We start from the raw sequence: 57,671 nt of genomic DNA, 5'->3' as shown, positions 1-57,671 counted from the left end.
TCTAGTGATTTCCGGCGATGATATGATTGCGTTACCTATGGTTTTAGCGGGTGGAAGCGGTGTAATTTCCGTCATCGGTGAAGGCATTCCTAAAATATTTTCAGAAATGATCCGTTTGGGTTTGCAACGGAAAGCAGATGAAGCCTATCAGATCCATTATAAAGTGGCCGATTTAATCGATTTAATATTTGAACAGGGCAATCCTGCAGGAATCAAAGAAGTGTTCAAATGTTTGGGATTGTGCGAAAATACGGTGCGTTTGCCACTAGTCAATGCCGATGCTGTGCTGGCTTCCAAAATCGAAAAATTCCTCAAGCAATTATAATATTCACATGAATTTCAGCCTGCATTTTATTGAGAAAAAAATATTTTGTAGTGTCTAATTAATAACTAAATTTGCAGTTCGTTTTTAGCACAGGCATCAGGCTGTAAATCAACAAGACCAATCAAAAAATAATGAATAAATTTTTATACGTTTTACTTGTTTCCCTCTTAGTTTGTTCTTGTAGCTCTTATCAAAAAGCCTTAAAATCAGATGATGTCGCGGTGAAGTATGCTGAGGCTGAAAAAAAATACGACGCCAAAAAATACAACAAAGCCATCCGTCTTTTCGAACAAATGGCACCGGCTTTCAGAGGCAAACCACAATCGGAAAAGATGTTTTATATGTTTGCCCAATCGTATTACAAGACCGAACAATATTATTTGTCAGGTTATCAGTTCGAGAGTTTCGTATCAAGTTATCCTAAAAGTGAAAAAGTTGAGGAAGCCGCTTATTTAGAAGGAAAATCCTATTCGATGTTATCGCCATCCTATAGTTTAGATCAAATAGATACTGTGAAAGCCATTGATAAATTGCAAACGTTCATCGATACTTATCCGAATTCAACTTATCTGCCTGAAGCCAATGCGGCACTCAAACAACTGACGGATAAGTTAGAAAAGAAATATTTCGAAATTGCGAAACAGTACAATACGATTTCAGATCACAAAGCCGCTTTGGTAGCCTTGGATCTTTTCATCAGCGATTATCCGGGAACGCAATATAAGGAAGCCGCTTTGTTTTACAGATTGGATTCGGCATACAAACTGGCCATCAATAGTATTCCTGCAAAAATGGAAGAGCGTTTGAAAAATGCCAAAGTGATGTACGGTAATTTAATGAAATTCAAAGAGGATACGCAATACAAAGAAAAGGCTGACGATATGTTGGTCCGCATTGAAAAAGATTTACAACAATACTCAAAATAAAAAAGTCATGGATTTAAAAAAGACGAATGCGCCAGTAAACACAATAACCTACAACAAAAGCGTTATTGAAGAACCGACGGGCAATGTGTATGAGGCCATTACCATCATGGCGAAAAGAGCCAACCAGATCAATTCCGAAATCAAAAAAGAATTGACTGAAAAATTGGAAGAGTTTGCGACTTACAATGACAGTCTTGAAGAAGTTTTTGAAAACAAAGAACAAATTGAAGTGTCTAAATTCTACGAGAAATTACCTAAACCACATGCTTTAGCTGTTCAGGAATGGTTGGATAACAAAATCTACCACAGATCAGAAAACAGCACTAAATAATTCAGCAATGTCAGTTTTAAGGGGTAAAAAAATAGTACTGGGTATTTCTGGTGGAATTGCCGCTTACAAAACTGCACATTTAGTGAGACTTTTCATAAAAGCCGGCGCCGAGGTCCAAGTGATCATGACGCCGGCTTCTAAGGATTTTATCACGCCGCTTACTTTATCGACACTGTCTAAAAATCCGGTGCATTCAAGTTTCTTTAATGAAGATGACGACAATGCCCAATGGAACAACCACGTCGAATTGGGACTTTGGGCCGATCTGATGCTCATTGCTCCGGCTACCGCCAACACACTTTCCAAAATGGCGAACGGCAATTGTGACAACTTGCTTATCGCTACTTATTTGTCTGCCAAATGCCCCGTTTATTTTGCGCCTGCGATGGATTTGGATATGTACAAACATCCGTCCACGATGGCAAGTTTTCACGCGTTGCATCAATTTGGGAATGTGATGATTCCTGCCGAAACTGGGGAACTTGCCAGTGGTTTGTCAGGCGAAGGAAGAATGGCAGAACCTGAAAACATCATCGCATTCCTTGAAGCCGATCTCGAAAGCAAACTGCCTTTGAAGGGAAAAAAAATACTTGTCACGGCTGGTCCGACATACGAAGCCATCGATCCTGTGCGTTTTATCGGAAACCATTCTTCGGGCAAGATGGGATTTGACATCGCTGAATGTGCCGCGAATCTTGGGGCAGAAGTAGTGCTTATTTCTGGACCGAGCCATTTGAATGTGAAGAACAAGAACATTAATTTGATTCGTGTGATCAGTGCTGAGGAAATGTATCAAGCCAGCCACCAATATTTTGAAGGAATGAATGTTGCGATTTGTGCCGCTGCTGTAGCGGATTATAAACCAAAAATCGTCGCGGATCAGAAAATCAAAAAGACTGAAGATCATTTCAGCATCGAACTCGAAAAAACAAAAGACATACTGGCATCCTTAGGCCAAATCAAAAAACAGCAGTTTCTCATCGGATTTGCTTTAGAAACCGAAAACGAAATTGAAAACGCCAAGCTGAAAATCCAGAAAAAAAACTTAGATTTGATTGTTTTAAATTCGTTGCAGGACGAAGGCGCCGGATTTGGCAAGCCGACCAACAAAGTCACGTTCATTGATCGCAACGGGACCATAGAAAATATGGAACTCAAATCAAAAGAAGCCGTGGCAGCCGACATCATTACTAAAATAATTCAACAATATCATGCGTAAATTAATCTTATGGGCAGCCTTTGTTTTTCTGGGAACTGCACACGCACAAGAACTCAATTGTACGGTAAAAATCAATGCCGATAAAGTGGCCGGAACCAATGTGCAGATATATAAAACACTCGAAAGATCATTGAATGAGTTTGTCAACAAGACGAACTGGACGACGCAAAAAGTAAAAACGAATGAGCGCATCAATTGTTCGATGTTTATTACGATTAACGAATTTGCAGGCAACCAGTTCAAAGCATCCATTCAGGTGGAATCATCGCGTCCGGTATACAATTCAACGTATTCTACGCCGGTATTCAATTATAATGACAAAGATTTTAATTTCGAATACAACGAATTCCAGAACCTGAACTTCAATCCAACAGCTTTCGATTCTAACCTTGTGTCTGTGCTTGCCTATTACAGTATGATCATTATTGGTTTGGATGCGGATACCTTTACACAAGATGGAGGCAGTCCATATTATGAGTTGGCGCAGGATATTGCCAATGTGGCACAGTCCAGTGGTTATGCTGGTTGGGGGCAAGGTGACAGCAACCAAAATCGTTTTTTCCTGGTCAATAATTTGTTGTCGAATATGTACGTACAGTACCGCGACGCCTTATACCAATATCATTTTGAAGGCCTTGATCAGATGCACAAAGACCAGAAAACGGCCAAAGAAAAAATTATCGGTGCCATTACCCAATTGTCTTATATGGAACAGAATAAACCGAATTCATTTCTGACCCGTGTTTTCTTTGATGCCAAAGCCGATGAAATTGTTTCTATATTTACGGGCGGCCCAACGGTTGATAATGCGGCTTTACTTGATAAATTATTTAGTATTTCGCCATTGAATTCAAGCAAATGGGCAGAAATAAAACTATAATCTACACCTAAGATTTTTTAATCGTTTTCCTTTCATGATACAATCGCTTTCCATCAATAATTTCGCTTTGATCGAAAAAATGGCTATCGATTTTTCGGATGGTTTTTCAATCATCACAGGAGAAACAGGTGCAGGAAAATCGATACTTTTAGGAGCATTGGGTTTGGTTCTTGGAAAAAGAGCCGACCTGACTTCGCTTAAAAACAAAGAGGAGAAATGCGTCATCGAAGCGGCTTTCGACATCTCTAATTACAACCTCCAACCTTTTTTTGAAGCCAACGACCTCGATTATGATGCGGTGACGATTTTGCGTCGTGAAATTTTGCCTTCTGGTAAATCTCGGGCTTTCATCAATGATACGCCGGTGAACCTTCAGGAATTGCAGAATTTGAGCGAGTTTCTGATTGACGTGCATTCGCAGCACCAAACCCAAGAATTGTCCGAAAACCAATACCAGTTCGCGATTATCGACGCTGTGGCTTCAAATGCTGATCTGATTGCATCGTTTCAGTCCATTTTAAAACAATACAAAAAAGATACGGCGGCGCGCAACACTTTACAGGTCGAACTACAGAACGCCCTTAAGGAACAGGATTATAATACTTTTTTATTGACCGAATTGCAATCGGTTTCATTAAAAACGATTGATCAGGCCGCATTGGAATCAGAATCCGAACAGCTCAGCAATGTCGAGTTTATCAAGGAACACATGCACAAAGCCATTACTGTGGCGCAAGAAGATCAATATGGTGTGATTTATCTGCTCAATGAAATCAGGAACAGCTTGCAGAGAGTAGCCGGTTTTTCATCAGAATACCAAACGATTTACGATCGCATCAACAGTATCGCCATTGAAATGGATGATGCCGTGGGTGAACTTGAGAAAATGTCCGAACATTTGATTCATGATCCCGAAAAGTTGGAACTTGTATCGCAAAAACTGCAATTGGTTTACACGCTTCAGAAAAAACATCAGGTGGCTACAGTTGAAGAATTGATAGCTATCCAAGCGGAACTCGAACAAAAAGTGGATTCGATCTCAGCAATAGAGGATCAAATCAAAGTCTTAGAAATATCCTTAAAAGACGCGGAAATTCAACTTGATCAGTTTGCCTTAAAAATACACGAAAATAGAATCAATGCCGTTCCTGCGTTGACCAATCAATGGGTTGAAATATTATCGCAATTAGGAATGCCGAATGTGCGGTTTAAAATTGAAATCACCGAAACCAACCATTACCTGACCAACGGAAAATCAGAGTTACAGTTTTTATTCGCTGCCAATCTCGGCTCCGATTTCGGATTGCTTAAAAAAGTAGCTTCAGGCGGTGAATTGTCCAGGATTATGCTGGCGACGAAAGCTATTTTAGCGAATTATTCCAAATTGCCAACAATCATTTTTGATGAAATTGATACCGGAGTTTCCGGAGAAATTGCCAACAAAATGGGCGAGATTATGAAAACAATGAGCCGAAACATGCAAGTGTTTGCCATTACGCATTTGCCACAGATTGCAGCCAAAGGCGATACGCATTTTAAAGTATATAAATCTGTGATGGCTGGCGATACGCTTACCGAACTAAAACAATTGACGCCCGAAGAAAGGGTCGTCGAAATTGCACAAATGTTGTCCGGAACCGAAGTTTCCGAGTCGGCCCTAAATCACGCCAAGGCATTGTTGAACTAAATTATTTGCGCTATATTTGTGTCGCTTTTAAATTAAAATCTAACGTTTTTTACCAATAGAAAATACCCAGTATTATGATCATAGAACCAAGAATGAGAGGCTTTATTTGTTTGACCGCCCACCCAAAAGGCTGCGAGCAAAATGTGAAAAACCAAATCGAATACATCAAATCCAAAGGAACTATTGACGGCGCTAAACGCGTCTTGGTTATTGGAGCTTCAACAGGATTCGGATTGGCTTCGCGCATCACGAGCGCTTTCGGTTCTAATGCTTCGACCATTGGGGTATTTTTTGAAAAACCTGCTGCTGAAGGAAAAACAGCTTCCCCAGGTTGGTATAATTCTGCGGCTTTCGAACAGGAAGCGCACAAAGCCGGGTTGTACGCCAAAAGTATCAATGGTGACGCTTTTTCTGACGAAGTGAAACAACAGACGATCGATATGATCAAAGCAGATTTAGGTCAGGTTGATTTGATCATCTATAGTTTGGCTTCCCCAGTGCGTATGCATCCGAAAACAGGAGTATTGCACCGCTCGGTTCTGAAACCAATAGGTGGTACTTTCACCAATAAAACAGTTGATTTCCATACAGGTAATGTCAGTCAGGTTTCGATCGAACCGGCCAATCAGGAAGATATTGATAATACTGTTGTCGTCATGGGCGGCGAAGACTGGTCAATGTGGATGGAAGATATGAAAAATGCCGGCGTATTGGCTGATGGCGCTACTACAATTGCTTATTCTTACATCGGGCCATCAGTGACCGAAGCGGTCTACAGAAAAGGAACGATTGGTAGAGCCAAAGACCATCTTGAAGCTACAGCTTTCAAAATCACAGACAGTCTCGAATCAATAGGAGGAAAGGCTTACGTTTCTGTGAATAAAGCGCTTGTAACCCAAGCCAGTTCAGCGATTCCGGTGATTCCATTATATATCTCGTTGTTGTACAAAATCATGAAAGCGGAAGGCATTCATGAAGGTTGCATCGAACAAATCCAAAGGTTGTTCAGCCAAAGATTGTATCAGGGCGGCGCAGTACCAACCGATGCGCAAGGCAGAATTAGGATTGACGATTGGGAAATGCGTGAAGACGTTCAGGAGCAAGTCGCTGCATTATGGGCGCAAGCTACTACTGAAACTTTGCCTGCCATTGGTGATTTAGCGGGTTATAAACAGGATTTCTTGAACCTTTTCGGATTTGGTTTTGCCGGTGTTGATTACGACGCTGATACCAACGAAATGATGCATGTGGAGAGTATAAAATAACTTTAGCGTTCAATCAATCCGTTGTAACTGTCGTAACGGTTTAACAATTTTCCGGTAAACACGTCGAGTTCTACGATTTCCATTTCTGTAATTTTCTGGTTGTTGGCTTGGCTTGTTTTGTTGGCCACGGTATAAACGTACTTTTCATTTTTCTTGAGATATTCAAGCTTCGGCTCAGTAACTTCATAGCCTTTGTGGGTAAAAACCTTGAGCGCCATTTCCTTGGCGGCTTTTTTAGAAATGAAAGTCACGGGATTGTTGTTGATCAGAAAATCAGGCACGGAATTGAGGTTGGGTTCTTCAAGCAGTTGAAGGTTGCCGTCGAGTTTGATCCAGATTCCAGATTTGACGCCTTCTATTTTGGTATAGTTGAAATGATATAAGATCCAGATCTCAAGAACATTTTTGGTGATTCTTTTTTTATCCAGAAATTGTTCTGTGCCAATTCTTTTATTGGAAATCAAATATTTGTAATGCGTTCCGGTATCCGAAATTTCAAAGTATTCTTTCAGATGTTCGCCCACTTTAGAAACTAAAATACTATCTGAAACAGTGAGTATTCGATTCGTATTGATATTGGTCGCCGTTACAGCAGTATAAAAACCAAGACAAAAAACAAGGTAAAAAAACCGCATACTTTTTCTGTTTTTAATTAAAAAACGCATTCATAAACAGTTATGCTAATTTTTAACATTTAAGTCCGATATTCCTAAAAAATTCGTTGAAATCCTAATAAATCTGTATAAGTGGCACAAATTGCGAAAACTTTGCGACCTTTAATGCTCAAATTCAATGGCCTGATGAAGATTGATCCAAACCTTATTTTAGAAAATGAAGCTGTGTTATTGCGTGCCATACAACCCAGTGATTTAGAATATTTGTTGCCCTTTTCAATCAACGAACCCGAGATATGGAAGTATTCTTTGGTACGTGCCAACGGAAAAGAAAATCTTGAGAATTACATCCGCATCGCACTCGAAGGAAAATTAAACCTGACCGAATTGCCGTTTATCGTTTTTGATAAAATCAAGCAGGAATATGCCGGAAGCACGAGGTTTTATGATATTAATTTTACTTTCAAAACGTTACAATTAGGATATACTTGGTATGGAAACAAATTTCAGGGCACCGGACTCAACAAAAATTGTAAATACCTTTTACTGGAATATGCTTTTGAAACTTTAGGCATGGAACGCGTAGAATTCAGAGCCGACAATGCTAACGAAAGAAGTAAAGCCGCAATGTTGAGCATTGGTTGCAAAGTAGACGGCGTGCTGCGAAGCAATATGCCTACTTTTGAAAGCGAAGTACGACGCGACAGTATCGTATTAAGCATCTTAAAAAAGGAATGGTTTGAGGAAGTGAAACCTAATCTCAAGACCAAGCTCGAATCTTATTGATGCGCTAACAGCATTCATCACGATTTTAAAATTAAATTATTTACCATGGAAATTAAACCCAAATTCGGAACCGACCAACTGCTTTTCGGAATGAAACAGACTGATGTGAAAAGTATTTTTGGCAATCCTGACAAGCAATTCAAAGATGATGACCAAAACATCATTTATGTCTACAACACACAAAAAATACGCTTGACCTTTTACGAAGATGAGGATTTCCGTTTGGGTTATATCATTGCTTCACATCCTATGCAAACGTTATTTGGAAATCAGGTTATCGGAAAAAAAGTAACTGAAGTTCAAAAAGAATTGGAGAAACAGGGTTTTAAAATCTGGGAAAAGGAAGATTTTGATCTCGCTGAAAATTATTTCAATGAAGATCATTGGCTCATTCTTCAGAGCGAATATGATCAAATCATCAAAGTGGAAGTGGGCGCTGTGATTAAAAACCAAGACGAATTTGACTGGAAGTTTGGCGCTAAATAAAATTTAAAACGGTTGTAAAATAATTTAGCCACGATCACTAGTATTAAGAAGTGATCGTGGCTAAAAAATATATTTAAAAGTTCTACTGTTTTGATGTGCCCGCAGTCTGCGCAGCGTTCTGATCTTTGGTTTCAAACAATTCCACTTCGAAAATGATATTGGAATTAGGGGGAATTACATTTCCTGCGCCACGTTCACCATAACCTAAAGCCGAGGGAATAAATATAACCGCTTTATCGCCCAATGACATATTATTAAGGCCTTCGATAAAACCAGGAATCAAACCATCTTTTCTGCCCCATTCGAAAGGGAAAGGTGCATAACCATTCTGAGAAGCTCGGTTCTGATCGAATTTGCCATACGTTTTATTAACCTCTTCATAACTGCTGTCGAACAACGAACCATCTTCCAAATAACCCGCATAATGAATGTAGATCGTCGATTTATCTGCAGGTTTTTTTCCTGATCCTTGTTTAATGATTTTATATTCCAAACCAGTTGGCGATTTTGTAGCCGTGGCTCTAACACCAGCCAAATATTTTACTTTTTCCGCCATCACCGGAGCGTATTGTGTCATGTAAGCTTTTTTAGCCTCAGCTGCAGCGGCATCTTGTTTCGCTTTTTCTTCCGCTTTGATGGCTGATTGTTTTTTATCATCTTCAGCTTTGTTCGCATAGTAATCAGAGAATACTTTTACTGCGTCGAAGGCTTTGGCTGCAGCGCCTTTACGGACAATGGCTACTTTGTTCATGACATCATCCTGAGCAATCGCATTCACGACATCCTGACCTGTAACGACATATCCGAAAATCGTATGCTTTCCGTTGAGCCATGGTGTGTCTTTATGTGTAATGAAAAACTGGCTGCTGTTCGTGGCCGGACCTGAATTGGCCATCGCCAAAATACCAGCTTTGTCGAATACGAATTCCGGAACGATTTCATCTTTGAAGCTATATCCACAACCACCAGAACCATTACCGGCAGGATCACCACCCTGAATCATGAAATCCTTGATCACTCTGTGAAATTTCAAACCATTATAATAAGGTTTCCCTTTAAGGTTTGGATCGGTTACGAAAGGGTTGGTTCCTTCAGCCAAAGAAACAAAATTAGCTACGGTAATTGGGGTTTTTTTGTATTCCAGACGAATGACAATTTTTCCTTTAGCAGTTTCAAATTCTGCAAAAATACCTTCTGCATTGTTTGCTGGCGCTGCTTTTTTAACCGTTGCTGTGGCTACTGGTTTTTTGGTGGCTACTGGTTTTTTTGTTTTTTGTGAATACACATTCACCATTCCTAAAAACAATAAAAAGATCACTTTAATTTTCATTTTTCTCAGATTAATATGGTCCTTACTTATTTCGCTTATGCAGGGATTTTCAGGTTATTCCCTTTATTTAAATTGATAATTGATAATTTTTTCCGCTGACGCTCCAAACAGTTCGGCTGTGCCTCAGGTGATAATTATTTTGGCATAGACTCCAAGAGTTCTATTTCAAAAATGATGTTGGCATTTGGGGGAATCACGCCACCGGCACCTTGCGCTCCGTAAGCAAGATGTGAAGGTATGAATAAAACTGCCTTATCTCCAAATGATAATTTTTCCAAGCCCTCGATGAAGCCCGGAATCATACCGTCTTTTTTCCCAAATTCAAAAGGAATCGGAATATACTGTCTTGCATCACAGCGTCTTTGATCGAATTTTCCGAAAGCTTTGGCTACGTTTTCCATGCTCGTGTCGAACAAACTTCCATCTTCTAAAAAACCAGCGTAATGGATGTAAACATTACTTCCGGCAGTCGGTTTTTTACCTTTTCCTTTAGTAATGATTTTATACAGCAAGCCTGAATTTGTTTTGGTTGCTGCTTTTCTGAGGGTTTCAAAAGAAGTTACTTTTTGTTCTTTAACAACTTTGTATTTGGCCTCATAAAGCTTTTTGTTTTCAGCATCGATTAAGGCTTGTTTTTTCTGTATTTGAGCTTCATGCGAAAAGAAATCGCTGAAGGTTTTTGTGGCATCAAACTTCTTGGCTGCAGTTCCGTTTCGGATGATGGTCACTTTTAAGATTTCATCGTTCTGTTCTATTTTGTTGACGACTTCCATGCCGTTTTCTATCACGTGTCCGAAAATCGTATGTTTCCCTTCGAGCCATGGTGTTGCTACATGCGTGATGAAAAACTGGCTGCTGTTGGTTCCCGGACCTGAATTTGCCATCGCTAAAATTCCGCCTTTGTCAAAATGCAAATCGGAGATTTCATCCCTGAACAGGTAACCAGCATCACCGGTTCCGTCTCCTAATGGATCTCCACCCTGAATCATAAACTCAGGAATGACGCGGTGAAATCTCAATCCGTCGTAAAAAGGTTTCCCTTTATATTCAGGCTTCACGAAACTATTTTTTCCTTCTGCCAGACTTACGAAGTTGGCGACTGTAATCGGTGCCTTTTCAAAATCGAGCGCCAGAATGATATCGTCTTTACTGGTTTTGATTTCGGCGTAGAGGCCGTCGGGAAGTTTGCTGTATGGATCTTTACACGAAGTTAAAATGGCAACAGCCAAAAGTAGGATCGGAAAATATTTTTTCATTCTTAGCTTAAAAATTTATTCGGTTTTTATTGTGTTTTCTGGATTAAAGTCTACCAAAGTTACGGTGCAGATCAAAGGCTGATTATGTCCGATGCGTCTGTCATCGCCGTGATAACCATAGGCCATATGTGATGGAAACAGGAAAGTAACGGTTTCATTTTTATGCATTAATTTGATACCGTGGCGCAGGCCCATCATGATTTTTTGTTCCTTATCTACATGATACACTTGCGGACGCAATTCGAGTTCGGAGTAGATTACGTTGCCGTCGAGATCTTTTACTTCGTAATTGAAATTAGCAATATCGCCTTTCTTCGGACGCAAAGTGTCCAAAGTATTTTTCTTGTCGTAACGATACCAATAACCCTTTTGAGAAGTAAGATATTTTACATTCGGATCACTTTTGATAATGGAATCAATTTTGGCCTCTTCCCCTGAAATGAGTTTTTTGTTGCGTTCCGCCGATTCTTTGAGGAAAGTTCCCGAAGAATGTGAAATAGGTTTACGCGCTTGTTGCTGAGAACAACTAAACAAAATCAGTCCCGTAAAGAGCATGACTAATAATGAAGTGTACTTGCTCATGTTATATTTTTATTTGGGTTATTAAATCCTTGAATTTTGCGATGGTAGCTTCGAGCGATAAGTTCGATTTTCCACCGGCTGCATTGATGTGCCCGCCACCATTGAAGTGATCTCTGGCAAACTGGTTGACATCGAAATCGCCTTGCGAGCGCAACGATATCTTGATGATGTTTTCGTCGCGGTGTTCTATGAATATGGCTGCAAAGTCAATCCCTTTGATGCTCAATCCGTAATTGACGATGCCTTCCGTGTCGCCTTTGACATAATGGAATTCATCGAGTTCCTGCTGAGAAAGCGAAGTGAAAGCGGTTTTATGTTCAGGAAAAACTTCCAGATTCTCTAAAGCCCTTCCTAATAATCGCAAACTGTGCTGCGAATTGTTGTCAAAAAGCAATGACGGAATTTGCGTATTTTCAACACCTAAATCAATTAAATCGGCAACGATGCGATGCGTATTCCCGGTAGTTTTAGGAAAACGAAACGAACCGCTGTCCGTCAATATTCCGGTGTAAATGCAGGTGGCAATGGTTTTATCAATCAAGTTTTTTTTGTCTAGCATCAAAATGAAGTTGTAAATCATTTCACAGGTGGAGCCAAATTGCGTATCAGAATAAGTATAAGTAGCGTAATTATCCGGTTTTTGATGGTGGTCAATCATGATGAAAGGCGCGGTCAGCGTACTCAACACTTTTTCCATTTCACCGGTACGATGTAAGGCATTGAAATCTAAGGTAAAAATCATGTCAGCTTCCTGTAATATTTTCGTAGCAGTCACGCGGTCGTTTTCATAAATCAGAACCTTCTCGCTGCCGGGCATCCAGGCTAAGAAATCAGGGAATTCGTTGGGAGCAATTACGATGGGTTGATGGTTGCATTTTAAAAGAAAATGATACAGCGCTAACGTCGAACCCATAGCATCGCCGTCTGGACTTCTGTGCGGAATGATGGCAATTTTCTTTGGTGTAGCAAGCAACGCGACAATAGACTCAATAACTTCTTTTTTCATAGGCTGCGAAGTTACATTTTTTTCGCAAAACTGAAAGTATTTAACAAGTTGTTATCACTTAAAAAAGCGTGATTTATTTCACCAATAACAATCCCAACCAAACCGCTAACAAGCCGACGACAACACTTGCAGCGATGTATAGGAATGCCAAACCTGAATGTCCGTTTTGCAATAACGAGATATTTTCCAATCCGAAAGCGGAAAAAGTAGTGTAACCTCCGCAAAATCCAGTTACTAGCAACCATTTCATCGAAGAATCCGTGATTTGGTTTTTTTCGAGCGTGCCCATGATGATACCAATCAATAAACATCCGATAACATTAATTACTAAAGTCGCCCATGGAAAAACCATAGGATAATTTTTTTGAATCAGAGCAGTAGTCAAATAGCGCAAGATGCTTCCTAAAGCACCGCCTAATCCAACCAATATAAGCGTTTTGAACATGGTTTCGGGGAATTGATTTTGTTCAAAATTAATTTTTAATTTCTATTTCACGTCTAAAATTTTAAAAGTATTTTTGCCCATGCAACACAACGTACTTATTTTAGATTTCGGATCGCAATACACACAACTTATTGCCCGACGGGTTCGCGAACTCAACATCTTTTGCGAAATTTTCCCTTACAACCATTTTCCTGACGATTTATCAACTTACAAAGCCGTCATCCTTTCCGGAAGCCCTTTTTCGGTTCGGGCTGATGATGCACCGCATCCTGATTTGTCGCAGATTCGCGGTAAAATGCCTTTGCTGGCGGTTTGTTATGGCGCGCAATACCTCGCTCATTTCAGCGGAGGCGAAGTTGCACCTTCGAACACACGAGAATATGGCCGAGCGAATTTGTCTTACATCAAAGACGGCGAAGCGTTTTTTGAAGGTGTTGATGCGCATTCGCAAGTCTGGATGTCGCATAGCGATACGATCAAAACATTGCCTACAAATGGCGTAAGATTAGCAAGTACTAATGATGTAGAAAACGCTGCGTATAAAATTGAAGGCGAGACTACTTACGCGATACAATTTCACCCGGAAGTCTACCATTCCACCGATGGTAAAAAGATGCTCGAAAATTTCTTAGTCAACATTGCTCATGTGCCGCAGAATTTTACTCCGAATGCTTTTGTCGAGGAAATGGTCAGCGAGTTGAAAGCGAAAATTCAGAATGACAAAGTAGTGCTAGGACTTTCGGGCGGCGTCGATTCGACTGTGGCGGCCGTTTTGCTGCACCATGCGATTGGCAAAAACCTGTACTGCATTTTTGTGAACAACGGTTTGTTGAGGAAAAATGAGTTTGAAAATGTGCTCGACCAATACAAACATATGGGGCTCAATGTCAAAGGCGTTGATGCTTCCGATAGGTTTCTGAGCGAACTCGCCGGCGTCAGTGATCCTGAGACGAAACGGAAAATCATCGGGCGTGTTTTCATTGAAGTATTCGACGATGAATCGCACCGCATTGAAGACGTCAAATGGTTGGCACAAGGCACGATTTATCCCGATGTGATTGAATCGGTTTCCGTAAAAGGACCATCGGCTACGATTAAATCGCATCACAATGTCGGCGGATTGCCAGATTTTATGAAACTCAGCATTGTCGAACCTTTGCGCATGCTGTTTAAAGATGAAGTGCGCAGGGTAGGAGCCACTTTAGGAATTGATGCGGCCTTGTTGGGACGACACCCATTTCCCGGTCCCGGATTGTCAATTAGAATACTAGGTGATATAACTTTAGAAAAAGTTCGTATATTGCAAGAGGTTGACGCGATATTTATCGAAGGGTTGAAATCTTTCGGTTTGTACGATAAAGTCTGGCAAGCGGGCGCGATTTTGCTGCCTGTGCAGAGTGTCGGAGTGATGGGCGATGAGCGTACTTACGAGAAAGTCGTAGCACTCAGAGCTGTAGAATCCACAGACGGGATGACTGCCGATTGGGTGCATTTGCCCTATGATTTCCTGATGAAAATATCGAATGAGATCATCAATAAAGTGAAAGGCGTAAACCGCGTAGTATATGACATTAGCTCCAAACCACCTGCTACAATTGAATGGGAATAATTTAATTCAAGGGTTATGAAAAAAATGTTACTGGCTTTGATTGCGATGGGCATGATGAGCTTCAGTTTTGGACAAAACAGAAAAAAAGATCAGGAAGTTGATATCATTGATCATCAGGTGCAATTAGGAGAATCGATCCGTATGATCTCTAAAAAATACCTGGTTGATCCTTCAGAAATTTACAAACTCAACAAGTTTGCAGTAGAAGGCATCAGCCAAGGGATGGTTTTAAAAATTCCTGTTCCGAGAAAAGAAGGTGCGCCTGCCAAAGAAGTTGCATCTGCCTCCAATGAAGATATCGCTGTGAATCAAAGCGGTAGTTCAACTTCTCAAGAAGTAGTTGCTGTCGATAAACCCAGTAAAGCGTATCCTGAAAAAACAGAAACTGTAAAAACACAACCTGTTCAGGAAAATCCAACTTCAATTCCCTCGCCGGCTTCAACGCCTAAAAATGATATCAAGAAAATTGTCATCACCGAAAGAAAAACCGAAGTCAATCATAAAGTGGTGGCTAAAGAAACGCTCTATAGTCTGGCCAGAGATTTCAATGTTTCTGTAGAAGATATTAAAGCCAACAATGCTGAAGTGCTTAAAAACGGATTGCAAATCGGGCAAATCATCAAGATACCCACAGAAAAGAGTATTGATATCAAACAATCCACTTCAGTAACCGATGAAACTCCAAAATCAGAAAAACCAAGCCGAACCACAACCGAAACTAAACCTGTCGTAGTTCAGAAAAACACTACTGAAACTGCTGACGCTAATGTTATCAAGCACAAAGTAGAACCCAAAGAAACGCTTTACAGTTTGTCGAAAAAATACAATGTCACTGTGGACGATATCAAAATGCAAAATGAGGCTTTATTAAAAAATGGTCTGCAGATTGGCCAAACCTTAACCATCAAAACAAACAATTAAAGTATAATGCGCCTGCAAAACCCAAATGTTAACCAAACTAAAAACACTATAATGAATCGATTTTTATTGTCTTTACTGGCCATCGTGCTGCTTTCCAACGTGATGTTTGCTCAGGATAAAAATTACACCAAACATACTGTTGCCAAAGGTGAAACGATCACTCAAATCGCCACAAAATATAGTGTCACGCCTTACGATATTTATCAATTAAATCCTGATTCTCAAAAAGGAATTAAAGAAAGCGATGTATTGCTGATACCAATTTCCAAAGTTAAAACCGCGGTGGTTTCTTCTACTAAAGTAGCCGCTAACAGAACCCACGTAGCGAAACCTAAAGAAACTTTATATAGCATTGCCAGAGATTATAACGTCAGCATTCCCGACATGAAAAGTCTCAACCCGGAAGCTTTCGCGAGTGGACTCAAAATTGGGCAGACTATAAAAATCCCTGATATGAGCGGCGATGTTACGGCACCAAAAGAAACACCGAAAGAAACACCGAAAGAAACCCCAAAAGAATCGCCAAAAGAATTGGTTGTAGAGACCAAACCTAATTCGGCTGTAGTCTCGCAATCGAATAAAGAGAACAGTGTTTTTCACATTGTCGAACCTAAAGAAACCAAATTCGGTATCGCTAAAAGATATGGCATCACAGTTCAGGAACTCGAGCAAAGAAATCCGCAGATTGTTTCAAATTTAACGGTTGGATTTAAACTGATCATTAGTGGTGTAACTTCCGCTGAGCCTGCCAAACCACAAGCTGAAAAACCTAAGCCGGTCATTACAGAGATTAAAGGAGATGAAATCGTAACCACCGAAACCATTCACACCTTAACCAAAAATGGCTATGCCAATTATGAAGTGAAGCAAGGCGATACGATGTACAGCCTGACGCAGTATTTCAATATCACAACAGAGGAACTTACCAAACTCAACCCGACTTTAAAAGATGGTGTGAAAAGCGGCATGATTCTAAAAGTTCCCGGAAGAGGAACCATCAAAACTGATGTTGGTGGAGGTGTAACTAAAGTAACTGATTCAAAAAGCGAAACGAAATCAATAAATAATAAAACGGTTGTAGTGAATACAACTAAAAAGCAATTGGTATTATTGCTTCCTTTTAACGCGGCTAAAATCCAAGGCGATACTTTAAAAACCATGGAAGTCCGTCTTAAAAAAGATGCGTTTTTAAACATGACATTAGACTTTTATTCGGGAGCATTGATGGCCATAGATTCTGCAAAAACACTCGGATTGAATGTAGACATTAAAATCCTCGATTCCGAAGAAAGTAAAATGAGTTCTAACGTTGAGAACGTCATCAAGAAAAACAACGTTGAATCTGCGGATGCCGTAATTGGGCCGTTCTACCAACAATACGTAGAAAAAGCAGCGGAACTTTTGTCCTATAAAAACGTTCCGGTCATTTCGCCACTGTCTAAAGAAATCGGTAAACCGTATTCTAATTTGTTCCAGGCCATGCCACCAAGCGATTTTGGTAAGATGGCGATGTTCAATTATATGATGGCTAAAAAGGGAAATATTATTGTGGTCAGCGATCCTAAAAAAGTGTACAATAAGGATTTAATCACCAAAAACTATCCTTCAGCGAAATTTGTAACCTTGCTCGATAACGGTGCTTTAGATGTTGCGAACCTCAAATCGCAATTCGTTAAGGATGTGATCAATTATGTTGTTTTAGATTCTGAAAGAACCGGTTTGATTTTAGGAACCACGAACATTTTGCTCAACGAAATGTCGAATTTCCAAATCCAATTGGTGATTATCGAACCGAATGACACTTTAGATTTTGAAGAGATTTCGATGAAAAGACTGACCATTCTCAAAATGCTTTATCCATCCTTGACGCGTGAAAACAACACCATTGAAGCTACTAATTTTGAAAAGAATTATAAGGAAATCAACAAAGTTTTCCCAAGCCAGTACGCCATTCGCGGTTTCGACGTTACTTTCGATACGTTGTTGCGCATCACTCAGGAAAGTTCATTCTTGAGTTCGGCGAATGATTCCAAATCAGAACAGATCGAAAGCAAGTTCGAGTACACCAAAAAAGGTACCGATGGTTATGTCAACAAAGGCATCTACATTATGGAATACCAAGACGATTTATCCGTAAAACAAGTAAACTAATGACTTCCAAAATAACTTATTTAGGCGATTTAAGAACGAGTTCGGTGCACTTGCAATCCGGAACTGAAATCCTTTCGGATGCGCCAACTGACAATCACGGTCGCGGAGAAGCATTTTCACCCACTGATTTGGTAGCGAATGCTTTAGGCAGTTGTATGATCTCGATTATGGCCATCAAATCAAAAGACCTTCATGTTGATTTGGTTGGTTCTACGGTTGAAATCACTAAAATCATGCAGCCCGAACCGCGAAAAATCGCTAAAATTATAGTGGTTTTGAATATGCTTATCGCCGTTGATGAAAAAACGAAAACCATTTTAGAACGCGTCGCAATGAATTGCCCGGTGTTGTTAAGCCTCAATTCCGATATCGAAAAAGACGTCACCTTCCACTGGAAATAAAATATTGAAATAGCTATAATAACCAAGCATTCGATACTTCTGATGCTTGGTTTTTTATTTTCGCACAACTGTATGAATCCTGACCAGAAAAAACTTATCGCGCTCGCGCATACCAAAATGCCTTTCGGGAAATATAAGGATTGGCATCTGATTGATATTCCCGAGTATTACATCGTCTGGTATAAAAACAACGGTTTCCCTAAAGGAGCACTCGGCGAGCAATTGCAGTTGGTTTACGAGCTTAAACTGAACGGTTTGGAGGAACTCATCCGCAACATTAAGAAGCAATATCCGAAGCCTTAATTTCTTGTGATAATTGTCAAATATCAATGGATAATTATCAATTAATAATCGTATTTTTGCGACGTTTTTTTACACAACTACAGCAACAACAACACAACAACAACCCACACAATGAATCAAACGAAATATATTTTTGTTACCGGCGGCGTGACTTCTTCCCTTGGGAAGGGAATCATCGCTGCGTCTTTAGCAAAATTATTGCAGGCCAGAGGTTATCGGACCACGATCCAGAAATTCGATCCTTACATCAATGTCGATCCCGGAACTTTAAATCCTTACGAACACGGCGAATGTTATGTCACGGATGACGGCGCTGAAACCGATCTCGATTTAGGGCATTACGAGCGTTTCCTCAATGTCCCGACTTCACAAGCCAACAATGTTACTACCGGACGCGTTTATCTTTCCGTCATTGAAAAAGAACGTCGTGGCGAATTCTTAGGAAAAACTGTTCAGGTCGTGCCTCACATCACCAATGAAATCAAGGAACGCATGCAACTGCTCGGCAATTCGGGCGATTTTGATATTGTGATTACTGAAATCGGAGGAACCGTCGGAGATATCGAATCTTTACCTTATATAGAATCCGTGCGTCAATTAGTTTGGGAACTCGGCGAAAGCAATGGGATTGTAATTCATCTTACACTTGTTCCGTTTTTGGCAGCCGCTGGCGAATTGAAAACAAAACCCACACAGCATTCCGTAAAAACCTTGATGGAAAGCGGCATCAAAGCTGATATTTTAGTTTGTAGAACCGAACACGAACTTTCGGATGAATTGCGTCAAAAATTAGCGTTGTTCTGCAATGTGAAAAGGGAAGCCGTCATCCAATCCATCGATGCTTCGACGATTTACGAAGTGCCGAATCTCATGCTCGAAGAAGGCCTCGATGTTGTGGCTTTAAAGAAATTGAATTTACCCAAAAAAGCTTCTCCGGATTTAAAGAACTGGAATGTCTTTTTACACCGATTGAAAAATCCAAAACACACCGTTAATATCGGTTTGATTGGCAAATATGTAGAATTGCAGGATTCGTATAAATCAATACTCGAAGCCTTTATCCATGCGGGTGCGGCGAACGAGACCAAAGTGAATGTGGTTTCCGTGCATTCGGAATACATCGATGATGAAAATATAGCCCAGAAAATGCAAGGCCTTGACGGGATTCTCGTAGCGCCTGGATTTGGTGAACGCGGCATCGAAGGAAAAATCGAAGCCGTGAAGTATGCGCGTGAACACAAGCTGCCGTTTTTCGGGATTTGTCTCGGAATGCAGATGGCCGTGATTGAATATTCGAGAAATGTGCTTGGTTACCATGATGCGAATTCCACAGAAATGAATCAGGGAACTTCCCATCCGGTCATCGATCTGATGGAAGAACAGAAAAGCATTACCGATAAAGGCGGCACGATGCGTCTAGGTGCCTGGAAATGCAACATCAAACCCAACACGCTGGCGGCTTCTGTTTACGGAAGAACATCCATTATGGAACGCCACCGCCACCGTTACGAATACAACTCCGATTATGCTGAAGCGCTTGAAAAAGCGGGTTTGATATCCTCAGGAATCAACCCGGACACAAATCTGGTGGAGATCATTGAGATTGCGGATCATCCGTTTTTTATCGGCGTGCAATACCATCCCGAGTATAAAAGTACGGTTGCCAATCCGCATCCGTTGTTTGTGAGTTTTGTGGGCGCCACCGTGAAAACAAAGAAGAAATAATTAATACAGTTTTATAAATACAATAATGGAAGAAAAAAAATTAGACCTCAATTCGATCATAGGTTTTGTACTAATCTTTGGTATTCTGGTTTGGATCATGTATCAAAACCAACCGACCGATAAGCAAATTGCAGCGGACAAAGCCAAAAAAGAATTGGTCCAAAAACAGGCCGAAGCCAAAAAAGTAAAACTTGCCGCACCGGTTTTCGTCAAAGATTCCACGGCGAATGATTCGACACAAATCGCAGCATTGAAAGCGACACTCGGAAATTTCGCTTATTCCGCAACGCTTCCATCGGCTAAGGAAAATTTCACCACTATTGAAAACAACCTGATCAAAATCACGGTCGCCAACAAAGGCGGTTTCATCACGGAAGCCACTTTGAAAAATCAGGAACGTTTCCACAAAGGTTCGGGTCAGTTGGTTTCTTTGATTAAGGATAAGAACTCGGATCTCAACATCACTTTACTCACGCAGGACAACCGTTCGCTCGCTACCAAAGATTTGTTTTTCGAACCGACTTTGACTAAAGTAGGCGAGAACCAGGTTTTGACTTTACACTTGAATGCCAGCGCCAACGAGTTTTTGGAATACAAATATGTGTTGAAACCAAACGATTATATGCTAGATTTTGACATCCGTTCGCAAGGTTTGAGCAAAGTATTGAATACTTCAAAACCGCTTGATTTAGAATGGAATATGAAAGCCTACCGCAACGAGAAAAGCATTGGTTATGAAAAGCGTTTTTCGGACATTCGTTATGAATATGAAGGCGGTAAAGATAACTATGTAGGTCCTGGAAAAGATAAAGAGGAAACTCCGGAAAAGGTGAGTTTCGTAGCTTTCAAACAACATTTCTTCTCTACGATCTTGCTCACTGATAAGCCTTTTGAAAAATCAAAATTGTATTCCAACGAATTGGTTTTGGATGAAAAAGTGGATACCGTTTACACCAAACAATTCACAGCCAACTTGCCGTTAGCGTTTAATAATGGTGAATTAGATTATAAGATGAATTGGTATTTCGGGCCCACCGATTACACGACTTTAAAAGCTTACGATAAGAACTTAGATAAAATCATTCCGTTAGGTTGGGGAATTTTCGGCTGGATCAACCGTTTTATCTTCATTCCGTTGTTCGGATTTTTGAGTTCTTTTATTGCTTACGGAATTGCAATCATCATCTTCACGATCATTATCAAAATTGCGATGTCGCCGATTACTTATAAGTCATTCCTGTCACAGGCGAAGATGAAAGTGTTGCGTCCGGAGATTACCGAATTGGGTGAAAAGTTCAAGAAAGACCCGATGAAAAAACAACAGGAAACGATGAAGCTTTACAACAAAGCCGGCGTCAATCCGATGGCGGGTTGTATTCCTGCACTGATTCAGATTCCGTTTATGTATGCTTCGTTCCAGTTCTTCCCATCAGCATTTGAACTCAGACAAAAAGGATTCTTATGGGCCGATGATTTGTCTTCGTTTGACCAGATTGCCAAATTGCCATTCCACATCCCGCTTTATGGCGATCATATCAGTTTGTTCCCGATTTTGGCGGCGATTGCGATTTTCTTCTATATGAAAATGACTTCAGGCGACCAGCAAATGGCCGCTCCACAACAAGAAGGCATGCCGGATATGGCAAAGATTATGAAGATCATGATTTACGTTTCGCCGATCATGATGTTGATTTTCTTCAACAGTTATGGCGCAGGATTGAGTTTGTATAACTTCATTTCGAATTTGATTACCATTGGAATTATGTTCGTGATTAAAAATTACATTGTTGATCCAGAGAAAATTCATGCTCAGATTCAGGAAAACAAATTGAAGGAACCGAAGAAACAAGGCAAGTTCCAGCAAAAACTCCAGAAGATTATGGAAGAGGCCGAAGCCCAGAAAGCACAGCAAAAAAAGAAATAAGTTTTCTATATATGAAAAAAGCCCAGTCTATTGACTGGGCTTTTTTATTTGTAAAATTTGGGTTGATATTATTTATCAATGACCACTTTAAATATTTTTGAATCTTTTTGATCTGAAATCCGCACAAAGTACAAACCGTTATAAACCGTATCGGTTTCAATGATGCTCAAAGTACTGCCTTGAAGAATTTTTCCGGTTTTAACTATTTTGCCTAGTTCATCAATTAACTCAATATTCAAATCATTGTCAACCATTGGTGTCTGGATCGCAATAAATTCCTGAGCAGGATTGGGAGCAATGATCACTTTAAAGCCAGCATTTTCAAACGAATTTGTTGCCAGTGCAGGATTGTAAGTGGTTGTGCCCGCCGGTACTGTCGTTACAGTCGTTGCTGTTTTATTTCCGTAAAAAGTAGGGCCAACTACGTAAGGGTAAGCTGAATTATGATTGGCATCTACTGTGGCAAAGTAACAATAAATCCCATTCGGATATAATGAAACCGGATATTCCGGAGTGTTGCAAATTCTTCCATTGTGTTCGTCCAGATACGTCGGATCACCGGGATGTGCCACATATTCATAATCTTCACGGAAGTAACCGTTAAAGTAAGTGGCGTTCACCGCTGGTCCGTTTGTTCTGGTGGTATTGGTTCTTAATTGATAACTTGATTTCATTCTGGTAATATCGCCAGTTCCATCAATGTTGGTGTAGGCATAAGCGCCATAAATTGGAAAACCATCATAAGCAAAACCCAATAACGGAGCATGTTGCGAAGGATTGATCACATACAAACCATCCGAAGGATACGTGTCGCAAACATTTGAAATTACGGTCAAATCTAAATTGAAAGCACTAGGGTTTTGATGGTGATGATAATTCCCCATCGCCGGATGTGCTTTGGCGCAATCAAATCCTGCCTTTTCGGCTGGAATCGCATCTCTGTTCCAGGCTTGGGTTGCTGTTGGTCCTCCTGCACAGGGTGGATTTCCTGGCCCGCCGCACAATGCATTGGTGGTAGCACTCCAAGCCACGCCGTCACGATAATCGAATAAGGCGACGCCATTTTTGAAGATTCCAATATTGCCTCCGGTTGTGGCTGTTGGCGTTCCTGTATTTTGCGTTGGATTTAAAGAAATTTTAAAGATTTTGTTCTGAGCCGTAGCCAACGATGGATTGCCATCCTGAAAGGGTCCGGTAATATAGGCTGGTATTCCTGTTGCTGCCACGTAAACCCAATTCGCATCGTACTTAACAGATTGCACATTGGCCAATACCGCATCGGTAATGGGAGTAGGGTTTCCTGTAATATAATGACGGCCTGTAATTCCGGTAGTATTTTGAAGCCAACTGGTAATAGCAGGATTGGTTTGTGCGAATGAAGTACAGCTGATCGCGAGTAATAAAAAGGTTAGTTTTTTGCCCATAGTCATAAAGTTTTTGTTAGTTCATTTTTTGTTTTTCTCCTCTGTAATATATTCTGCAACCGAAAGAATCAGATTTCGATTGCGATACTTTTTTTCCAGTTAGCAATTCATCAACGGCATCAGTTACAAAATGATGTTGCGCTTTTTCCGGTTCGCCCGCATTATCATCTATGGCGCCTTGGTATTTGACGATGAAATGGCCAGATTTGTTTTTCCAGATTACAAAGGCTTGTGGCGTGTTTTCAGCCTTAAATTGTTTGGCGACGGCTTGGCTTTTATCCTGTAAATAAGGGAAAGTAAAACCATCCGCTTTGGTTTTCTTTTTCATTTTCGCAAACGATTCTTCGGCATAAGTTAAGGTATCCATCGAATTAACGGCGAGTAAATAAATTCCTTTCGATTTGTATTTTTCGTTCATTTGATTCAAACGTTTCGAATAGAATTTTGCCATCGGGCATTTATTGGATAGAAAAACCACCACAAACCCTTTAGCATTTTTGAAATCTGAAATCGAAACCCATTGATTGGTCGTCGCACTTCGAAGTTTGAAATTCGTGATACTTCGCTCTTTTTTGGGAACAGTAAAACCAGAAATCCCAAAGAAAAGTGTGATCAACGTTAAATAAATTAAGCGATTTCTCATTTTTTATTGCTTCACGAATTTTTGGGTGTTGACACTTTTGGTTTTCTTATCCATCATTTGAAACACATAAACTCCTGATTCTAGCGAAGAAATATCAATCCCGTTTTGCCATTGCGGTTGTGGAAGCATCATCACGACACGACCAGTAATAGTAGTAATCGTCACATAATAGATTTCAGTATTGGAATCTTTCAAAGCGACAAAAAGTGTCTCATTGCTCGGATTGGGAAACAGCGTAAACGCATTGCTGCTGCTGAAGGTGTCGTTAGCCAATGGCGCTGTAACAATAAATTGCCCCATCATGCCACCATCTTCGTGGCCCCCAAAATGACAATGATACATATACGGATGCGTGACATCGGCATCGGCAAAATCATCAAACTTTCCAACGAAAGTGACCGATTCGTTTCTAGGCACATAAAAAGTATCTTTCCAGCCGGATTCGTGCGCACCAACATTTGCGGCCGAACCATTCCGCGCAACAATCTTGAATTCAATATCATGAACGTGAAACGAATGCCCGAAAATTGCGTTGTTGGTGACGGTCCATTTTTCGACATCATTGAGGTTTAAGGTTTTATCGATGTAGTTCAACACGAAAGGATGGTTGTCTAAACTGAAAGGCGTTGGTCCTTGACCGCCCGTGACAGCAATGGTTCGATTTACCGTAGCATCAGTTGCCGTCCAATAAGTATTTGTCGCTAACGTTGTTGGTACGGCTGTAATTGGCGCCGTTGTAGTGGTTGTGGCTCCTACATTTATATGCAATACTGAAAAATCCGTATTGTTTAACAAGCTTCCGAATTGCCCTGAAGTGTTGGGTTCTCCGCCCGGAAATCCTAAAGCCAATCCTGAATTATAAGCTTTCAAATCGACACTCGAACCGATAGCATCGTTTCCTAAATTGACCAGGATTTCAACGCGTTCCCCAACCATTAATTTTACTCTATTGGTTCCGGTAATGGCTACAGGAGCATTCAATAATCCGCCATCATTGGCAATGATGTAAAAGGTTCTGTTGTCGCTGAATCCTAAATTGTAGCCTCGTTCTATTTCCGCATTCAAAATTCGCAAACGCACGTATTGTTTTGGTAAAGTGTATTGCGCTTTCGGCGTTCCGTTGGTTAGCATATAATCGCCATAAACACGATTCGAAGCTGGTGGCGTAACAAACGTATTGGTAGTCGCATTATAACTTCTGCTGGTCAGTGCCAAAACGATATCGTCAACACCATAAGTCCGTGGCAAAGCTAAGGCACTTTCCTGAGGATCATTCACAATGATAAAGCCGCCAACACCTTTGGTCATTTGCGCTTGAGTAGATTCATGCAAATGCGGATGATACCACAGCGTAGAAGCCTGATTCATGACCGTCCAATAAGGTTGCCAAAGCGTTCCCGAAGGAATGATCTGATGCGGGCCGCCATCCATTACAGCCGGTAAATGCATACCATGCCAGTGCACCGTTGTAGATTCGTTTAAATTATTCGTCACGTTCATATGCACTTCCTCGCCTTTATTGATAAAAAGCGTTGGTCCCCAAAAAGTCTCATTGTTTAAAGCGCCGGTAATCGTCTGGTTTCCGGTTACCAATTGCTTGGTGGCTTCATGAATATTAAGGTTGAATGTTGTGCCGTACAAGGCTTCGGGCATCGACATAGTATTGTATTGCGCCTTTGACACAAACGATACTAATAAGAGACTGACTAAAGAAATGTTTATTTTCATATTGCTTTTGGAGGTGTTAGTTAGGCTTTAGACGATTGTTTTTTTCGATTCGTGCGCTGCGGTATAAAATTATTTCGGAAATGAAAATCTCGGGTTCGATAAAAACTCAGTATCAGTCAGGGTTTTCATAAATGCCACCAAATCGACGCGGTCGTTATCGGACAAACGCAGCGGTTCAGCAAGTTCTTTCGGAATGCCATTATTTTTTTCGATCGAATTATAATGTTTAACAACTTCCGTCAAAGTCTTAAATCTGCCATCGTGCATATACGGAAACGTAAACTGGACGTTGCGCAAAGTGGGTACTTTAAAACGCAGATAATCTTCTTCTTTGTTGGTGATTTTTATGCGCCCGAGATCATTCAAAGTCGGATCGATTGACAAGCCATTGTTTTCAAATTTATCGCTTGCAAACAATGGTTCTGTATGGCACGAAGCGCAATTTCGTTTGAACAAATTATAACCGTTTTGTTCTTGTGACGAAAAACTTTCCTCATGCCGCATCACTTTGTCGTATTTGGAATTCGACGAAGTTAGCATCAACATGAATTGCGACAAAGCCTTTAAAGTCAATTGCCCAGTGATTTTTGAAGTTCCGAAAGCTTCGCTGAACAAGTGTTGGTATTTTTCGCTTTTTTGAAGTTTGCTCACGACATGTTCTAAAGTTTCGTCCATTTCTACAGGACTCGTGATGGGATTCAGCGGTTGCACATCGAGATGATTCGCGCCGCCGTCCCAAAGGAAATCTTTTTTCCACGCAAGGTTGATGAGTGCCATGGAATTTCTCGTACCGATTTTTCCATCTATACCGTGGCTTAAATCGTGATCGACGTGTGTAAATCCTGTGGATTGCAAATGGCAACTCGCGCATGAAATCGTGCTGTCGCGCGACATAATCGGGTCGTAAAACAAATGCCTTCCCAATTGGAAACCTTCTTCGGTGATCGGATTATTAGAAAAATCGTAATGCGGTTTGGGCCAGTTTTTTGGAGATTCAAAATAGATTGGCGTCGTTTTTTTGACAGCAAAAGCCACGCAAATAAAAACGATTACGACAAAGACAATACTATTTTGATACTGGATTTTCATTCGAGGCTAAACATTTTAACCGCAACATCTGCAAGCTGCATCGCGCGCTTTCCGGGAATCATGATGCTGTTGGTTTCTGAAAGCGGAACTTCAGCAAAGAAAGCGGCTGCATTCACGTCGACATCAATTGTGGCGCTGTTTTTCGGAGCGTTTAAAGTAACGATGCGCAACGCATTATTAGGTTTCAAATAACCGCCAATATGAAACTGGAACTGGTTCTTTCTGGTTTTGCAGCTCATACTTTTACCTTCGACTTTCATATTGATGTAACCGCTTTGCCACGCCCAATACATGCCTTTCGCTGGATCTAAATCGCCTGATAAAGCGCCGGAAACGTTTGATAAACTATCAACGCCAATGGAAAAATTGACGAATTTGATTTCTTTTTTTTGATTTAAACCCAATGTAATTTTTTGCGACGCCGGTAATTCAATATCTACAAGATGACTTCCTTTGGTTTTTATGCTGGAATTGTCGGCATAATGTATTTCAATATCTGTCACATAAAATCGAAACGTTTCAAGCTGCAAAGTGTCGTTTTGTTTTGAAATGTATTTTTGATTAGGAACAATCGAAGCCTTATCGAACTTCAAATGAAACTGCAACCGCAAAGAATCCTTTTCCTGAGCTGATGCATGCAGGAAAAAAAGAAAGCAAAACAAAGCGGCAAGTTTCCATCTAATCATGTGGCGCTCTCGGTGGTTTTGGTTTGGAGAACAATTCCGCCAACGATTCGGTCAACTCATTATAATATTGTATTTGATTGGGCTTGCAAATCGTTTTAATATCCCGGAAATGTTTGAAATGCGTCTGCTCAATCTGTTTTTGGTAACCGGCAATAGCGTTGATTAAACTATCTTCTACTTTCGCATCAACGTTTGTTTTTAACAGTTGAACGTAAAGCTGGTTTTTGGTTTCGAAAATCTTCTGATCGAGCGCATCAATCGTGCTTCGGTGCCAATGAATTAGTTTTTCATATTGAACCGTTTGCTGTCCATCAAAATGCAGTTTTTCGACAATCAGTCTTTTTGGGCCTTCGCCATGATGGTGCGAACCGTGACGCATCGGACCATTATATATTAGAAACGCGAGCGTGCCGACATTGAGTAACACCAGCACGATAATCACAATCGTTAAAAGTTTTGTCTTGCTCATTTTAGTAGAGTTGGTTTGATTTTGAAAGATCGTTGGCGATTACTTCGGTAGCTGTTTTTTCTTTTTTGGATGTTGAGAACACGAAAGTAATATTAAGTGTCACCAATAGGAGTAAAGTGGCCGCTGCCATCCAAACCCAACGCATTGAGATATTTTCGGTTTGGATGCTGTTTTGGATTTTGGCGAAAAGGCGCGCATCAGGAATTGCAGGCTTCATGCCGGCTGTGCTTTCCAATACTTCGTTGATCCATTGTTCTTGTTCCATAGTGCTATAGACGAGTTTCGTTATTTTTTCTTGCGGTATGCTTCGAATTTTTTTGCTAATTTTTCTTTCAATGTAGCTTTGGCTCTGAAAATCAGCGATTCTACGGAAGAAACACTGAGTTGCATGATTGCTGCAATTTCGGGATTTGATAAGCCATCAATTTTGGAAAGGATAAATGCCGTTTTCTGGTTTTCGGACAATTCGTTGATGACCGCGTAAAGTTGTGCGGCTTTTTCCTTGTTTTCGAGTAAAATTCCAGGATGCTCGAAGTTCGAACTGTTCAGATATTCAGCTTCATTCTGGCTTTTGTTGCCGAAAATAAAAAGGCGTTTCTTGCTGTTTTTGTGCTTGATGAAATCTAGGCTTTTGTTGATCGTGATGCGATATAACCAAGTTTTGACGGAAGATTTTTCCTGGAATTTTTCTAACGAACCGTGAACCTGTACGAAAACATCTTGCGTAATTTCTTCGGCGTCTTCAATATTCTGGACGTAATGCAATGCGACATTGTACACCAATATATGGTATTGATTGTAAATGTTTTGGAAGTCAATCGGATGGCGCATCATGGCCGCAAATTAACGTTTTTTTGCTCAAATGTATTTTTTAAATCACGTAATTGCCAGTCGATATTTTTTTTGAAACCACAAATAGTGCTATATTTGACGCACGTAAAATAGCCCTGATCGCAACGGAAATCCTTTTGTTCTGGGGTTCAGAACAAAAGATTGAGAGTGTAGAGCAGGATTAGCTTCTAAATAAAAAAAGAATATTAAGATATGAAATTACTCGAAGGAAAAGTAGCCATCATCACCGGAGCCAGCCGTGGCATCGGAAAAGGAATCGCAGAAGTGTTCGCCCAACATGGCGCCAACGTAGCATTCACTTATAGTTCATCTGTAGAATCAGCACAGGCATTGGAAAACGAATTGAACGCTTTAGGCATCAAAGCCAAAGGTTACCAATCGAACGCAGCAGATTTTAATGAAGCGCTAGCCTTTGTGGATGCGGTTTTGGCAGAATTCGGAACGATTGATATTTTAATCAACAACGCCGGAATCACTAAAGACAATTTGCTGATGCGTATGTCTGAAGAAGATTTTGACAAAGTGATTGATGTGAATTTGAAATCGGTGTTCAACATGACCAAAGCGGTTCAGAAAACGATGTTGAAAAACCGAGCTGGTTCTATCATCAATATGAGTTCGGTGGTTGGTGTGAAAGGAAATGCTGGACAAACGAATTACGCAGCTTCGAAAGCGGGTGTGATTGGTTTTACGAAATCAGTGGCTTTGGAACTTGGGTCGAGAAACATCCGTTGCAACGCGATTGCTCCGGGATTCATCGAAACGGAAATGACAGCCAAACTCAACGAAGATGTGGTGCAGGGCTGGAGAGACGGAATTCCTTTAAAACGCGGCGGAACTACTGAAGATGTAGCAAATGCGTGTTTGTTCTTCGCTTCGGATATGAGCGCTTACGTGACCGGACAAGTGATGAATGTGGACGGCGGCATGCTGACATAGAAATTATTTTAAATGATGAATTTTAAATTTTGACACGAGCGCGAGCGAACTGGCGAAGCAATTTAAGACGTCATCATTCAAAATTCAAAATATATAATTCAAAATAATCCATGACTACAAGCACTATTTTATTGCTATTACTGTCTTTATTCATAGCGGCGGGTTTGTCATTTTACCAATATTTTTACAAGGTCAAAATCCGGACAAGAACGTACTGGATTTTGGCTTTTTTGCGTTTTGTTTCGGTCTTCGGCGTGTTGCTGTTGCTGATCAATCCGATACTTTCTCGGAAAACTTTTGAAGTTATTAAGACGCCGTTGCCGATTGTGGTGGACAATTCGAGTTCGATTACAGATTTGAAAGTGGATGCGACGGTTAAGGAACTGCAACAGAAGTTAGCTTCCAATTCGGCTTTGAAAGACAAATTCGACTTGCAGTCTTATCGTTTTGACAACGAGTTCGAATCTTCAGAAACGTATGATTTTAAAGGAAAGCAGACCAACATTGAAGAAGTTGCTAAGAACCTCAAAAGCATATACAAGAATGCGGTTTTTCCAACGGTTTTGATTAGTGACGGAAACCAAACTACCGGTAACGATTACGTTTACAGTTTTGATGCTACGAACAAAGTTTATCCTTTAGTGGTGGGCGATACGACTACTTTTCTGGATTTGAAAGTAAGCCAGCTCAATGTGAATAAATATGCGTTTCACAAGAATAAATTTCCGGTGGAAGTATTTTTGAATTACTCGGGAACGAAAAGCCTTAATGCGAATTTTAAGATCTCGCAGGGAAATTCGACTTTAGCGACACAGACGATTGCTTTTTCGCCTTCGAAGAAATCAGCGGTTGTGAATGTTTTGCTTCCGGCGAATCAGGTCGGATTACAGATATTCAAGGCTTCGATAACTTCTGGTGAAACGGAAAAAAATACTTATAACAATACCAAGAATTTCGCGGTTGAAATCATCGATCAGAAAACGAATATTGCGATTGTCACGGAAATCAATCATCCCGATGTCGGTGCTTTAAAACGCGCGATAGAAAGTAATGCGCAGCGAAAAGTAACGATTGTTAAACCTAATGATATCAAATCTTTAAGCGATTATAATGTTTTGATTTTATACCAACCATCGAGCAATTTCAAACAGCTTTTCGAGAACAACAAGCTAGCTGGAATCAACACTTTTATCATTACCGGAATCAGCACAGATTTCGCTTTGTTGAACCAGCAGCAGAACAATCTGGTGTTCAAAATGAGCGGGCAACGCGAGGATTATTCGGCGCAATACCAATCGCAGTTCAATTTGTTTGCTTTGGATAATATCAGTTTTGAACAATTTCCGCCTTTGCAAAACGCTTTCGGAACGGTTACTACCAATAGCAATGTTTCGGTATTGCTTTCTTCGAGCATCAGGAATATACAAACTAATGCGCCTTTGTTGGCTTTTGCGGAAAATCAGGGAAAACGTTCGGCTTTTTTGTTGGGTGAAAATATCTGGAAATGGCGCTTGCAAAGCCATATCGATACCAAATCATATGAGCAATTTGATGTGTTTGTGGATAAGATCATTCAATATCTGGCTTCCAATAATTCGAAGAAATCTTTAGTCGTTAATCACGAAAGCTTTTACAATTCGGGCGATGCGATTGAGATTACGGCGCAATTCTTCAATAAGAATTACGAACTCGACGATAAAGCGCGTTTGACGATTTCCGTGACGAATAAGAATACGAGAAAAGTAAAACAATACGATTTGCTGAAAAGCAACAATGCTTATAAAGTCAATCTCGACGGGCTTGCGGCAGGTCAATATACTTTTTCGGTGAAGGAATTGAACACGAATACAGTTTATAACGGCTACTTTGAAATTCTCGATTTCGATATTGAAAAGCAGTTCGTGAATCCGGATTTGAACAAACTCCAACAACTCGCGACGCAAACACAAGGTCAGGTTTATATGCCGAATCAGGTTGATACTTTGATCAAAAGTCTACTCGACAATACGTCTTACAAAGCGATTGAGAAAGCGATTGTCAAAAAAACACCATTGATTGACTGGGTTTGGCTGTTGGTTTTGGTGGCGCTTAGTTTGGCTGCTGAATGGTTTGTGAGGAAATATAATGGGTTGTTGTAAATTGTGCGGTTATCTTTTGAAAAGATCACGAAATTGATATAACAAACGCTCTAACAAGCGTAAATCTTCAGTAACAATATCAGCGCTCCCAGACATTTCTTGTTGAAAAACGATTTGTTTTTTATAAGAAGTTTCTATACCGTTGGGCAATGAAACATCAATCAGCAAATTACCATCTTTGTCGGGGGTTAAGGAAATCGTTTTTATTTTGCCTTTAATAATTCCGAACTCCCTATCGGGATAATTGGCTAACCGAATGTTGACATCCTGTCCGGGTTTTATTTTTCCTGAATTTTGCGCCAGCGCTGTTACTTTACCAATATAGCCATTTTCATTGGTCGGTATTACTGCAAAAACATTGTCGCCTGTAATTACGGTTTGGTTTTCTGTCCATACTTTTAAGAAGGTTACTTTACCGTTTATTGATGAACGTAGAACATAATTTAGTTCCCAATCTTTGATTGCTTTTTTGAGCTGGAAAAAGGCTTGGATTAAATTTCTCTCAAGATTTACATTCTCTTTGTTCTCGCTTATTTCGTTGGTTCTTTTGTTTCGGTTTAATTCGTTTAAGTCTGATTTTAGTGAGGAAATAGTGCTCAGTAGATTTTTATAGCCTTTTTCGGATTGCAGGTAGGCTAATTTGTGTTTTTCCAATTCCTGAGAAGCAACGATTCCTTTATTGAATAAGGTTTGGTAACGCTGCAGGTCTAATTTATCAAGTTCCAATTCATTTTGAGTGATGCTTTTTTGGGATTCCAATAGATTCAATCGCTCTTTTAGTTGTATGGCTTCCATGATATTTGCTGTTCCTTCAACTTTATAAGGTTGTAGTTCATTATTGAGTTCATGCACTGAATATTCTTTTTGGAATACCGCAAATGCATTTTCTATATCGCCAAGTTGGGCAGAAGATACCAATTGGAAGGGAAAACTACTTTTATTGATGTCAATAGTATCGGTAATGCTTTTGAGCAGGAATACATTTTTATAATCTGCTGTATTTTCAATTACGGCAAGCGGCGTGTTTTTAGTAACCATGGCCCTGTCCTGTACAAGCAGTGTTTCAATTTTCCCTGAAGTTTTAGTCACCAATTTTTGAGGTGGATTCGTGGTGGTAATTATTATCTGCGTAGTAATGATATCCGGGTAACGAATGATCCAGGACACCAAGAAAGCACTAATGAGAATAGTAAAAATAACGACATTGCCCCAACGAATCATCCAATGCGGCATTCGCGTGAGTATTTCCTGAACTTCTTCACTTCTTAATTCGAGCTCTTTATTTATTGGCATTTCTATTCTTTTTTATTCATTCTATATATCTTATTCCGAATAATGGAGCAGCTTATGTCCCTAATTGCAGCTGATTGCGAACCAATTCAAAATAACTGCCTTTTTTGTCTATCAATTCCTGATGGTTTCCGATTTCTATTATTTTCCCTTTTTCGAGTACGACAATTTGGTCGGCGTTAATGACTGTACTCAATCTGTGGGCAATGACGACCACCGTTTTGTTTTTGAAAAAAACATTGAGTTTCTGCATGATTTGCTTCTCATTATTAGCATCCAATGCACTCGTTGCTTCATCAAAAAACAGCATTTCTGGATTTTTATAAACGGCTCTTGCAATAAACAGGCGTTGTTTTTGCCCCGTACTCATTCCGATGCCTTCCATACCTATTTTGGTATTAAAACCTAAAGGATAATCTTCAATAAAATCTTTAATATTGGCGACATCGGTGGCATAGAGCAATCTTTCCTTATTGATTGCATCAACACCAATAGCGATATTGTTTGCAATAGTGTCATTAAAAATATAGCCTTCCTGCATCACGGCACCCACATGATTTCTCCATGATTTTTGGGATATTTTTCTTAAATCTGTTTTTATGCCTTTCATGTTATATTTTCCGTTTTCTTTTGAATCCCTGCTAGGAGAGAGGCTTATTTCTCCATTATTGGGCTCGTAGAATTTCAGCAGTAACTTCATCAGTGTGGTTTTACCGCTTCCGCTGGTGCCCACGATGGCTGTTATCTTATTGGCTGGAATGGTTAGATTTAGATCATCTAAAACATTCACATCAGAGCCAATGTACCTGAATGACAAATCTTTCAGGACAATGTCTGTGTCTTGCGGAATATCATTTATTTTTTCTTCGTCATTTTGGATTTCGTCTTCTTTCTCGTGAATTTCAGATAACCTCGCCAATGATATCTTGGCATCCTGAGCTTCCCTGATAAAGCTTATTAATTGTATAACCGGGCCGTTCAAATTTCCAACGATACTGCTGATAGCCATCATCATACCTAATGTGATTTGCCCATCGATAACCAATTTTGCGGAAAGAAAAATGATGATGATATTTTTTAATTCATTGATAAAATTCGAACCTATGGTTTGGGTTTGTTCAAGAATCATCCCTTTGATCGAAACCTTAAACAAACGGGCTTGTATGAACTCCCAGCTCCAGCGTTTTTGCTTTTCTGCATTGTGGAGTTTTATTTCCTGCATACCGTTTATAAGTTCGATTACTTTGCTTTGTTCCTGGGAAACTTCCGCAAATCTTTTATAATCCAGGATTTTTCTTTTCTTCAAGAATATGATCACCCACAGAAAATAGAAAAAACTTCCGATGAAGAATACAAAAAATATTTTCAGGTTATAGTAAGCCAAAACGCCGCCCATTATAAGCATATTCAATAGTGAGAATAAGACGTCAAGCGAGGAGGTGGTAAGGATTTTTTCAATTCTGTGATGGTCATTGATGCGCTGCATGATATCCCCGGTCATCCGGACATCAAAAAACGAAATAGGTAAATTCATCAATTTTATAAAGAAATCGGAGATCAAAGAAATATTGATCCGTGCGGAAAGATGCAGTAAAGTCCAGCTTCGGATAAAATCCAATGCTGTCTTACCGAAGAATAAAAATAGCTGTGCCACCAAAATCATATAAACGAAATGAATATTCTGATTCTGAATACCCACATCTACAACACTTTGCGTTAAGAACGGAAGTATTAGCTGGAGTAAACTTCCTGCCAATAAACCGATGATTAACTGTATGATAAATGATTTATAGGGAAAGATATATTTGAACAACAGCCCGAATCCGAAAATGTTTTTGTCATCTACGTCGAATTCAGATTGGTAGAATTTCGGGGTTGGTTCTAACAACAGCGCAATACCTTCTTCGGTTCCTTCATCAGCGTTGTTTCCAATCCAGAATTTTATGAATTCGTCCTCAGAATAGTCGATCAGACCAATCGCCGGATCCGATATGTAGCACCTTTTATTCTTTATTTTATAAAGCACTACATAATGGTTGTTGTTCCAATGCAAGATACAGGGCAGCGGTACTTCCTCGAATTTTTTTAGATTTAGCCTTGCTCCGATGGTCCTGAAACCTATTTTTTCTGCCGCATCACTCAATAATAAGAGATTACTTCCTTCACGCGTGGTTTCAGAAAGCTCTCTCAATTTTTGAATATTAAGCAATCTGCCATAATGCTTGGCGACTATCTTCAGGCAAGTCGGCCCGCAATCTTTTGCATCTGGCTGTATGAAATAAGGAAAATTATTCATGTGTTATTGCCGTATTGTATTTGTTTCTAGCAATAACCGACTCATAATAATAATACAGCATCTGATAGCATACGAATTCAGCTTCCCTGTTTCTGATTCTGAATAGTCTGTTCATGATCATATGTATGTGGCTGGCGATGATGTTGCTCAGACTATTAAAATCGTTATTATTTTCTTTTATAAAAGTAATTTCTTTTGAAATTGAAGTTGATTTTACTTTAATTAAATCCATTAAAAATTTACTTTGGGTATCAAGGGCTTCATTCGAATTAAAGAAATTATATATTTCAACTTTGTGCTTTTGGTATTTCATGCTTAATTGCTTCTTCATTTTACTATCGATTCCCATTTCGCTGCCAAAATTATTTTTAAGATCTTCCATTAAATTCTTACTTCCCTCTAATGATAAATTAAAATCTTTCATCAAGGCATCTACTGCCATTAAACCGAAAAGCCACTTCATATTCTGATTTTCATGTTCCTCGATAACCATTAATGCATTTGTGATCATTTCGCTGTCATGGTAAAATAGCGATTCCGAAGACTCGATGCTTTTATGTCCGTATCTTTCCAACTCCCTATTGTATGTATCAAGTTGGATTTTCCAAATCAAATCTAAGTTTAAAAAATCTTTTAAGCACAGATTAATTTCCTTTATTATTTCCGACAGGTATTTTTCATCCGTGATGTGAAGCCTGAGCCTTAAATGAAAACTGGGATCATGGTATCTGATAAAAAACCATTTGTCAATATATTCTTTCTGCGTCATTTTCTTTAAAACCGGATACAGATAATCGGTTAAGATCAGATCAGATGTCTTTATACCGGTATATATTTTAAAATATATCCATTCGTCGCCTATAATAAAATTGCGTTTTACCTCTTTTTCCATACCAATCAAATTACAGTATTTTCATTATAAAATGAGACAATAAATTCGTTTACATACAATTCTTCGTCTGCGTTTTTGCATAAGCCGTCGCGGTCGAAAAGAAATTCTTCTATATTGATATTGCTTTTGTTGCTTATGGTAGCAAAAAACATCTCTATTGAATTTAGGTTATGCAAATTGATCAATAGCTTATGATCGCCTTCAATATAGTAGATGAACTGCGGTATGTTTTTGTCCGTAGCCCATTTTTTGACATTCGCAACTATATTTTCTTTGTTAGAGCTTTTAGTGATGCTTTCGATTTCCGCAATGTCGATTTTCCATTTTGCCGTAGACAGGATAATTTCCTTATAGACTATTCTGGGCGTAAATGAGAACTCCGATCCGAATATGCCAATGTCAAAACCAATAAAATTTCTTCTTTCGTTATTTTGCATATCGCATAGAAAACGGTAAGCGGGCAATGAACTTGAATCGAAATTATGCGCAGTTGTCAATCTCGGGATTATTTCTTTTCCTCTTTTCTTAGACTTTAGGATAACCTTGTCGTTAACTACCGATATCAGGATATCATCAAGTGCGATCTGTTTTTCTTTATCCTTCAATGATTTTGACAGATAGGGAATTTCGAAATTCCTGAACGATGGGCGCATCAAAACATTCCCAACCCGGTCTTCGGGCAAATGAATGATTTCCGCAACAATTTTATTATGATTTTTTTGTTCTTCGAATGCACAGATTTCATTCACATAGTCATTGATTTCTGCATCGCAATGGCAAAATCTGCCGAGTAAATTTGCAGCACTGGAACCTGCAACAGCGGGCATTAAGATTTTAAGATCACCATCGACTTTTGCGATTTGAATAATCGATGAAAAAGTATCCGGTAAATCTTCCCAATTGATAGTAAGGTCTTTAAAGTCATTTTCCTCGAGTTCGATACTGTATTGATTTTCTTTTATCGCCTGAGTGAATTTTTTCAGTAAATATTTCTGCAGGAACGTCCATTCCGTTTTTTTTGAGGAACTTAAGCCACTGCCGTTAAACGAAATATCATCAATCAACGGGTTTACGTCTTTATATAATTTTATCGGATAGCCCAATCCGATTTCATTGTCTAAAATCGTCAGCAACGGCATTTCCCTGTTTTCGTATCTTTCGGCATATGCTTTTTTAAAATCTAGCAATACCGTGTTTTCATAGTATGGCGTTATTTTATTGAGTAATGTCAGACCATCGATCAATTTGTCTTTAACTTCACTGTTTAAAAAGTTTGATTTTGTCTTGATAATCAAATCCGTTTGAAAAATATATTTTTCATTGAAGCTGATATTAAAAGCGCCTAGCATCCCAATGATATCCTGATAATCGCTTATGTTATTCCCCACTTTGGAGTCTAACTGAAGCAGCTTTTCTTTAATTGATTGCAGATTGTCGCTGATGTGCTCTATGTTTTTGATTTTGCTTAAGGCGGATAACAGCTGGTTTATATTTTCTTCTCCGGAAACGGTCTGCTCTAATTCACTGATTAAAATCTGATTGTCGATCAAGTCATGGATAAATCCAATGGCATCGTCTCGATTAATATCCGCATCAAAAAAAATGATCACGTCCGACAGGTCTGAAATGTTTAAACCTGTTCCGCAAGCCTCTAAAATCTTGGTGATATACTCAGAGTCATCAATTTCTACGATTTGATACGTCAACAGCTCATCTTTATAACTGCTTTCAACATACCGCAATTGGTCGCCACAGTTGTAAAGGCTCGTGTTCGGATAATATAATAATTGATCTTTGATTTCGGGTATTTGCTCCAGTCCTTTGATCAACTTACCCGTAAGATTCATGTCGAGCCTGGTATTTCTGGCATGTCTCGCATCGTCAATTTCAATATTATTCTGATCTGTAATATTTCCTAAGGCACTTCCGGAGAAAAGACCAAACGGAGTTGCCCGGCTAGACAATCTAGAAAGGTATTTTAAGAATGAAATTTTAATCTTATTAATATCCTTAGGATCGAGGATTTTATTTTCAGACCATTTTACCATCTCTTTGAACAGTACGGGCGATGCTAAAAATAAGGCTTCTTTTATGATGGGATTTTTAAATTCGTCTAACAATTTCTCATCGGTAATATTCTCACCGGCAGTTAAATCATTATAATAGTTTATAGGCAACAACGGTGTTCGTAAAATATATTTATTAAAAACTTTATGCATGAATGGAATTATTTACTTGTTTCAATGATCTTGATTGCTTTATTAATGTATAGTTTCGGATCATAGTTGACGGCACTTTCATTAATAATATAGTCTAATTTGAGTCCGTTTCGCTGTACATTTTCTCCATTCGGATAAAAACCTCCATAGCCTGTGAATGATTCCAATGAACTATCGGGCAGCGTATAAGAAATAATATTGATTGGAGCGCCGCCGGTTTGTTCTCCTATCGTGATGCAATTCGGCGACTGCTGAACAGACATTCCGATAAATTCTGCTTTGCTTACCGTATTTCTATCGACGAGCAATATAACTTTTCCTTTATAATAATCAGGATTATTCGTGCCGGTCTTGAATGGATCGCTGATAAAATCTAACGGCGCTTCAGCGGGATATTCGGAAGTTGCCGGAAAAGCATTTATGGGTAGATTCACCTTGATAAATTCTTTCCTTTCCGATAAAAGGTGTTTGGAAATATCTGCATTTGTTATATTTTTCGGATAATTCCTCAAGTCTAATATTACGCCTTTTGTATTAGAGAAAAGTTTAAAAGCGGCATTTAAATCTTTATCGGTTACTTGTTCCATATCTATATAGCCGATATTGGAGTTAACCAAAAAATATTTGTCTTTGGGCTTTTTTTCCAATGATTCGAAATCGAACGCGAAGTTCTGATACAATTTAATATATTTATTGACTACTTTACCATTCTTTTTAAGGATATCAATATTGATTGAGTCGACATTATTGGATAGTATCAAGTTATAAGATAGCCATTTTTTGAGGTAATTCGGATTCGATGCGGAAAGCAAATCTGAAAAATTGCCTTTGATGTAGGTCGAAATTTTTTGATTTTTTATGCGATAAATCACATCTCCAAATTCAAGCCCGTTCTTTTGGGATAGCTTTTTGTTTTTGAATGCATTCAACACGATAGAGTCATTCAGAATCTTGACACTAAAACTCGGGGAAAATTTAAACAACGAATCTTTGACTTCATTGGAAAAGCCCATTGCGTGAGAGTCATTCAATTTCGAAACGATCTTTAATTTGGAAATTTCATATTTTGCTATAGAGTTTGATTTTAAAAAATCATCAATCGACGGCTCTAAAACATCAAACCACTTTTGATCAGTCAGGTATTTATTTATGTCCCAATATTCTATTACATTCCAAAAACTAAATAAGGTCAGTAATCGACAGAATTTATTTTCAGGGCTGAAATTTTTAATTCCTTTTTCATTGTCGAACGAAACCATCTTAGTCATTTTACTGACCTTTGCGTAGTAGCTGCCTATGTTTCCATTGTTTGTGAGTTGGTTTAGTGCATCGGTCAGCCTGTTTCCAAAGATTTTCTGGTCAATCCAATGATAATCCTGATTTTTCAGGAACAACTTTGAAGCGTCGATATCTACGGCTCTTTTTTCGAAAGCTGTATTTTTACTATTGTATTTTATGATGAAATCGAGTAAAAAAAAATTCATTTTCTCTTGTGAATCAATTTTTTCTGAACTTGCGAGCAGCACCAGCAGTACATTATCCCAATCATATTTGCCTTTGCTTATTTCGGGATGGTGGTATTTCATCAACCCCCATACAAGGCCTATTTGTTTATATTTTTGTATTTCATTTAATTGGGTTTGTGAATAGATTAACGGGCCTGTAACCATCAAGAGAAATAAAAAATATTTTTTCATATAATAATATTAAACGGTTAGAAATACAGCTTCTTCAATAAAAACGAGCGGTTTTTTTGATAAGTACTTTAAATTCGAAGCTGCAACGCCGGCCAAACCTTCTAAAAATGTCACATTCTGCGTAGTGTCTTCAAAAACCGGGAAACTATAGCCTAAGATATTAAATCCATCATGTGATTTAATATCTTTCATTTCAAATGTCTTTTTTGTCCAATGGTCTATTGTCGGTAGGAATTTAACGTCCTTGGTCAATTCATAGACATTCTTGAAAATAAATGCTACGCCGCCAGTTCCGTGGCAGAAGCCGGCATCCATGTCGTGTTTCGTAATTTCTCTTTCGCTGAGTCTGTCGGAAACATGATACAATTTTTCTATGGCATATTTTTCTAAAGATTCGTCTTCTAATATTTTTGATGCTATTAAAAGTGTGTGTAGTATCCCTAAATCGCCATAGCACCATGCTAGCCTCGAATTGGTTGGTTTGTATTCTGAATCATCGAATGCGGAAACTTCAATTTTATATTGATAGAAGGAATAGATATCGCTACTTAAAGTTTGCGTGTTTTGTGTAAAAAAAATGATCATTTCCCGCGCCATCGCTTTCGATTTGTCGATCAGGATATTATGCTTTATACATTTTAAAAAGAAGTATAAAATTCCTGCATTGCCATGTGCGAGCCCGAAATCATAAAAGAAATCCTTCTCAACATGCTTGTCGAATACTTTCCAGTATATTTGATTGTCTTTTTTTATAGCGGTTTTCTCTAAGAAATTTATTATTTCCAGAACATTTCGTTCATTTTTCCGCTTGATGAAATACAATCCGATTCCAAGTGCACCATGCAGCATATCGATATTATCTTCCTCGATTTCGACCTTAAACATATCTTCAAGTACGGAATCAATTTCTTCTAAAATATCATCATACTCTGCATCATATAATACGTTTTGTTCTTTTAAGTTATCCAATAAGAACCCTAACCCGGCGATGCCTCCGCAATAACTTGGCAGTAAGTTTTCCGATTTATAGAGAATGTCGAGTAAGTGATCGATTAAGCTTTTTATTTTTTTCAGGTTGACTAATTCCGGGTAAGTGGCATTTGTGTCTAACAAAGTCAATATAATTCCGGGCAATCCGGATAATAAAGAAATGTTGATTACATTAGGTTCTTTAGAGATAACATTCCAATCCTGAATATAATCAATTATTTCACTTAATTCCTGGTAACTTCTGTTTTTTAAATCCATAATAATATAAAAATAAGCAGATCTGTTTAACCAAATCTGCTTAATTTTTTTAATTTACTTACTACTAGTTAGCAGGAATACATTGTGATGGGCTGCTTGACGGACCTGTCAAAGTTAGGCATCTTTTTCCTGAACTGGTATCAGCGCAATCTTTATAACTGCAACATGCAAAACCTGTGCAATTAGAATAAGAAGTTGTACCACCACCGTTAACTTTAGTTTTTTCCTGATCTGTTAAGACTGAAACAACTTTCTTGTTTAAATTTAATTTTTTCATTGTTTAATAAATTAAAATTATAAAATATTTTTTGATTGTTTCTTTCTTCAAGTTGTGATTGCATAGCGTGCACTCCATGCACCGAAACTAAAATCTGAAACTTAATCGTATCAATATTATAATTAATTGCCCTATTAAACTATTCCGTATTGTAATATAAAATTCACATTAGTAATATAGTATTTCAAGAAGGAAATTTTCTTTTATCTTTGTTTTTCTAACTAAGATAAACTTTTTATAACCTAAGATATTATGAATATAGGCCAAGCTATTAGGAAGTATCGTATTGAAAAAGACATTAAAGCCCAAGTGATTTATGACAAATTAGGGATAAGCCAATCTACTTATTCTAAAATCGAAAACAACAAACATAAGATGGATATCAACATTTTGAAAGACATAGCCACAGTCCTTGAAGTCGATATCTTTAAATTAATCGGAGGGCATAAAATTCAGATAAGCCATGCTAATCGAGATAATGCGGATCAAGGCTCGGTCATCGAATCTATTGATTCCCATTCCGGAAAATTGATAGATTCGCTTGAAAGTCAAATCGAATTATTAAAGGAGCAGAATATTTTTTATAAAGCAGAAATCAAGAACAGAAATATGGAGAATAATAACTTAAGAAATCAAATCTCAAATTTAAAAGAAGTCATTCTAACCTTGGAAACAAATCGTAGAACCAGCAATTTTCAAGAGAAATAAACTTCATCAAGTGCTTGATTTTTTGGGGATTAATACCGTATGCTTTTCTTCTTTTCCGTTATTGTATTTATAGTTTACCGTCATTAATTTTTCAATAGTAAAACCTTGGATTTCAAGCACATGTACGGTTTTTTCTAAATTATGGTAATAGAAATAAGTACGATCTCCGCTGCTGCCTTTTTGGTAACCGGAATCCGTATAATCTCCAGCTACAAAACTCAAATAGAGCAGGCCATTTTCTTTCAGTAATTGATGACAATCAGCAACCAGTTTTGACACATCGGATTCGGATAAATACGGAATACAAAATCCGCACATAATTGCATCGAATTGTTTTTCAATGGAATTAATTTCCCGAACATCCATGACTTTGAAAGTGGCATTAGGAATGTTTTGTTGCGCTAATTGAATCATGTTTGGCGCGATGTCAACAGCTTGTATTTTGAAATCCGGCCTTTTCTCCAAAAGGTATTTCGTAATGTTTCCCGGGCCGCAGCCTAGTTCTAATAGCTTAGCATTTTGAATCGTGATGGCTTCACAAAACAAGTCGTAACTTTCATTATACAAATCCAGATTCATAAACTTCTCCTGATAAAGTTCTGCGACTTTATTCCAGGTGTTGAAGGTTTCTCGGTAACGGTCCATGGCAAGGAAAATTGATTGAAACGAAAGTAGCAAAAGAAATTGGGTTTTAGTTCATTACTTATTCAAAAACCTTACTGTTTATTGAGGATTAAGTCGTATTTTTGAATGTAATTTTAATTTTCATGGCTATGAAATCGATGCTTTCTTTAATGTTGCTTTGCGGTAGTATTATGAATTCAAACGCTCAGCAATGGATTCGCGATTTAGACTTCGGGCTCAAAGAAGCCGCCCAGCAAAATAAAAAAGTGTTGTTGTTTTTCTCTGTACCCGAACACTGCGATACGTGTGTCAAACTTGAACAGAAAGTGTTCAAATCGCCGGAATTTCTAGCTTTTGCGGATGATAATTACGTGATGGTAAAAATCGATTTCTCGTACCAGCAAGATGACAAAGAACAATTGCAGAAAAACCTGTTGATTGTAGAAAAATATAACAAAGATGGCTTTTTTCCTCATGTCGTGGTTTTGAATAAAGAAGCTAAAATTGCACTAAAAACCGGCGTCTACAATAACGAAACGCCTCAGGAATATTTGTCGTTATTGAAAAAGAATACCAAGTCTTAACGATAAAATTTCTGTCGGCGCCAAACTTTTTATATTACCGAGGCCGAAAGGGTTAGACTGAGTCAAACGCATCGAGTAGGGTTTACTTGGTTTCACTTTCTATAACAATAACTACATTTTTAATCATTTAAATTAAACACCATGAACGACGCACACTGGCATTTGGTAGTCAATCATTTTCCGATCATCGGGACTATTTTTGGCTTTGGAATCTTAATCGCTGGATTGTTATTGAAAAACAAAACCACGATCAACACGGCTTATTTTATTTTTATTGTAGCGGCTCTTTTTGCTTTTGCTTCAATGTCTACGGGCGAAGGCGCTGAAGAAATGGTCGAAGACTTGCCGAGCGTAGGAAAACAAATCATCCACGAACATGAAGAAATGGCTGAAAAATTAGCCTTGGTATTGTATGTTTTAGGAGCGATTTCTATTCTTGGACTGATACTCAACATTAAAAACCACAGTAAAGCGAAACTCATTACTTACTTAGCTTTAATCTTTGGTATTGTTGCTGTATATCTTGGCAAAGAAACCGGAACCACTGGCGGTGAAGTGCGTCATACGGAAATCAGAACTGATGCGAATGGCGCAGCGGTTCAAAAAATGGAATCCGAAGATAAAGACTAAAAGCGTTTACTTTTGGTATTTTTTCTTTTTCAAAAGATCGGAAGCCGTTTGGTAATAAGCAACGGTTTCCTTTACTAAATCCTCGCGTGTTTTGGATATTGGGTTTTCATCGTAATACAATTGGAAATCAGGCCCTAATTTTTGACCCGGACTGACTTTCAATTGGTATTGTTTGACGGCTTGTTTAGGCGATAAGATTGTGAGTACGCTGTCTTTGATGAATCCTAAATTCTGATAGGTTGCCACAAATGCTCTTGGTTTGTATTGAGGTTGAAGCACATCCTGACCGAAAAATTTACTCTGGTAACTGAAATTCAATAACCCGAACAAGGTCGGCATCACATCAATCTGTGACATCAGTTTTGGGAAATGCTGCGCCGGAATATCTTTCGGGCTGTAAATCATCGCGGGAATTCTGTATTTATCTAACGGAAGTTCTGTTTTTCCGGCACTCGAGGCACAATGGTCGGCGAGGATTACAAAAACGGTATTTTCATACCAAGACTGCTTTTTGGCCATCGCAAAGAATTGCTTCAATGCGAAATCGGTATATTTTACGCCACCATCACGCGATTTAGCGTCTCCGGGAATATCAATGCGGTTGTTCGGATAAGTGAACGGTCTGTGATTGCTCACGGTCATCCAATGGTTGAAGAAGGGTTTGCCGGTTTTGGCTTCGGCATTCATGGTCTGAATCGCTTTCTTGGCCATGTCTTCATCGCAAACACCCCAAACATTTGAAAAGGTGATTTCATTAGGCTGAAACGATTTCTTGTCGATGATCTCATAACCGTTGCCTTGATAAAAATCCTGCATATTGTCAAAATAGGCATCGCCACCGTATAAAAATTTAACCTGATACCCTTGTTTTTTGAATAGATTTCCTGTAGTAAATTTGTTTTTGTTGTCTTTCCGTTTGATGACGCTTTCCCCGGCGGTTGGCGGCAAACACAAAGTAACGGCTTCGAGCCCTCGAACCGTTCTGTTGCCCACAGCGTATAGATTGGTAAACATCAAACTCTTATCGGCCAGACTGTCTAAAAACGGCGTGAGGTTGTTTTCGTTGCCATAATGTTTGAGAAAATCGGCGCTGTAACTTTCAATGGTAATCAGTACCACATTTTTGTGTTTTGCTATCGAATCACTTTTGATATTCTGCATCAGATTATCAGCAAGCAAAGGGTTTTGTTGCTCTAAAATCTTATAGGCTTCCTGTTCCGGTATTGTTTTATAGAATTTGAAATAATCAAGCTCGTTGTTCATAAAAGCCGAATAGAACTTATAAATCCCGTTGGCCTGCAATTCGTTCGCAAAGATATTCTGGGAGTTTTCTTTGCCCGATAAAAACGGAACTACCGCCAGAGCAATCGCTACCAAAGTCAAATAGACAAGTGATAGTTTCAATTTGACGGCTATCGAAGGAATGTTCTCAAGGATTTCTTTAGATTTTTTGACAATGAAATGGGTAATGAATCCCGTCACTAAAAACAATACAATAAAAATAGGAATCACAGGATAAGATTCCATGATGTTGCCGATGACTTCGTTGGTGTAGATCAGATAATCTACGGCTATGAAATTGTATCGCACGCCGAATTCATTCCAGAAGAAATATTCGCTGATAACATTTTGTATGATCAGCAGCACGTAAATAAAAATAACAAACGTAAACAGCCAATGACGAATGACAGTCCGGTATTTTGGAAGGAAAAGCATAAAGCCGAACAATAAGGTTTTCAACCCAATGAAATACATCGCGATTTCGGGCAAAACACCGCCGTATTCATTGAAAATCGTATTGCCAAAAGTCACGTAAAGCCACAACGCCACTAAACAGCCAAAAATAATGTATCCGTAGGGTTTTGCATATTTAGCATTGGAAACGAACAGCAGGTACAGCCACAAAAAAAACGCCGCAAGGATAAAAATAAAAGTATCTGAAACTAGTCCGAAAACAAAGATCTTCGATAGATCGAGAAATGAAAAATGCGCTTGTGTGATTGGGTGAAACAACAAAATCAGCCGCAAAACGAAACTGACAAAAAGGGAAAAACAGGCGAGATAGAAAAAAGGTTTGATTTTTTGTAGGGGCATCATGAAGATTTTGAGCTAATGTAGGTCAAAATTAACATGTTGGTTTTAATTAACCAATTAATCTTATCTTAATATTTACTTAATCTGTCTTGGGTTATGTTTTTTGCCTTTTTAAGAATAGATTTGTATTTGCAGAGATTAAGAAATCAAAACAATAATTAGCATGAAAATTCTCATTGTTGAGGACGAAACCGGTATCGCCAATTTCCTGAAACAAGGCTTGGAGGAAGAAGGTTATGAAGTGATTGTAGCCCATGACGGCAAGAAAGGATATGAAATTTCGCAAAACCAAAAAGTCGATCTGATTTTATTGGACTGGATTTTACCCAAAATGACCGGTATCGAAATCTGCAAGGCCATCAGAAAAACCGATACCAAAACCCCAATTATTTTTCTGACTGCAAAAGATACCGTAGAAGAAACCATTGAAGGTTTGAAAGCCGGTGCCAACGATTATATCAAAAAGCCTTTTTCTTTTGAAGAACTCGTGGTGCGCATCAAAATTCATTTCAGGGCCGATAAGGAAACCGATGAACATACTTTGGGCGGTATCACCATTATCCAATCGAAATACCAGGTTTTATTTGACCATAAGGAAATTGTCTTCACACAGCGCGAATTCGAATTGTTGTTGTTCCTGATCAAGAACAAGGACACAGTCTGTACCAGAAACCAAATCATCGAGGAAGTCTGGGGCATTCATTACGAATACGATACGGGCGTCATTGATGTTTTTATCAACTCGATCCGCAAGAAACTGGGCATCCACAAAGAAGAACTCATCAAAACGATTCGTGGCGTAGGTTATATAGCCAGTTCAAACGACTAATTATGTTCAGGTTTTCATTCAAAAACAGGCTGGCTTTCAATTTCCTCATCAGTACGGCTTTGATCGTGGCGTTGCTTTTTGTTGCTATTTATGCCACGGTAAAATACAGTATTTACAGCGATATCAATCATGATCTTGAACATGAAATTAAACTCCATTTCTCTGAAATGAATTTTGAGCATGATATCTACCAATGGATCAATATCGCAGAATGGGAAGAAAAGGAACATAACGAAATTACGATCGATCCTGTTTTCGTACAAATCTATAATCCGAATGGTGTTCCGATACTGAAATCACCCAACCTCAAAAATGACAATCTCAAACTCAACCTATCTGTTGAAGGTAAATATTATTCTGATACGGAACTCAACAAGCAATTTATTCGGCAGGTACAGGTGCCTGTTTTTCAGGAAGGCAAAATATTAGGTTATCTGCTGATTGCCAAATCGCTTGAAGAAGAGAATACGGTCATGGCAAATCTCAACACCATTTTACTGTTATCCTATATCATTGTATTGTTTTCTTTCTTTTTCATCACACAATTTATCGCCGGCAAAAGTATCAAGCCGATTACGCAGATTACCAATACTGCGAGTGTCATTTCTACTGAAAACCTAAAGTCAAGAATTCCGTTGCCGCATTATAAAGATGAATTGTTCGAGCTTTCGAAAACCATCAACGACCTTTTAGACCGGATTGAGAATGCCGTCGCGCGTGAAAAACAGTTCACCTCGGATGCTTCACACGAATTGCGCACACCGCTTGCAATTCTCAAAGGAACATTGGAAGTTCTGGTTCGCAAGCCCAGAAATCAGGCAGAATATGTAGAAAAAATCAACTATTGCATTAAGGAAGTAGATCGCTTAAATCATTTGGTTGATGAATTGTTGTTGCTCGCCAGATTCGAGAACCAGAAGCTCAATACTAAAAATGAACCCGTCTATCTTAACGCTTTGATTCTGGATATTCTGACGCGTTATTCTCAAAAAATCAATCTCAAAAAACTGACCTTCAAGTACGATTTTGAAAAGGATTATTACATCAATTCCGATGAATATCTGGTTTCAATTATTCTGAGCAATTTATTGTCAAATGCCATTAAATACTCGAAAGATGAAGGTGAAGTAACCTTGGCGTTTTCAGAAAACAAACACTATTTGACCGGCACGATTACCGACAACGGCATCGGTATTCCCAAAGCCGATTTCGATAAAATTCTCGATCCGTTTTACCGTTCGAAATTTCTGGAACATCCCGAAGTGAAAGGCGTCGGTTTAGGATTGTCTATTGTCAATCGATTGTGCACGTTGCTCAACATCGAGTTTTCTATCAAAAGCAAAGAACATTTCGGAACTACTGTAATGTTTAAATTCCCTACAAACACCACTTAGCTTGCAATTTATTTGTAAAGCAGTAGAATCAAAAGTTGCGCGACAAAAATTCTAAAGATCGTCACGAGTGGATAAACCGTTGCATACGATTGTGTCGGAATATCCGAATCCAAGTACTTGGTACTGAACGCCAAAGCCGCCGGATCGGTATAAGTGCCGCTCATGAGCCCGACGAGTTGGTAGAAATTGAGTTTCATCACAAAACGCCCAATAATCACCATAATGAATAGCGGAATCAGCGTAATGAAACAACCGTAATAAATCCAGAGCCAGCCGTTATATTGCAAAAAATTCGCATAAAAAGATTCGCCCGCATGAATGCCGACCGCCGCAAAAAACATACAGATTCCCATATCTTTCATAAAATAGACTGCGCCATTGTTGATGTAGGAATGGATCACGCCAATACCGCCATACCTACTTATAAACAAAGCCGTAAGCAAAGGCCCGGCCGCAAAACCAAGCTTAATCGGAACGGGCAATGAAGGAATAAAAATCGGAATTGAACCGACGATAATTCCAATAATTAATCCGCCAAAAAGCGAAAGAAAATCAGGTTCAAGCAAACGTTTTTCTGAGTTTCCAATGATTTTTTCGACTTCTTCGATGGCTTCTTTATTGCCGACGATGCGCAGTTTGTCGCCGTAATTCAGGCGTAAATTTGGTTGTGCTAATAATTCCATACTGGAACGGAAGACGCGCGTCACTTTCAGGTCAAATTTGTTGTACAAATCCAATTCCGCTAAGGTTTTATGTGTAGCCGAAGCTTTGGTCACGAAGATGTTTTTGGTCGTCACATCATGCTCTGATTCGATGAACAAATCGGTCGAAACCTTTCCGACTTTAGCGATGAAATCCTCAACGTTATGTGGTAATCCGACGACCATCAATACGTCTTTCTTCATGATTTTAGTGTCTAAAGATGGCGAATAAACAATCTGTGAACCGCTATTTTTCAATCGCGAAATGATTAGGTCGTGAATACCGAGTTCCTTAAAAATCTGGTAGATGCTTTTGCCGACAATATCCGGATTTGTGATTCTGCATTTCACATGGACAATCGCGTTTTCAGAGCTATTTGTTGAGGAGGTTATGTTGGTTTTTTCTTTTTCAAGGTCAATTTTAAACACTGATTTGGCTAAAATAATCGTGAAGATAATCCCGAAAACACCCAAAGGATAAGTGATCGCATAAGCAATTGCCGGATCGTCGAAAGTCTTATTAGGGAAGTGGTTCTGTATTTCTTGCAACGTCGATTTTGCGGCTCCAAGTCCGGGGGTGTTGGTCACGGAACCTGACATCAGTCCGACCGCATTTTCGATATTGATATGGGTAATCGTAAAAATAAGATAAGTGATGAATCCGCCGAGAAGCACCGTTCCGACCGCCAAAGCGTTGAAGGGCAATCCTTCCTTTTTGAAAGATGCAAAGAACGAAGGCCCGACCTGAATTCCGATGCCGTATACAAACAGAATCAATCCGAAATCGCGTACAAAAACCAAAAGGTCGCCATTCATTCGATAACCAAAATGACCTAAAAATATACCAACAAATAATACCGCCGAAACGCCTAACGTAATACTGCCCAAGCGCAATTTTCCGGCAAAGAAACCAACACTGATCGCCAACAATAATACAATCAAAGATTGCGTGATGTCGGGATTTTCATTCGGCGAAAACAGAGTATAAAACCAATCAAACATAGCTTTCCGTTTTTAAGGATTTATTCGAATGTAAAATTAGGCATTAATACAAGCTATAGTATGATATATGTCATAAAGATGCGCCGTAAACCCTTATCAATCAAAGAAAACGTTTTCGTAACTTTTTATTTTCCATGATAAATATCAGTTTTTTCGACGCCCTAAAATGGGAACTTTGAATAACTAAAAACAACATTAAAAAGTAGCATTATGAAAAATATTAAAGTCATCCAACAGCTCCACGAACTCGGCATCACAGGATACCATGAAGTGTCTTACAATCCGTCTTACGAGGAGTTGTTTCAAGCCGAAGTATCACACCAAAGAAAAGGATATGAGAAAGGCGCCATCACGGATACCGGCGCAGTGGCCGTTAAAACAGGAATCTTTACAGGACGTTCCCCAAAAGACCGTTATATAGTAGCTGATGAAATCACTAAAGACACGATTTATTGGGACGACAAAGTCAATTTTCCAACGACCAAACCGATTTGGGATGAATTGAAATCATTGGTATTGAAACAACTTTCAATGTCAAAAAAATTGTATGTTGTCGATGCTTTCTGCGGCACCAATGCTGACACAAGACTCAAAGTGCGTTTCATTATGGAAGTCGCCTGGCAGGCGCATTTCGTGACCAATATGTTTATTCGTCCTTCTATTTATGAACTTGAAAATTTCGGAGAACCCGATTTCATTGTCATGAATGGCTCTAAAACCACGAATCCGAACTGGAAAGAACAAGGCCTGAATTCTGAAAACTTCGTGATGTTCAACCTTACTGAAAAAATCCAAATTATTGGTGGAACTTGGTATGGTGGCGAAATGAAAAAAGGCATGTTCTCTATGATGAATTATTATTTGCCTCTTAAAGGAATGGCGTCAATGCACTGCTCAGCGAATGTAGGCGAAGCGGGCGATGTCGCTGTGTTCTTCGGGCTTTCAGGAACCGGAAAAACCACTTTATCTGCCGATCCGAAACGCTATCTGATTGGTGATGACGAGCACGGTTGGGACGACAATGGCGTTTTCAATTATGAAGGCGGTTGTTACGCCAAAGTAATTGATTTGAGCGAAGAAAACGAACCCGATATCTGGCGCGCCATCAAACGTGATGCTTTGCTAGAAAATGTGATTGTCAACGAATACGGCGAAGTCGATTATTACGACCATTCCATCACGGAAAACTCAAGGGTTTCTTATCCAATTTATCACATCAACAAAATCGTGTTGCCTTCAAAAGCGGGCCATGCCAAAAAAATCATTTACTTGTCTGCCGATGCGTTTGGCGTGTTGCCTCCAGTTTCCATTCTTGATGACGATCAGGCGCAATACCATTTCCTTTGCGGCTACACTTCTAAATTGGCAGGAACCGAAAGAGGCATTACCGAGCCGCAACCTTCATTTTCTCCGGCATTCGGCGAAGCGTTTTTGACTTTGCATCCGACTATGTATTCTAAAACCTTAATCGGAAAAATGAAAGAGCACGATGCCAAAGCTTATCTTGTGAACACAGGCTGGAATGGCACCGGAAAAAGGATTTCGTTGAAAAATACGCGCGCCATCATCGATGCAATCATCAACAGCGATATCGACAAAGCGCCGACCAAAACAATTCCGTATTTGAACTTAACGATTCCAACGGTTTTGCCAGGAGTTGATGATATTCTCGATCCGAGAACCACTTATAAAGATGCCACAGAATGGGAGCGCAGGGCTTTAGATTTGGCATCACGCTACATCAAAAACTTTGAGCAATACACGAATACTGAAGAAGGCAAAAGATTGGTAAGTGCCGGACCCAGTGTAGAAATGGTGACATTGAGCCATTAATTGGTTTAATTTCATCCTATTTTTATGGAACTGCTTACCTTAATCGGTAGGCAGTTTTTTTATGTGAAAGGCTGAAATTCCTTGAAATTCATTTTGATTTTTTGAAACATCGGCAATAAATCCGTTTAAATTATTTCAATCCATAAATTCTGTCATATTATCGCCGAACTTTCTTTTATTTGAAAACGCAAAACGTTATATTTACTTTTTAAACCAATGAAGAAGCCCGATTTGCATGACTATGATCAAGAATAAGAATACCGTTGCCCAAGATTTTGATATCGAACTCCAGGAGCCCCAACTCAATATTTTACTGACGACCGATGAAGATGATGACCGGCCTGTTTACATTTCAGGGAATTTCAACCATTGGCATACACAGGATTTGGCGTTTGAAATGGAAAAAATAGGCAATGGCCTTTACCACTATAAGTTTGCCCACGATTTTGTCTATCCCGACGAATTGCTCTACAAGTTTACCAAAGGCGACTGGAGTGAAGTAGAAATTGACCAATACGGAAATCGAACTGAAAACCGCGTTTGCAAGCAGCACAAAGGCGTCCGCAAAGAACACGTGGATAAATGGCGTAAAAACTGGCTGCCGTTCAAACAAAATTTCCTTCCGAAAGTGCATCTGATTTCTGAAGAATTTGAAATCCCGCAACTCAATAAAACCAGAAGGGTTTGGGCTTTGTTGCCGCATGATTACGAGCAATCGAACGAAACCTATCCGGTGCTTTATTTGCAGGATGCGCAGAATTTATTCAACGAAAAAGCCAAATACGGCAACTGGGAAATCGATAAAAAATTGGCGGTCATGTCAGAATACAAAATCGGAAAAATCATCATCATCGCTGTTGAACACGCCGAACAGGATCGCATCAAGGAATACAACGTAGGCAAAACCGTCTTAGGTGTTGGTCAAGGCAAAAAGTATATTCGTTTCATCACAGATACTTTGAAACCTTTTGTAGATAAAACTTTCCGGACGAAAACCGAGCGCGAACAAACCGGAATCGGAGGCAGTTCGATGGGCGGATTGGTCAGTATTTTTTCGGGTTTGATGTATCCGGAAGTGTATGGGAAACTGATGATCTTTTCGCCGTCGTTGTGGGTTGTTCCTAAAATGGATTTCACACACATCGATTTCTCAGAACCGAGTGATACCAAAATATATTTGTACGCCGGCGGTGATGAAAGCGCGACAATGATTGAACACGTCAAGAAATTCAAAAAACGGATGATTGAAAATGAATTCGTATCGAGCAAAATGAAAATCAAACTCAGCATCAATATGCAGGGAAAACATAACGAGACTTACTGGAGCGACGAGTTTCCCAAAGCGATTGAATGGCTATTTTTTAATACTAAAGATTAATAAATGAAAACAAAAAATATAGAAAACCTCGAAGGCTTTTCAGGCGTGATCCTGATTCCCGTGTTTGAGACGACTTCTAAAAACGTAGTTCCGATAGAATTTCACGGCGTATCGATTTCTTCCAAAGTATTCTACGGAAAAAAAGATACTTATTATGTGGCTGAAAAATACGATTGCATCCACATTTTCATCGGACTCGGGAAAACGATTGATTACAGCAGTTTGAAAACTACAATGCGACGAATAGCTTCCAAAGAAAAAGAGATGTTTGGGAAGAATGTTGTTCTTATGATTCCTGAAGTTTTTACTTTGCAGCAAGTCGAAGCTACGATTTCTGGATTGTGTCTCGGAACCTATCAATTAGGGCATTTCAAGAAAAAGGACAGCCATCCGTTTACAGCCAAAGATTTTGAATTGGCCTTACTTTCCAAAACCGATTTTTCTCAAGCCGCTCTACGCGCTATAAAAATAGCAAAGACCCAAATCGAAATCTTGTACCTCGTCGATTTACCACCCAATACAGTAACGCCAACTTACCTTGCCAAATGGGCGCAGGATAGCGGAACAACTTATGGATTTGAAGCTAAAGCGCTCGACGAAGCAGCCTGCAAAATAGAAGGCCTCGATGCTTTTTTGGCAGTTGGTAAGGGAAGCGACAAAACTCCGCAATTCATCATCATGAATTACGAACCGGCTGGTGATATCCCAAGAGTCAAACATATCGGTTTGGTCGGAAAAGGCATCACTTTCGACACGGGCGGACTCAACATCAAAACCGCGGGAATGGTTCATATGAAATGTGATATGGCCGGTGGCGCAGCTGTTTTGGGTGCGATGCAATTGATAGCCGATTTGAAACTACCCGTAAAAGTCACTGCTATTGTGCCTTGTTGCGAGAATGCGGTTGACAGTACTTCATTCATGCCAAGTGACGTCATTAAAAGTTACCACGGCTCGACCATTGAGATTATCGATACCGATGCTGAAGGCCGCTTGATTCTTGCCGATGGATTATCTTATCTGATCAAAAACTACAAACCTGAAATCATTGTCGATATTGCTACCTTAACCGGAAGCAGCGTCGGAACTTTCGGTTATGAATGCGGCGCATTGTTTACCAACAACCCAACGATTGCCCAGAAATTGCAGCAATCCGGTGATGAGATTGGGGAGCGTTTATGGCCTTTGCCTTTGTGGGATGCTTACAAATCGGATATTGAAAGCGATATTGCCGATGTGAAAAACTACAGCGGAAAACCTGTTGCAGGCGCTATTACTGCCGCAAAATTTTTAGAATATTTCACGGATAACCATTCGGCTTGGGCGCATCTTGATATTGCAGGCGTTGCTTTTGGGGATGATGAATTCGCTAAAAGCAAACACGCTACAGCCTACGGTGTCCATTTATTAACGCATTTTATTGAAAATATTTAGCCATGAGCAAAGCACCTAAAACCTTCGTTTGTATTTCCAATTATTTTAAAGGCGCTGATTTTCTGATCAACCTCAAAAAACTTGGCAATAAAGTATACTTAGTAACTTCTGAAAAGTTGCGCGACAAAGCCTGGCCGGTAGAATATATCGACGATATTTTCTTTATGGAAGGGCAGGACGTCGATTGGAATCTGGAGCATTTGCTGCTGGGCGTGAGCAATTTCATGAAGCACAATACGATTGATGCTATCGTGGCACTGGATGATTTCGATGTCGAAAAGGCGACTTATTTACGGGAAAACCTGCGCATTGACGGCATGGGACAAACCACAGGGCGTTATTTCCGAGACAAACTTGCGATGCGTATGCGAGCGAAAAGCTGCGGCATATCGAATCCGAATTTCTGTTCGCTTTTCAACGACCATGACATCAATACTTTTGCCGATACGATTCCGGCCCCGTGGGTTTTGAAACCGCGCTCGGAAGCTTCGGCATCTGGGATTATCAAAGTGCATGATAAGGAAAGTTTGTGGATTCACATCAATGAAATGGGCAACAACCGTTTTAAATATCTGGTCGAGCAATTTCGTCCCGGCGCTGTTTATCATTGCGACAGTTTGATTATGGACGGTAAGATTTTGTTCAGCATCACATCGAAATATCTCGCAACACCGATGGAGATTTCTCAAGGTGGCGGTATTTTCAGAAGCGCCAACATTCCGTACCATTCGGAAGATGACAAAGCGATTAAGAAAGTCAACGAACAGGTGATTAAAGGCTTCGGATTGAAACACGGCGCGGCGCATACCGAATTCATCAAATGTGAAGACAACGGTCAGATTTATTTCCTCGAAACTTCTTCACGGGTTGGCGGGGCGCATTTGGCAGAAATGGTGGCTTCGGCTTCGGACATCAATCTTTGGGCTGAATGGGCTGCGATTGAAAATGCTTTGGCAAAAGGAATCGAATATAAATTGCCGAAAGTCAAAAAAGGGTATGCTGGAATTGTATTGACTTTATCGAAATACCAACATCCGGATTTGTCTTCGTTTTCCGATGCAGAAGTTTGTTTTAAAGTGCCGCTAGATTACCACGCAGGATTGATCGTAAAATCAGATAAACATGAACGCATCTTAGAATTATTGGACAATTACGCCGATAGGTTGGTGAAAGATTATGCTACGGTGGTGGCGCAGGCGGAAGTGAAACATTTACACTGAGATTTATAGTATTCGGGATGCCTAGCCCGGATAGAAGGGAAAATCCTTTTTTTAGGATTCGCCGTAGCGTTAGCGAAGGCAAATCCTAAAAAAAGATTAGAATGATAGCCGGATTAGCTTCTAAAAATTACCTTTCAAACAATCCTAAAGTGCCGCCAACCCAATCTTTGTCTTTGTTGAATTTGACGCCGATCATTTCGCCGCGGCTCAAGCGTACGAGATTGCACAATAGCGTAGGTGTTTTATCTTCTTTATTCCAAACGCAAAGCACACGAACTTCGGCTTTGACTTTGCCGTCGGGCGATTGCAGAATTGGGATATAGTTGACTTTTTTCTGCAGGATATACAATTCTTTTTCAGTAACCGCTTCGATATCTTCTTTGGTCACGTGAAAAATGACGCCGCTTCCAGAAAATGAAAACAACGGTTTGAGAACGTAATTTTCGAGGTCGGTTGGAATTTCTTTCAAGTCGCTGAGTAAGGTCGTTTCGATAAAATATTTTCCTTTTAGAAACGGAAGGATGAATTTGCTGATTCGGAAAAACCAATTCGGATGTCCGGCCCATTCCAAATCTAAATCGTCAGAAAAACTGAAGTTGAGTTTTAAATCTTTGCGCAATTCTAGTTCGTCGAAAATGACGCGGTTGTAGATGCGTTTGACCTCAATTTGTTCGCCTTGTTCGTTTTTGTAATAAAGTTTTTTGCCTTGTTTGATGAGTTCCGTCACGCAAACGATCGGAATTCCGATATCACGTCTGCAATAGTAGAAATCGATTTTGGTATTTTGCTTTTCGGGTTCGATTTCGAGTAAAATCACATTTTCTTTTGGCAAGCCGTTACACATCGCGTCTTCGATAATTTTGAGATATTCTTCCGACGTGATGTCATTGATGAATGGCGTCAGTTCCTCAAGAAACGGATAATACTTTTTGAATTTATCGTACAGCACATATTGGTAATTGAACAACGACGGAAAACCTTGCACTTCAATCAGTTTTGGAAGCACTGCTCCGTTTTCTTCGCAAATCCCGAAATCAATCGCAAGGAAAGTGGTGTGCTCGTCTTCGTTCGGAACTTTGGTATTAAGCTCTAAAGATTTTTCTGTAAGTTGTTTAAAGTTGTCTTGTTGGATCAGTTTGATGACGTCATTACAACCTTCAAGCAATTGCGCTTTGAGTTCC

The 57,671-nt window shown here is 39.4% G+C and carries 52 protein-coding genes (2 of these 52 only partly in view); 27 read left to right on the top strand and 25 right to left on the bottom strand.

Going from position 1 to position 57,671, the window contains the following annotated elements:
- The 7 genes from dapA to fabV all read left to right on the top strand — a co-directional run.
- On the top strand, positions 1-325 hold the 3' end of the coding sequence (gene dapA / locus Q0058_RS09910; protein ID WP_298223421.1) for a 4-hydroxy-tetrahydrodipicolinate synthase. It extends 551 nt beyond the left edge of the window; only the last 325 of its 876 coding nucleotides appear in the window; the start codon falls outside the window, past its left edge; the stop codon is at positions 323-325.
- A 131-nt stretch (positions 326-456) separates the two neighbouring features.
- Complete coding sequence (gene bamD / locus Q0058_RS09905; protein WP_298223419.1) at positions 457-1,251, top strand: outer membrane protein assembly factor BamD; 795 nt, start codon at positions 457-459, stop codon at positions 1,249-1,251.
- Between the two features lie 7 nt (positions 1,252-1,258).
- A complete protein-coding gene (locus Q0058_RS09900) occupies positions 1,259-1,582 on the top strand; it encodes a DNA-directed RNA polymerase subunit omega (protein WP_298223417.1) in 324 nt (107 codons plus the stop codon).
- A gap of 7 nt (positions 1,583-1,589) precedes the next feature.
- Positions 1,590-2,801: a bifunctional phosphopantothenoylcysteine decarboxylase/phosphopantothenate--cysteine ligase CoaBC gene (gene coaBC / locus Q0058_RS09895; RefSeq protein ID WP_298223415.1), complete on the top strand. Its 1,212-nt coding sequence runs from the start codon at positions 1,590-1,592 to the stop codon at positions 2,799-2,801.
- Positions 2,794-3,681, top strand: a complete 888-nt coding sequence (locus Q0058_RS09890; protein WP_298223413.1) for a DUF4835 family protein — start codon at positions 2,794-2,796, stop codon at positions 3,679-3,681. The genes coaBC and Q0058_RS09890 overlap by 8 nt, the downstream gene beginning before the upstream one ends.
- Positions 3,682-3,715: 34 nt before the next feature.
- A complete protein-coding gene (recN, locus tag Q0058_RS09885) occupies positions 3,716-5,368 on the top strand; it encodes a DNA repair protein RecN (protein WP_298223411.1) in 1,653 nt (550 codons plus the stop codon).
- A 74-nt stretch (positions 5,369-5,442) separates the two neighbouring features.
- Entirely contained in the window at positions 5,443-6,633 is a 1,191-nt protein-coding gene (fabV, locus tag Q0058_RS09880) for an enoyl-ACP reductase FabV (protein ID WP_298223409.1), read from the top strand.
- A gap of 2 nt (positions 6,634-6,635) precedes the next feature.
- On the opposite strand, the gene Q0058_RS09875 is transcribed toward fabV, so the two are convergent.
- Positions 6,636-7,268, bottom strand: coding sequence for a hypothetical protein (locus Q0058_RS09875; RefSeq protein ID WP_298223407.1), 633 nt, complete (start codon positions 7,266-7,268; stop codon positions 6,636-6,638).
- A 144-nt stretch (positions 7,269-7,412) separates the two neighbouring features.
- Here Q0058_RS09875 and Q0058_RS09870 point away from each other — a divergent pair, with 144 nt between their 5' ends.
- Both Q0058_RS09870 and Q0058_RS09865 read left to right on the top strand, forming a co-directional pair.
- The gene (locus Q0058_RS09870) at positions 7,413-8,033 is read left to right on the top strand and encodes a GNAT family protein (protein WP_298223608.1); all 621 of its coding nucleotides are present in this window, start codon (positions 7,413-7,415) and stop codon (positions 8,031-8,033) included.
- Positions 8,034-8,078: 45 nt separating this feature from the next.
- Positions 8,079-8,519 (top strand): hypothetical protein, encoded by a 441-nt coding sequence (locus Q0058_RS09865; RefSeq protein WP_298223406.1) that lies wholly within the window; start codon positions 8,079-8,081, stop codon positions 8,517-8,519.
- An 82-nt stretch (positions 8,520-8,601) separates the two neighbouring features.
- Here the strand turns inward: Q0058_RS09865 and Q0058_RS09860 are convergent, their stop codons facing one another.
- The 5 genes from Q0058_RS09860 to crcB form a co-directional block, all read right to left on the bottom strand.
- Positions 8,602-9,849, bottom strand: coding sequence for a peptidylprolyl isomerase (locus Q0058_RS09860; protein ID WP_298223404.1), 1,248 nt, complete (start codon positions 9,847-9,849; stop codon positions 8,602-8,604).
- Positions 9,850-9,983: 134 nt separating this feature from the next.
- Entirely contained in the window at positions 9,984-11,105 is a 1,122-nt protein-coding gene (locus tag Q0058_RS09855; protein WP_298223402.1) for a peptidylprolyl isomerase, read from the bottom strand.
- A gap of 15 nt (positions 11,106-11,120) precedes the next feature.
- Entirely contained in the window at positions 11,121-11,687 is a 567-nt protein-coding gene (gene gldI / locus Q0058_RS09850; protein ID WP_366869727.1) for a gliding motility-associated peptidyl-prolyl isomerase GldI, read from the bottom strand.
- A gap of 1 nt (position 11,688) precedes the next feature.
- Positions 11,689-12,693: a bifunctional oligoribonuclease/PAP phosphatase NrnA gene (locus Q0058_RS09845; RefSeq protein ID WP_298223400.1), complete on the bottom strand. Its 1,005-nt coding sequence runs from the start codon at positions 12,691-12,693 to the stop codon at positions 11,689-11,691.
- Positions 12,694-12,766: 73 nt separating this feature from the next.
- A complete protein-coding gene (gene crcB, locus Q0058_RS09840; protein WP_298223398.1) occupies positions 12,767-13,138 on the bottom strand; it encodes a fluoride efflux transporter CrcB in 372 nt (123 codons plus the stop codon).
- A 79-nt stretch (positions 13,139-13,217) separates the two neighbouring features.
- On the opposite strand from crcB, the gene guaA reads away from it, so the two are divergent.
- The 7 genes from guaA to yidC all read left to right on the top strand — a co-directional run bounded on the left by guaA (position 13,218) and on the right by yidC (position 22,172).
- Positions 13,218-14,747 (top strand): glutamine-hydrolyzing GMP synthase, encoded by a 1,530-nt coding sequence (guaA, locus tag Q0058_RS09835; protein WP_298223396.1) that lies wholly within the window; start codon positions 13,218-13,220, stop codon positions 14,745-14,747.
- Between the two features lie 15 nt (positions 14,748-14,762).
- A complete protein-coding gene (locus Q0058_RS09830) occupies positions 14,763-15,668 on the top strand; it encodes a LysM peptidoglycan-binding domain-containing protein (protein WP_298223394.1) in 906 nt (301 codons plus the stop codon).
- A gap of 51 nt (positions 15,669-15,719) precedes the next feature.
- Positions 15,720-17,819, top strand: a complete 2,100-nt coding sequence (locus Q0058_RS09825; protein ID WP_298223392.1) for a LysM peptidoglycan-binding domain-containing protein — start codon at positions 15,720-15,722, stop codon at positions 17,817-17,819.
- A complete protein-coding gene (locus Q0058_RS09820) occupies positions 17,819-18,220 on the top strand; it encodes an OsmC family protein (RefSeq protein ID WP_298223390.1) in 402 nt (133 codons plus the stop codon). The genes Q0058_RS09825 and Q0058_RS09820 overlap by 1 nt, the downstream gene beginning before the upstream one ends.
- 72 nt (positions 18,221-18,292) lie before the next feature.
- Entirely contained in the window at positions 18,293-18,523 is a 231-nt protein-coding gene (locus tag Q0058_RS09815) for a DUF3820 family protein (protein WP_298223388.1), read from the top strand.
- Between the two features lie 111 nt (positions 18,524-18,634).
- On the top strand, positions 18,635-20,248 hold the full coding sequence (locus Q0058_RS09810; RefSeq protein ID WP_298223387.1) for a CTP synthase: 1,614 nt from the start codon (positions 18,635-18,637) through the stop codon (positions 20,246-20,248).
- Between the two features lie 25 nt (positions 20,249-20,273).
- On the top strand, positions 20,274-22,172 hold the full coding sequence (gene yidC / locus Q0058_RS09805; protein WP_298223385.1) for a membrane protein insertase YidC: 1,899 nt from the start codon (positions 20,274-20,276) through the stop codon (positions 22,170-22,172).
- Between the two features lie 68 nt (positions 22,173-22,240).
- Here the strand turns inward: yidC and Q0058_RS09800 are convergent, their stop codons facing one another.
- From Q0058_RS09800 to Q0058_RS09765, 8 genes are all read right to left on the bottom strand, one after another.
- Positions 22,241-23,596 carry a YHYH protein gene (locus Q0058_RS09800; protein WP_298223383.1) on the bottom strand — a complete coding sequence of 452 codons (1,356 nt, stop codon included), beginning with the start codon at positions 23,594-23,596 and terminating at the stop codon, positions 22,241-22,243.
- Between the two features lie 16 nt (positions 23,597-23,612).
- Positions 23,613-24,239 carry a thioredoxin family protein gene (locus Q0058_RS09795; RefSeq protein WP_298223381.1) on the bottom strand — a complete coding sequence of 209 codons (627 nt, stop codon included), beginning with the start codon at positions 24,237-24,239 and terminating at the stop codon, positions 23,613-23,615.
- Positions 24,240-24,242: 3 nt separating this feature from the next.
- Entirely contained in the window at positions 24,243-25,967 is a 1,725-nt protein-coding gene (locus tag Q0058_RS09790) for a multicopper oxidase domain-containing protein (protein WP_298223379.1), read from the bottom strand.
- A 69-nt stretch (positions 25,968-26,036) separates the two neighbouring features.
- The gene (locus Q0058_RS09785) at positions 26,037-27,056 is read right to left on the bottom strand and encodes a cytochrome c peroxidase (protein WP_298223377.1); all 1,020 of its coding nucleotides are present in this window, start codon (positions 27,054-27,056) and stop codon (positions 26,037-26,039) included.
- A complete protein-coding gene (locus Q0058_RS09780; protein ID WP_298223375.1) occupies positions 27,053-27,742 on the bottom strand; it encodes an MbnP family protein in 690 nt (229 codons plus the stop codon). Before Q0058_RS09780 ends, Q0058_RS09785 begins: the two co-directional genes overlap by 4 nt.
- The gene (locus tag Q0058_RS09775; protein ID WP_298223373.1) at positions 27,735-28,211 is read right to left on the bottom strand and encodes a hypothetical protein; all 477 of its coding nucleotides are present in this window, start codon (positions 28,209-28,211) and stop codon (positions 27,735-27,737) included. The genes Q0058_RS09780 and Q0058_RS09775 overlap by 8 nt, the downstream gene beginning before the upstream one ends.
- A 1-nt stretch (position 28,212) precedes the next feature.
- Complete coding sequence (locus Q0058_RS09770; RefSeq protein WP_298223371.1) at positions 28,213-28,476, bottom strand: hypothetical protein; 264 nt, start codon at positions 28,474-28,476, stop codon at positions 28,213-28,215.
- Positions 28,477-28,496: 20 nt separating this feature from the next.
- The gene (locus Q0058_RS09765; protein ID WP_298223369.1) at positions 28,497-29,045 is read right to left on the bottom strand and encodes an RNA polymerase sigma factor; all 549 of its coding nucleotides are present in this window, start codon (positions 29,043-29,045) and stop codon (positions 28,497-28,499) included.
- Between the two features lie 210 nt (positions 29,046-29,255).
- Here Q0058_RS09765 and fabG point away from each other — a divergent pair, with 210 nt between their 5' ends.
- Complete coding sequence (fabG, locus tag Q0058_RS09760) at positions 29,256-30,002, top strand: 3-oxoacyl-[acyl-carrier-protein] reductase (protein WP_298223368.1); 747 nt, start codon at positions 29,256-29,258, stop codon at positions 30,000-30,002.
- A 110-nt stretch (positions 30,003-30,112) separates the two neighbouring features.
- The gene (locus Q0058_RS09755) at positions 30,113-32,140 is read left to right on the top strand and encodes a hypothetical protein (protein WP_298223366.1); all 2,028 of its coding nucleotides are present in this window, start codon (positions 30,113-30,115) and stop codon (positions 32,138-32,140) included.
- 9 nt (positions 32,141-32,149) lie between these two features.
- Here Q0058_RS09755 and Q0058_RS09750 read toward each other — a convergent pair whose 3' ends face one another.
- The 7 genes from Q0058_RS09750 to Q0058_RS14545 all read right to left on the bottom strand — a co-directional run bounded on the left by Q0058_RS09750 (position 32,150) and on the right by Q0058_RS14545 (position 42,059).
- Positions 32,150-33,433 carry an HlyD family efflux transporter periplasmic adaptor subunit gene (locus tag Q0058_RS09750; RefSeq protein WP_298223364.1) on the bottom strand — a complete coding sequence of 428 codons (1,284 nt, stop codon included), beginning with the start codon at positions 33,431-33,433 and terminating at the stop codon, positions 32,150-32,152.
- A 52-nt stretch (positions 33,434-33,485) separates the two neighbouring features.
- Complete coding sequence (locus tag Q0058_RS09745) at positions 33,486-35,726, bottom strand: peptidase domain-containing ABC transporter (RefSeq protein WP_298223362.1); 2,241 nt, start codon at positions 35,724-35,726, stop codon at positions 33,486-33,488.
- On the bottom strand, positions 35,719-36,618 hold the full coding sequence (locus Q0058_RS09740; RefSeq protein WP_298223360.1) for a thiopeptide-type bacteriocin biosynthesis protein: 900 nt from the start codon (positions 36,616-36,618) through the stop codon (positions 35,719-35,721). The genes Q0058_RS09745 and Q0058_RS09740 overlap by 8 nt, the downstream gene beginning before the upstream one ends.
- Positions 36,619-36,623: 5 nt before the next feature.
- A complete protein-coding gene (locus Q0058_RS09735; RefSeq protein ID WP_298223358.1) occupies positions 36,624-38,837 on the bottom strand; it encodes a lantibiotic dehydratase family protein in 2,214 nt (737 codons plus the stop codon).
- Between the two features lie 8 nt (positions 38,838-38,845).
- Entirely contained in the window at positions 38,846-40,534 is a 1,689-nt protein-coding gene (locus Q0058_RS09730; protein WP_298223356.1) for a S41 family peptidase, read from the bottom strand.
- A 9-nt stretch (positions 40,535-40,543) separates the two neighbouring features.
- Entirely contained in the window at positions 40,544-41,782 is a 1,239-nt protein-coding gene (locus tag Q0058_RS09725) for a lanthionine synthetase C family protein (protein ID WP_298223354.1), read from the bottom strand.
- Positions 41,783-41,846: 64 nt separating this feature from the next.
- Positions 41,847-42,059, bottom strand: a complete 213-nt coding sequence (locus Q0058_RS14545) for a class I lanthipeptide (RefSeq protein WP_366869726.1) — start codon at positions 42,057-42,059, stop codon at positions 41,847-41,849.
- Between the two features lie 252 nt (positions 42,060-42,311).
- Between Q0058_RS14545 and Q0058_RS09720 the strand changes: the two genes are divergently transcribed.
- Positions 42,312-42,767 carry a helix-turn-helix domain-containing protein gene (locus Q0058_RS09720; protein WP_298223352.1) on the top strand — a complete coding sequence of 152 codons (456 nt, stop codon included), beginning with the start codon at positions 42,312-42,314 and terminating at the stop codon, positions 42,765-42,767.
- Positions 42,768-42,773: 6 nt separating this feature from the next.
- Here the strand turns inward: Q0058_RS09720 and Q0058_RS09715 are convergent, their stop codons facing one another.
- A complete protein-coding gene (locus Q0058_RS09715) occupies positions 42,774-43,412 on the bottom strand; it encodes a class I SAM-dependent methyltransferase (protein ID WP_298223350.1) in 639 nt (212 codons plus the stop codon).
- A 128-nt stretch (positions 43,413-43,540) separates the two neighbouring features.
- Here Q0058_RS09715 and Q0058_RS09710 point away from each other — a divergent pair, with 128 nt between their 5' ends.
- Both Q0058_RS09710 and Q0058_RS09705 read left to right on the top strand, forming a co-directional pair.
- Positions 43,541-43,975 carry a thioredoxin family protein gene (locus Q0058_RS09710; RefSeq protein WP_298223347.1) on the top strand — a complete coding sequence of 145 codons (435 nt, stop codon included), beginning with the start codon at positions 43,541-43,543 and terminating at the stop codon, positions 43,973-43,975.
- Positions 43,976-44,116: 141 nt separating this feature from the next.
- On the top strand, positions 44,117-44,605 hold the full coding sequence (locus Q0058_RS09705) for a hypothetical protein (RefSeq protein ID WP_298223345.1): 489 nt from the start codon (positions 44,117-44,119) through the stop codon (positions 44,603-44,605).
- A gap of 6 nt (positions 44,606-44,611) precedes the next feature.
- Here Q0058_RS09705 and Q0058_RS09700 read toward each other — a convergent pair whose 3' ends face one another.
- Positions 44,612-46,702: an LTA synthase family protein gene (locus Q0058_RS09700; protein ID WP_298223343.1), complete on the bottom strand. Its 2,091-nt coding sequence runs from the start codon at positions 46,700-46,702 to the stop codon at positions 44,612-44,614.
- 160 nt (positions 46,703-46,862) lie between these two features.
- On the opposite strand from Q0058_RS09700, the gene Q0058_RS09695 reads away from it, so the two are divergent.
- Positions 46,863-47,528 (top strand): response regulator transcription factor, encoded by a 666-nt coding sequence (locus Q0058_RS09695; protein ID WP_298223341.1) that lies wholly within the window; start codon positions 46,863-46,865, stop codon positions 47,526-47,528.
- Between the two features lie 2 nt (positions 47,529-47,530).
- A complete protein-coding gene (locus Q0058_RS09690) occupies positions 47,531-48,922 on the top strand; it encodes a HAMP domain-containing sensor histidine kinase (RefSeq protein WP_298223339.1) in 1,392 nt (463 codons plus the stop codon).
- An 8-nt stretch (positions 48,923-48,930) separates the two neighbouring features.
- Here Q0058_RS09690 and Q0058_RS09685 read toward each other — a convergent pair whose 3' ends face one another.
- Positions 48,931-50,625: a putative transporter gene (locus tag Q0058_RS09685; RefSeq protein WP_298223337.1), complete on the bottom strand. Its 1,695-nt coding sequence runs from the start codon at positions 50,623-50,625 to the stop codon at positions 48,931-48,933.
- Positions 50,626-50,835: 210 nt separating this feature from the next.
- On the opposite strand from Q0058_RS09685, the gene pckA reads away from it, so the two are divergent.
- The 4 genes from pckA (at position 50,836) to Q0058_RS09665 (ending at position 56,490) form a co-directional block, all read left to right on the top strand.
- Positions 50,836-52,458 (top strand): phosphoenolpyruvate carboxykinase (ATP), encoded by a 1,623-nt coding sequence (gene pckA, locus Q0058_RS09680; RefSeq protein ID WP_298223335.1) that lies wholly within the window; start codon positions 50,836-50,838, stop codon positions 52,456-52,458.
- 241 nt (positions 52,459-52,699) lie between these two features.
- A complete protein-coding gene (locus tag Q0058_RS09675; protein ID WP_298223333.1) occupies positions 52,700-53,836 on the top strand; it encodes an alpha/beta hydrolase-fold protein in 1,137 nt (378 codons plus the stop codon).
- A 3-nt stretch (positions 53,837-53,839) separates the two neighbouring features.
- Positions 53,840-55,270, top strand: coding sequence for a M17 family metallopeptidase (locus Q0058_RS09670; RefSeq protein WP_298223331.1), 1,431 nt, complete (start codon positions 53,840-53,842; stop codon positions 55,268-55,270).
- A gap of 2 nt (positions 55,271-55,272) precedes the next feature.
- On the top strand, positions 55,273-56,490 hold the full coding sequence (locus Q0058_RS09665; protein WP_298223329.1) for an ATP-grasp domain-containing protein: 1,218 nt from the start codon (positions 55,273-55,275) through the stop codon (positions 56,488-56,490).
- Between the two features lie 127 nt (positions 56,491-56,617).
- Here the strand turns inward: Q0058_RS09665 and Q0058_RS09660 are convergent, their stop codons facing one another.
- Positions 56,618-57,671, bottom strand: the 3' portion of a protein-coding gene (locus Q0058_RS09660) for a hypothetical protein (RefSeq protein WP_298223327.1). 137 nt of this gene lie beyond the right edge of the window; 1,054 of the gene's 1,191 nt are visible here — the last part of the coding sequence; its start codon lies beyond the right edge, outside the window — the gene reads right to left on this strand; it ends in the stop codon at positions 56,618-56,620.

The organism is Flavobacterium sp. (assembly GCF_027484705.1).
In the GTDB taxonomy this organism is placed as follows: domain Bacteria; phylum Bacteroidota; class Bacteroidia; order Flavobacteriales; family Flavobacteriaceae; genus Flavobacterium.
The sequence above is the reverse complement of the archived record's forward strand: the minus strand, read 5'-3'. Positions and strand labels throughout refer to the sequence as shown.

What these genes read in the sequence shown, in the direction of transcription:
- fabV (WP_298223409.1), top strand. Translation starts at nt 5,443, where the DNA reads ATGATCATAGAACCAAGAATGAGAGGCTTTATTTGTTTGACCGCCCAC.
- Q0058_RS09765 (WP_298223369.1), bottom strand. Translation starts at nt 29,045, where the DNA reads ATGATGCGCCATCCGATTGACTTCCAAAACATTTACAATCAATACCAT.
- Q0058_RS09750 (WP_298223364.1), bottom strand. Translation starts at nt 33,433, where the DNA reads ATGCCAATAAATAAAGAGCTCGAATTAAGAAGTGAAGAAGTTCAGGAA.
- gldI (WP_366869727.1), bottom strand. Translation starts at nt 11,687, where the DNA reads ATGAGCAAGTACACTTCATTATTAGTCATGCTCTTTACGGGACTGATT.
- Q0058_RS09795 (WP_298223381.1), bottom strand. Translation starts at nt 24,239, where the DNA reads ATGAGAAATCGCTTAATTTATTTAACGTTGATCACACTTTTCTTTGGG.
- Q0058_RS09875 (WP_298223407.1), bottom strand. Translation starts at nt 7,268, where the DNA reads ATGCGGTTTTTTTACCTTGTTTTTTGTCTTGGTTTTTATACTGCTGTA.
- Q0058_RS09665 (WP_298223329.1), top strand. Translation starts at nt 55,273, where the DNA reads ATGAGCAAAGCACCTAAAACCTTCGTTTGTATTTCCAATTATTTTAAA.
- Q0058_RS09695 (WP_298223341.1), top strand. Translation starts at nt 46,863, where the DNA reads ATGAAAATTCTCATTGTTGAGGACGAAACCGGTATCGCCAATTTCCTG.
- Q0058_RS09745 (WP_298223362.1), bottom strand. Translation starts at nt 35,726, where the DNA reads ATGAATAATTTTCCTTATTTCATACAGCCAGATGCAAAAGATTGCGGG.
- Q0058_RS09830 (WP_298223394.1), top strand. Translation starts at nt 14,763, where the DNA reads ATGAAAAAAATGTTACTGGCTTTGATTGCGATGGGCATGATGAGCTTC.
- Q0058_RS09845 (WP_298223400.1), bottom strand. Translation starts at nt 12,693, where the DNA reads ATGAAAAAAGAAGTTATTGAGTCTATTGTCGCGTTGCTTGCTACACCA.
- Q0058_RS09820 (WP_298223390.1), top strand. Translation starts at nt 17,819, where the DNA reads ATGACTTCCAAAATAACTTATTTAGGCGATTTAAGAACGAGTTCGGTG.
- Q0058_RS09730 (WP_298223356.1), bottom strand. Translation starts at nt 40,534, where the DNA reads ATGAAAAAATATTTTTTATTTCTCTTGATGGTTACAGGCCCGTTAATC.
- Q0058_RS09800 (WP_298223383.1), bottom strand. Translation starts at nt 23,596, where the DNA reads ATGGGCAAAAAACTAACCTTTTTATTACTCGCGATCAGCTGTACTTCA.
- Q0058_RS09725 (WP_298223354.1), bottom strand. Translation starts at nt 41,782, where the DNA reads ATGGATTTAAAAAACAGAAGTTACCAGGAATTAAGTGAAATAATTGAT.
- Q0058_RS09700 (WP_298223343.1), bottom strand. Translation starts at nt 46,702, where the DNA reads ATGATGCCCCTACAAAAAATCAAACCTTTTTTCTATCTCGCCTGTTTT.
- Q0058_RS09900 (WP_298223417.1), top strand. Translation starts at nt 1,259, where the DNA reads ATGGATTTAAAAAAGACGAATGCGCCAGTAAACACAATAACCTACAAC.
- coaBC (WP_298223415.1), top strand. Translation starts at nt 1,590, where the DNA reads ATGTCAGTTTTAAGGGGTAAAAAAATAGTACTGGGTATTTCTGGTGGA.
- Q0058_RS09860 (WP_298223404.1), bottom strand. Translation starts at nt 9,849, where the DNA reads ATGAAAATTAAAGTGATCTTTTTATTGTTTTTAGGAATGGTGAATGTG.
- Q0058_RS09775 (WP_298223373.1), bottom strand. Translation starts at nt 28,211, where the DNA reads ATGAGCAAGACAAAACTTTTAACGATTGTGATTATCGTGCTGGTGTTA.
- Q0058_RS09690 (WP_298223339.1), top strand. Translation starts at nt 47,531, where the DNA reads ATGTTCAGGTTTTCATTCAAAAACAGGCTGGCTTTCAATTTCCTCATC.
- Q0058_RS09865 (WP_298223406.1), top strand. Translation starts at nt 8,079, where the DNA reads ATGGAAATTAAACCCAAATTCGGAACCGACCAACTGCTTTTCGGAATG.
- Q0058_RS09720 (WP_298223352.1), top strand. Translation starts at nt 42,312, where the DNA reads ATGAATATAGGCCAAGCTATTAGGAAGTATCGTATTGAAAAAGACATT.
- guaA (WP_298223396.1), top strand. Translation starts at nt 13,218, where the DNA reads ATGCAACACAACGTACTTATTTTAGATTTCGGATCGCAATACACACAA.
- crcB (WP_298223398.1), bottom strand. Translation starts at nt 13,138, where the DNA reads ATGTTCAAAACGCTTATATTGGTTGGATTAGGCGGTGCTTTAGGAAGC.
- Q0058_RS09815 (WP_298223388.1), top strand. Translation starts at nt 18,293, where the DNA reads ATGAATCCTGACCAGAAAAAACTTATCGCGCTCGCGCATACCAAAATG.
- recN (WP_298223411.1), top strand. Translation starts at nt 3,716, where the DNA reads ATGATACAATCGCTTTCCATCAATAATTTCGCTTTGATCGAAAAAATG.
- Q0058_RS09790 (WP_298223379.1), bottom strand. Translation starts at nt 25,967, where the DNA reads ATGAAAATAAACATTTCTTTAGTCAGTCTCTTATTAGTATCGTTTGTG.
- Q0058_RS09890 (WP_298223413.1), top strand. Translation starts at nt 2,794, where the DNA reads ATGCGTAAATTAATCTTATGGGCAGCCTTTGTTTTTCTGGGAACTGCA.
- Q0058_RS09870 (WP_298223608.1), top strand. Translation starts at nt 7,413, where the DNA reads ATGCTCAAATTCAATGGCCTGATGAAGATTGATCCAAACCTTATTTTA.
- yidC (WP_298223385.1), top strand. Translation starts at nt 20,274, where the DNA reads ATGGAAGAAAAAAAATTAGACCTCAATTCGATCATAGGTTTTGTACTA.
- Q0058_RS09710 (WP_298223347.1), top strand. Translation starts at nt 43,541, where the DNA reads ATGAAATCGATGCTTTCTTTAATGTTGCTTTGCGGTAGTATTATGAAT.
- Q0058_RS14545 (WP_366869726.1), bottom strand. Translation starts at nt 42,059, where the DNA reads ATGAAAAAATTAAATTTAAACAAGAAAGTTGTTTCAGTCTTAACAGAT.
- Q0058_RS09785 (WP_298223377.1), bottom strand. Translation starts at nt 27,056, where the DNA reads ATGAAAATCCAGTATCAAAATAGTATTGTCTTTGTCGTAATCGTTTTT.
- Q0058_RS09740 (WP_298223360.1), bottom strand. Translation starts at nt 36,618, where the DNA reads ATGGAAAAAGAGGTAAAACGCAATTTTATTATAGGCGACGAATGGATA.
- Q0058_RS09715 (WP_298223350.1), bottom strand. Translation starts at nt 43,412, where the DNA reads ATGGACCGTTACCGAGAAACCTTCAACACCTGGAATAAAGTCGCAGAA.
- Q0058_RS09670 (WP_298223331.1), top strand. Translation starts at nt 53,840, where the DNA reads ATGAAAACAAAAAATATAGAAAACCTCGAAGGCTTTTCAGGCGTGATC.
- pckA (WP_298223335.1), top strand. Translation starts at nt 50,836, where the DNA reads ATGAAAAATATTAAAGTCATCCAACAGCTCCACGAACTCGGCATCACA.
- Q0058_RS09675 (WP_298223333.1), top strand. Translation starts at nt 52,700, where the DNA reads ATGATCAAGAATAAGAATACCGTTGCCCAAGATTTTGATATCGAACTC.
- Q0058_RS09825 (WP_298223392.1), top strand. Translation starts at nt 15,720, where the DNA reads ATGAATCGATTTTTATTGTCTTTACTGGCCATCGTGCTGCTTTCCAAC.
- Q0058_RS09735 (WP_298223358.1), bottom strand. Translation starts at nt 38,837, where the DNA reads ATGCATAAAGTTTTTAATAAATATATTTTACGAACACCGTTGTTGCCT.
- Q0058_RS09685 (WP_298223337.1), bottom strand. Translation starts at nt 50,625, where the DNA reads ATGTTTGATTGGTTTTATACTCTGTTTTCGCCGAATGAAAATCCCGAC.
- bamD (WP_298223419.1), top strand. Translation starts at nt 457, where the DNA reads ATGAATAAATTTTTATACGTTTTACTTGTTTCCCTCTTAGTTTGTTCT.
- Q0058_RS09755 (WP_298223366.1), top strand. Translation starts at nt 30,113, where the DNA reads ATGACTACAAGCACTATTTTATTGCTATTACTGTCTTTATTCATAGCG.
- Q0058_RS09705 (WP_298223345.1), top strand. Translation starts at nt 44,117, where the DNA reads ATGAACGACGCACACTGGCATTTGGTAGTCAATCATTTTCCGATCATC.
- Q0058_RS09770 (WP_298223371.1), bottom strand. Translation starts at nt 28,476, where the DNA reads ATGGAACAAGAACAATGGATCAACGAAGTATTGGAAAGCACAGCCGGC.
- fabG (WP_298223368.1), top strand. Translation starts at nt 29,256, where the DNA reads ATGAAATTACTCGAAGGAAAAGTAGCCATCATCACCGGAGCCAGCCGT.
- Q0058_RS09810 (WP_298223387.1), top strand. Translation starts at nt 18,635, where the DNA reads ATGAATCAAACGAAATATATTTTTGTTACCGGCGGCGTGACTTCTTCC.
- Q0058_RS09855 (WP_298223402.1), bottom strand. Translation starts at nt 11,105, where the DNA reads ATGAAAAAATATTTTCCGATCCTACTTTTGGCTGTTGCCATTTTAACT.
- Q0058_RS09780 (WP_298223375.1), bottom strand. Translation starts at nt 27,742, where the DNA reads ATGATTAGATGGAAACTTGCCGCTTTGTTTTGCTTTCTTTTTTTCCTG.